Genomic DNA, 57,671 nt, shown 5'->3' on the forward strand with positions numbered 1-57,671 from the left:
GGTCGCGGCCGCCGGGCACCACCGGCACCCCGGCCGCCCGGACCGTCTCCTTGGCCCGGATCTTGTCGCCCATCAGCGCGATCGCGTCCGCCGGCGGGCCGATGAAGACCAGCCCGGCCTCCTCGCAGGCGCGCGCGAAGCCCGCGTTCTCGGCGAGGAAGCCGTACCCGGGGTGGACGGCCTGGGCGCCGGTGCGGGCGGCGGCCTCCAGCAGCCGCTCCACCGACAGATAGCTCTCGGCGGCCGGCGCCGGACCGATCCGCACCGCGGTGTCGGCCTCCCTGACGTGCCGCGCGTCGGCGTCGGCGTCGGAGAAGACCGCCACCGAGCGCACGCCCAGCGCGCGCAGCGTACGGATCACGCGTACGGCGATCTCGCCCCGGTTGGCCACCAGTACTGTGTCGAACACGGTTCCCCTCCTCACATCCGGAAGACGCCGAACCGGGGCTCTCCCAGCGGCGCGTTGGCGCAGGCCGTCAGGGCGAGACCGAGGGCCTGACGGGTGTCCAGCGGGTCGATCACGCCGTCGTCCCAGAGGCGGGCGGTGGCGTAGTAGGCGTTTCCCTGGCGTTCGTACTGCGCGCGGACCGGCGCCTTGAACGCCTCCTCTTCCTCGGCCGGCCACTCCTCGCCGCGCGCCTGGAGCTGGTCCCGCTTGACGGTGGCCAGCACGGACGCGGCCTGCTCGCCGCCCATCACGGAGATCTTGGCGTTGGGCCACATCCACAGGAAGCGCGGGGAGTAGGCCCGGCCGCACATCGAGTAGTTGCCCGCGCCGTACGACCCGCCGACCACCACCGTCAGCTTCGGCACGCGCGTGCAGGCGACCGCCGTGACCATCTTGGCGCCGTGCTTGGCGATGCCGCCCGCCTCGTAGTCCTTGCCGACCATGAAGCCCGAGATGTTCTGGAGGAAGAGCAGCGGGATGCCGCGCTGGTCGCACAGCTCGATGAAGTGGGCGCCCTTCTGGGCGGACTCGGAGAACAGGATGCCGTTGTTGGCGACGATCCCGACCGGGTGGCCGTGGATCCGCGCGAAACCGGTGACCAGGGTCTGCCCGAACTCGGCCTTGAACTCGGCGAACCGGGAGCCGTCGACCACGCGCGCGATGATCTCGCGGACGTCGTAGGGGGTGCGGGAGTCGACCGGGACGGCGCCGTACAGGCCGTACGGGTCGACCTTGGGCTCGACGGCCGGCCGGACCTCCCAGGGCGGGGACGGCCGGGCCGGGAGCGTGGACACGATGGTCCGGGCGATCCGCAGCGCGTGCGCGTCGTTCTCCGCGAGGTGGTCGGTGACTCCGGAGACCCGGGAGTGCACCTCGCCGCCGCCCAGCTCCTCCGCGGTGACGACCTCGCCGGTGGCCGCCTTCACCAGGGGCGGGCCGCCGAGGAAGATCGTGCCCTGGCCGCGGACGATCACGGCCTCGTCGCTCATCGCCGGCACATACGCCCCGCCCGCCGTGCAGGAGCCGAGGACGACCGCGATCTGCGGGATGCCGGCGCCCGACATCCGGGCCTGGTTGTAGAAGATCCGGCCGAAGTGGTCCCGGTCGGGGAAGACCTCGTCCTGCATCGGCAGGAAGGCGCCGCCGGAATCGACCAGGTACAGACACGGCAGCCGGTTGTCCAGGGCCACCTCCTGGGCGCGCAGGTGCTTCTTGACCGTCATCGGGTAGTACGTGCCGCCCTTGACGGTGGCGTCGTTCGCGACGATCACGCACTCGCGTCCGGAGACCCGCCCGATCCCGGCGATCACGCCGGCGGCCGGGGCCTGCCCGTCGTACATCCCGTCGGCCGCGAGCGGGGCCAGCTCCAGGAAGGGCGAGCCCGGGTCGAGCAGGGTGTCCACCCGGTCCCTGGGCAGCAGCTTGCCGCGCGCGGTGTGCCGCGCCCGCGCCCGCTCGCCGCCGCCGAGCGCCGCCGCGGCCAGTTTGCCGCGCAGCTCCTCGACGAGGGCGAGATGGGCCCGTTCATTGGCCCGCCAGCCCTCCGACGCGGGATCTGCCGCGCTCTGAAGCTCCGGTGCCTCGTGCATCCTGCGGTCCCCTCACCCGGTGTTCGACCTGTTAATGAGCGTTAACCATTTCCTCTAGGTTAACGAGCGCTAACCTCGCTGTCTAGAATTGTCGGCATGGCCAGCAGAACCGACGCCCCCACCCGCCGCCAGCAGATCCTCAAGGAGGCCGCGCGGCTCTTCGCCGACCGCGGTTTCCACGGGGTCGGCGTCGACGAGATAGGAGCCGCGGTCGGCATCAGCGGACCCGGTCTCTACCGCCACTTCCCCGGCAAGGACGCCATGCTCGCCGAGCTGCTGGTGGGCATCAGCGGCCAGTTGCTCACCGGCGCCCGGCGGCGGCTGGCGGAGGCCGACGGGGTGCCCGCGAGCCGGGTCCTGGACTCGCTCGTCGAGGGCCACATCGACTTCGCCCTGGACGACCGCCCGCTGATCACCCTGCACGACCGGGAGCTGGACCGGCTGCGCGACAGCGACCGCAAGCTGGTGCGGCAGCTCCAGCGGCAGTACGTGGAGCTGTGGGTGCAGGTGGTCCGCGAGGTGTATCCGGGCCTGACCGAACCGGCCGCCCGCTCCGCCGTCCACTCGGTCTTCGGCCTGCTCAACTCCACCCCGCACCTCGGCCGCGCCGGCACCCTGCCCGGCCGCGGGGCGACGGCGGCCCTGCTGCACCGGATGGCGCGCGGGGCCTTCGCGGCGGCGGGGGAGGGGTAGCGGCCCGTGCCGGTGCCGGGCGCGCCGCGGGCGTGCCCGGCCGGGCGTGACGCGCATTACGGCCGGGTCCCTCTGGACGGGGTTCCGTACTCGCCGGTACGGTGGATGAGCAAGCGCTTAGACATGCCGAAGTCATGCCAAGGTACGTGGAGGTGGCGGCGTGCGCCGTACGGTGTTCAACGAGGATCACGAGGCGTTCCGGGAGACCCTTCGCGCCTTCATCGAGGCCGAGGTCGTCCCGGTGTACGACGAGTGGTTCGCCGCCGGCCAGGCGCCGCGCGACTTCTACTACAAGCTGGGCGAGCTGGGCGTCTTCGGCATCAGCGTGCCCGAGGAGTTCGGCGGCGCGGGCCTGGACACCCACAAGTTCGAGGCCGTCCTGTACGAGGAGACGGCGCGCGCGGGCGTGCAGTTCGGCGGCTCCGGCGTGCACGTGCTGCTCGCCCTGCCGTACCTCAAGATGCTGGCCACCGAGGACCAGAAGAAGCGCTACCTGCCGAAGTTCGTCACCGGCGAGGAGATGTGGGCCATCGCGATGACCGAGCCGGGCACCGGTTCGGACCTCGCGGGCATGAAGACCACCGCCCGGCTGAGCGAGGACGGCACGCACTACGTCCTCAACGGCTCCAAGACCTTCATCACCGGCGGTGTCCACGCCGACCGCGTGATCGTGTGCGCCCGCACCTCCGCGCCCACCGCCGAGGACCGCCGGCACGGCATCTCCCTGTTCGCCGTGGACACCAAGTCCGAGGGCTACTCCATCGGCCGCAAGCTGGACAAGCTGGGCCTGCGCACCTCCGACACCGCCGAGCTGGCCTTCGTCGACGTCAAGGTGCCGGTCGAGGACCTGCTCGGCGAGGAGAACAAGGGCTTCTTCTACCTCGGCCACAACCTGGCCTCCGAGCGCTGGGGCATCGCCTTCGGCGCCTACGCCCAGGCCAAGGCCGCCGTCCGGTTCGCCAAGCAGTACGTGCAGGAGCGCACCGTCTTCGGCAAGCCGGTCGCCCACTTCCAGAACACCAAGTTCGAGCTGGCCGCCTGCCAGGCCGAGGTGGACGCGGCCGAGGCCGTCGCCGACCGCGCCCTGGAGGCGCTGGACACCGGCGAGCTGACGCCCGCCGAGGCCGCCTCCGCCAAGCTGTTCTGCACCGAGGTCGCGCACCGCGTGATCGACCGCTGCCTCCAGTTGCACGGCGGCTACGGCTACATGAACGAGTACCCGATCGCCCGCCTGTACGCGGACAACCGCGTCAACCGCATCTACGGCGGCACCAGCGAGATCATGAAGACGATCATCGCCAAGGACATGGGCCTGTAAGGACGCCGTCACGACCGGGCGGTATACCTGCACGTCATGAGCCAGGCACTCAAGGACCTCCTCGATCTGCTCGACCTGGAGCAGATCGAGGAGGACATCTTCCGCGGCCAGTCCCGCTCCGCCGTCGTCCCGCGCGTCTTCGGCGGGCAGGTCGCCGCGCAGGCGCTGGTCGCCGCCGGGCGGACGGTCCCCGCCGACCGGGCCGCCCACTCCCTGCACGCGTACTTCCTGCGCCCCGGCGACCCGGGCGCGCCGATCGTCTACACCGTGGACCGCATCCGGGACGGCCGGTCCTTCACCACCCGCCGGGTGGTCGCCGTCCAGCACGGCAAGCCGGTCTTCCACCTCTCGGCGTCCTTCCAGACGTACGAGGAGGGGCTCGACCACCAGGAGCCGATGCCCGCCGCGCCCGACCCGGCGACCCTGCCCACCTCCCAGGAGCGGCTGCGCGGCTACCGCCACCTCGCGCCCGAGGTCGTCGACAGGTTCCTGGAGGCCCGCGAGGCGATCGACCTGCGCTACGCGGACGAGCCGCCGTACGGCCGGTACGGCGAGCCGCGCGAGCCGCGCTCCCAGGTGTGGTTCCGCACCAACGGCAAGCTGGACGGCGACGACCCGCTGCTGCACGTCGTCCTCGCCACCTACGTCTCCGACATGACGCTGCTCGACTCCGTGCTGCTCGCGCACGGGCGCGGCGGCTGGGCCGTCGGCGATGTCGTCGGCGCGTCCCTGGACCACGCGATGTGGTTCCACCGGCCGTTCCGGGCCGACGAATGGCTGCTGTACGACCAGCAGTCGCCGTCCGCGCACGGCGGCCGCGGCCTGGGCCAGGCGCGGATATACACCCAGGACGGACGGCTCGCCCTGACGGTCATCCAGGAGGGTGTTGTCCGCGTGCCGAGACAGCCGTGACGGATGCGCCCTTCCGGATGACGTGCGCCACATGCGGGACTAGGCTCTTGGAGTGAAAGCCGCAGTGAACGGCATGCCCCTTAACCGGGTTTCCGGACCAACGGACTCCCGGCCGCAGCACCCGACCGGCGCGAGACGCACGGGTGGACTGTGAGGGTGTCGGTGAAGAGCCGTTTTCGTTCCATGCCGCTGCGGTGACACCCGAAGACCGCGCCGCATCCTCCTCAGGAGCCGCGGCGACGGCCATCACCTCGCCCTTCCCTCCGGGGAACCGCGAGAGACGATGATGGAAGGTATTCCCATGCGATCACAGCGCACGAGGCGTCTTGTCGCGTTGTCCGCCTCCGGCCTGCTGCTGGCCGGCGGTGCCGCGATCGGCACCGCCGGAACGGCCGCCGCCTCGGAACACAGCGGCGACAGTTCCTACAGCCAGAACCACGGCGGCTGGTGGAACAACGACGATGACGACTACGGCCGCGGCGACCACGGCGGTGGCTACGACAACGGCGGCTACGGCGGCGACAACGGCGGCTATGGCGGTGACCATGGCGGCGGCTACGGCGGCGACCACGGTGGCGGTGGCGACCACGGCGGTGGCGGTGGCGACCACGGCGGCGGCGGTGGCGACCACGGCGGCGGTGGCGGCGGTCACGGCGGCGGCGGTGGCGGCGGTCACGGCGGCGGCGGTGGCGGCGGTCACGGCGGCGGTGGCGGTGGCGGTCACTGATCCGTCCCGGATCCGACACGGCGTGCGGCCCCGTTCGCGGGGCCGCATCCCCCTTTTCCCGGGCTCAGTCAGGGTTTCCCGGGCTCAGGCCGAGAGCCCGGCGGACCGTCAGGACAGACCCGCCTCGGCCAGCAGGAACGCCGTCATCGGGTCGTAGTGGCGCGGGCTGACCACGTGGTCGTCGAGCGGGACGACCACCTGCACCGTCCCCTCGGCCTCCGCGAGGAACAGCGCCGGGTCGTTGCAGTCGGCGTACCCGACGGAGTCGACGCCGTGCTGTCCCGCGTACCCGGCCCAGCCGTGGTCGGCGACCACCAGGTCGGGCAGCGCGCGCCCGGCGCGCTCCAGCCCGGTCAGGATGGCCCGCATCGGCTCTCCCGAGTGGGTGTGCCACAGCGTCGCCCCGTGCTCCAGCACGGCCACGTCCGCGAACTGCATGACGTACCCCTCGTCCGTCTGCAGTCCCTCCGGGATGACGACGATCTCGCAGCCGGCGGCGCGCAGCGCGGCGGCCGTGGCCCGGTGCACGTCCAGCAGCCCGCCCGGATGGCCGGTCGCGAACAGCACCCGCTGCCGGCCCGCGGCTGCCTTGCGCAGCCGGGCCGCCATCCGCTCCAGCGCGTCCACGGTCAGTTCCGGGTCGATGGTGTCCTGCCCGTGCCGGTACTCCGGGTCGTCGTTGACGCCCACCCGCTCGGCCATGACCGCGAGCACGTCCTGCTCGTCCGTCCAGCGGTCGCCCAGCTCCAGGCCGAGCCAGAAGGTGCGGACACCGTTGGCGAGCTGACGGTAGTGGGAGAGGTTGTTCTCGCGGGGCGTGGCGACGTCCCCCGCGATACGGGTGCGCACCAGATGGTCGACGAGCTGGGCGCGGCTGGGTGTCCCGGATATCGGCATGGCTCCCATTGTGGGGCAGCGTGCCGCGCGCGTCCTCGGCATATCGCCCGCTGGGACGGGCGTCACGCCTCAGCCCCGCCGCAGCGCGAACCACAGCTCCATGCGCGTGTCCGGGTCGTCCAGATCGGTCTCCAACAGGGCCGCGCAGCGGGCGATGCGCTGCCGCACGGTGTTGCGGTGCACGCCCAGCGCCACCGCCGTACGGTCCCAACTGCCGTGCAGCGACAGCCAGGTGCGCAGGGTCTCGGCGAGCGCCTCCCGGCCGGCGAGCGGGGCGAGCAGCGTACGGGCGTGCGTCTCGGCCTCCGCGGGCGGCACCAGGTCCGCCAGCGCCGGCCGGACGGCGTGCCGCAGCAGCGGGACCCGGGTGGCGCGGGCCCGGGCGAGCGCGCGGGCGGCCTGGGTGTCGGCGGCCGGCCACTCGCGCGGCCCGGCCGGGGCGCTCACCCCGAGTGTCCAGCCCGGCTGCGGCCGCGGCGCCCGGCCGGCGGGCACCAGCACCCGTACGACGTCCCGGGCGAGGTCGACCAGCGGCGAGCCCAGGGCGGCGCCGAGCGCGGAGGCGGCGACCGGGTCCGGCGCCTGGCCCTGCGGCCGGGCGTGTACGACGAGCCAGGGCCCGGTCCCGAGCAGCGGCGCCGCCTCCTCGGGCGCGGCGCCCAGCAGCAGCCGCACCAGCGCGGAGGACCGGGCGGCGCCGGCCCCGCTGTGGTGCTCCCCGGTCAGCAGCGCCAGCAGGACGGCGGCGACCGAGGCGATGGTGTGGTCACCGGGTTCGCGCCGGTCGCCGGCCACGCCGAGGACGAAGCCCTCGCCGGCACCGAGGGCGTAGACGGCGAGGTGAGCGGCGCCGAAGGTGGCCGTGGCGGACGCGGGACGGGGCCGGGCGGCGGGAGGCGGCGCGGCCGGGGGAGCAGCGGGCGGGGCGCCAGGCGGCGGGGCGGCGGGCCGGGACGCGGATGCGGGCGGGGAGGCGGGCCGGGGTGCGGGTCTGACGACGGCGGACAGGTCGGCCAGGGCCGTGCGCAGGCCCTCCGGAGCCTCCGGGCCCGCTCCCGCGACCTCCGTGCCGTCGGGGCCGTACAGCACCGCCCGGCCGCCGAGGTGCCGGGCGAGCCGGCGCAGCACCGAGGGCACCGGGTCCGGCCGGGAGGCGGCCGCGGCCAGACCCTGCTGGGCCTCGGTGACCCGGCGCAGCTCGGCCAGCCGGGCCTGGGCCATGAGCTGCCAGACCGCGCGGGCCACCGCCGAGAACGTGGTCTGCGGCGGGACCTCCAGCAGCGGCAGGCCGTGCCGGTCGCAGGCGGCGGCCAGGGCGGGCGGGACCGTGTCGTGCACCGGCGCCACCCCGAAGCCGAGGGCCGCGCCGCCGGCCGCCACGATCCGGGAGACGTAGCCGTCGAAGTAGTCGCCCGGCCCCGGCACCGGCACCTCCCGGCCGGCGGCACCCCGGCCGCCATCGGCCCCCGCGGGGAGGTCCGGGCCGGTCGCCGCCGGGAGGTCCGTCCCGTCCGGGCCGGCCCCCGCCGGGATGTGCACCCCGGCCGTGAGCAGCAGTTCGCCGCCCAGCAGATACGGATAGGGGTCGGCCATCTCCGAGGTGTGCGCCCAGTGGATCACGATGTCCGGGCCCGCCGGTCCGGCGATCTGCCGCAGGGCCAGGTCCTCGCGGGCCAGCAGCGCCTGGAGCGGCACCGGCGGGGTCGGCGGGACGGCCGGGGCGGTCGTCTCCGGCATGGTGTGCCATCCCTCCATTCCACCCCGTCCCTATGGATGAAACGTACACTTCGCAGTCGCTTTCCGGCCACCTACTGTCAGGGGAGCACGGCAGCCGCGGGTACGGGCGGATGTCCCCGCGAGCCGCTGCCGGCCCCACACCGAAGCAGTTGCACGACACGCCACCGGACAGTGCGCGAAGGAGGACCGCCCCATGGCCGTCGACTACACCGTGATCGTCGTCTATCTCGCCGGCATGCTGGCCATGGGCTGGTGGGGCATGCGCCGCGCCAAGTCCAAGAGCGAGTTCCTGGTGGCCGGCCGCCGGCTGGGCCCCGCCCTGTACTCCGGCACCATGGCGGCGATCGTCCTCGGCGGCGCGTCCACCATCGGCGGCGTGGGCCTCGGCTACCGGTACGGCCTGTCCGGCGCCTGGATGGTCTTCACCATCGGCCTCGGACTGCTCGCCCTGTCGGTCTTCTTCTCCGCCCGCATCTCCCGCCTGAAGGTCTACACCGTCTCCGAGATGCTCGACCTGCGCTACGGCGGCCGGGCCGGCCTGATCTCGGGCGTGGTCATGTGGGCGTACACCCTCATGCTCGCGGTGACCTCCACCATCGCCTACGCCACCATCTTCGACGTGCTGTTCGACGTGAACCGCACGGTCGCGATCATCCTCGGCGGCGCGATCGTCGTGGCGTACTCCACCCTCGGCGGCATGTGGTCCATCACGCTGACCGACATGGTGCAGTTCGTCGTCAAGACCATCGGCGTGCTGCTCCTGCTGCTGCCCATCGCGGTCGTCAAGGCGGGCGGCTTCGGCGCGATGCGGGCCGAGCTGCCGGCCGGCTACTTCGACCCGCTGGGCATCGGCGGCGAGACGATCTTCACCTATGTGCTGATCTACACCTTCGGCATGCTGATCGGCCAGGACATCTGGCAGCGCGTGTTCACCGCCCGCAGCGACCGCACCGCCCGGTGGGGCGGCACGGTGGCCGGCACCTACTGCCTGGCCTACGCCCTGGCCGGCGCGGTGATCGGCACGGCCGCCAAGGTGCTCTACCCGCACCTGGGCAGCGCCGACGACGCCTTCGCCACCATCGTCAAGGACGAACTGCCCGTCGGCGTGCGCGGCCTGGTGCTGGCCGCCGCCCTGGCCGCCGTGATGTCCACCTCCTCCGGCGCCCTGATCGCCTGCGCCACCGTCGCCAACAACGACATCTGGTCGCGGCTGCGCGGCCTCGCCCGGCGGTCCGGGGAGCACGACGAGGTGCGGGGCAACCGCGTCTTCATCCTGGTCATGGGCCTCGCCGTGATCGGCACCGCGATCGCGCTGAACGACGTGGTCGAGGCGCTTACCGTGGCCTACAACCTGCTCGTCGGCGGTCTGCTGGTGCCCATCCTGGGCGGCCTGCTGTGGAAGCGCGGCACGGCCGGGGGCGCGCTGGCCGCCGTCGCCGTCGGCGGCCTGGCCGTCATCGGCCTGATGGCCGGCTACGGCATCCTCGCCAACGAGCCCGTCTACTACGGCCTGTTGGCCTCCCTCGCGGCCTACGTCGTGGTGTCCCTGGCCACCAGGCCCACCGACGAGGCGGTCCTCGCCGCCTGGCGCGAGCGCCTCGCCGGACGGTCACCCGAACTCCCGTCCGAAGCGGTCCCGGCTCACCAGTAGAGTCGTATGACAAGAAGTACAAGCAGTGCATGCGCGACGAAGCGCAGGAAAGAAGGCATTCCGCTATGAGCAGCAACGAGACGCCCCGCGGCCCCGTCGACTCCTCCCGCGTCCCGCGCTACGCCGGCCCCGCCACCTTCGCGCGGCTGCCCCGCCTGGACGAGGTCGGCACGGCCGACGTCGCCGTGGTGGGCGTGCCGTTCGACTCCGGCGTCTCGTACCGGCCGGGCGCCCGCTTCGGCGGCAACGCCATCCGCGAGGCGTCCCGGCTGCTGCGCCCGTACAACCCGGCGCAGGACGCCTCGCCGTTCGCCCTCGCGCAGGTCGCCGACGGCGGCGACATCGCCGTGAACCCGTTCAACATCAACGAGGCCGTGGAGACGGTCGAGGCCGCCGCGGACGACCTGCTCGGCACCGGCGCCCGGCTGATGACCCTCGGCGGCGACCACACCATCGCCCTGCCGCTGCTGCGCTCGGTCGCGAAGAAGCACGGCCCGGTGGCCCTGCTGCACTTCGACGCCCACCTGGACACCTGGGACACCTACTTCGGCGCCGAGTACACCCACGGCACCCCGTTCCGGCGCGCCGTGGAGGAGGGCATCCTCGACACCTCCGCCCTCTCCCACGTCGGCACCCGCGGCCCGCTGTACGGCAAGCAGGACCTCACCGACGACGAGAAGATGGGCTTCGGCATCGTCACCTCGGCGGACGTCTACCGCCGTGGCGCCGACGAGGTGGCCGACCAGCTCCGCCAGCGCATCGGCGACCGCCCGCTGTACATCTCCATCGACATCGACTGCCTGGACCCGGCGCACGCGCCCGGCACCGGCACCCCGGAGGCGGGCGGCATGACCTCCCGCGAACTGCTGGAGATCCTGCGCGGGCTGGCGTCCTGCAACCTGGTCTCGGCGGACGTGGTGGAGGTCGCGCCGGCGTACGACCACGCCGAGATCACCTCGGTCGCGGCCTCCCACACGGCGTACGAACTGACCACCATCATGAGCCGCCAGATCGCGGCGGCCCGGAAGGCCCCGGAGGCGAAGTGACCCACGACCACGACCTGGTACTCCGCCCGACGCCGGCGCAGATCACCGCCGCCCTGAACCCTCCCGGGGGGCGCAACGGCGGAGACCTGGTCGTGGAGACGCTGGCCGGGCTCGGCGCGACGACCGTCTTCGGCCTGCCCGGCCAGCACGCCCTCGGCATGTTCGACGCCCTGCGCCGCTCGGCGCTGCGCTATGTGGGCCTGCGGGTGGAGAACAACGCGGGCTTCGCCGCGGACGCGTACGGCAGGGTCACCGGCGAGGCGGCCCCGCTGCTGCTCTCCACGGGCCCGGGCGCGCTGACCTCGCTGGCCGCGCTCCAGGAGGCGGCGGCGGCCAGCGCGCCCGTCCTGGCGATCGGCAGCCAGATCCCGGTGGCGGGCCTGGGCGGGGCCCGCAAGGGCTACCTCCACGAACTCCCCGACCAGTCGGCCGCGTTCCGGGGTGTGGTGAAGTCGGTTCACACGGTCCGCAGCCAGTCCCAGATCCCCTCCGCCATCGCGGCGGCCTGGAAGTCGGCGCTGACGGCACCGCACGGCCCGGTGTGGGTGGAGATCCCGCAGGACGTGCTGCTGGCTCCGGCCGCGCTGCCGGTGGTGACGGCGATGGACGCCACCCCGGACGAGCTGGTCCCGCGCCCCGAACTGACGGCGCTGGCCGCCCACTTGCTGTCGCACGCGGCCCGCCCGGCGATCATCGCGGGCGGCGGGGTCGTACGGTCCGACGCCTCGGGGAAGCTGCGGCTGCTGGCGGAGAAGCTGAACGCGCCGGTGGTGACGACGTTCGGCGGCAAGGGCGCGTTCCCGTGGCACCACCCGCTGTCCCTCCAGTCCTGGCTGGAGGACCGGTACACGACGGACTTCCTTCAGGACGCCGACGTCCTGCTGGTGGTCGGCTCGGGCCTGGGCGAACTGTCCTCGAACTACCACACGTTCGCGCCCCGGGGCCGGGTGATCCAGATCGAGGCCGACCTCGGCAAGCTGGAGTCCAACCACCCGGCGATCGGCATCCACGCGGACGCCCGCCTGACCCTCCAGGCCCTGCTGGAGACGGCACAGGACCGCCCGGACGAGACGGCGCCGGGGCGGGTGCGTGAGCTGCTGGCGAAGGTGGCGGCCCGCATCGACGGGCAGGACCTGACCCTGGAACAGCACGTGCTGTCGGCCGTCCGCCGCGCTCTGCCCGCCGGTTCCCCGTCCTTCTGGGACATGACGATCCTGGCGTACTGGGCCTGGTCGGCGTTCGACGCGCAGGGCCCGAACCTCATGCACTCCGCCCAGGGCGCGGGCGGCCTCGGCTACGGCTTCCCGGCGGCCCTCGGCGCGGCGGTGGCCGACCCGACGCGCCCGGTCCTGGCGGTCTCCGGCGACGGCGGTGCCCTGTACTCGATCGCCGAACTGGCCACGGCCAAGCAGTACGGCCTCCCCGTCACCTGGCTGATCGTCGACGACGGCGGCTACGGCATCCTGCGCGAGTACATGACGGACGCCTTCGGCCAGGCCACGGCGACGGAACTCACCCGCCCGGACTACGTGGCCCTGGCGGAGTCCTTCGGCGTCCCGGCAACCCGCGCCACCCCGGAAACCCTGGAGGAGTCCCTGTCCGAGGCCCTGTCCACCCCGGGCCCGTCGGTGGTCGTACTCCCGGCGGTCCTGCGGATGTTCGCCCCGACACACCTGGGCTGATCACCGGTCGGCAACCCCAACGCACCGCGAGCGCACCGGCGATGACAGGGCAGCGGCCCTGCTCGCCCGGTCACCGCCCGTTTCGGCGAGCGCCGGACGAGGGATGACCAGAGGTGAGCGAAGGAGGGGCCGGGATGAGCAGCCGGGAATCGGAGCGGCAGCCCGAACACCAGCGCGTCGCCGAAGCCCGCAAGGGGGCCGGGGTGTTCGTGCGGGACTTCCGGCCCGTCCGCCGCCGGGGCATCGAGCGGCTCGCGCGGGAGGGGTGGGCCGAGGGGCGGTCCGTCTGGTCCACCGACATCGGGGACCGGGAACTGGCAGTGGACTCGGTTGAGGTGACGGAGGAACCGGCACCCGCCGGCGTGGCGGCCGTCCTGGGACTCGGCGAGGACGCGCCCGCCTGTGTCCGGCGGCGCCGCTTCGTACTCGACGGCAAGCCGGTACTGCTGGCCACCTCCTACCTGCCGGCCTCCCTCGTCGCGGGCACCCCGGTCACCCGGCCGGACACCGGACCGGGCGGCACGTACGCGCGGCTCGCGGAACTGGGGCGCGGGCCCGTCCGGTTCCGGGAGGAGATCCGCTCCCGGATGCCCTGCGCACAGGAGGCCGAGCGGCTGGCGCTTCCCGCGGGCGTCCCCGTCGTACTGATCGCGCGCACCGCCTTCGACGCCGAAGGGCTCGCCGTCGAGGTCAACGAAATGGTGCTGGACGCGTCGGCCTACGTGCTGGAGTACGACTTCGGGGCCTGAACCGCCGGTGAGGCGGAAGTGCCCCGGCAGCCAAGCGACTTGATGGCCGGAAGGTGCCGACCCGGTCGACGCGTGGCCAGTATGCTCTGAGTCGCTGGTGCTTCGATCGCCGTCCAGTGCTCCGGTCCGCCAGGGCCGGATCCCGCAGCGCGGGACGCTACGGCGAGAGGAGCGCTGGCATGGCAAGGAGAAGGCGTGGCACGACAGAGAGCGAGCCGGACCCACTTCCCCGATGGGTGCGGGTCACGGTCGCGATCCTGACGCCACTGGCCCCCCTTGTCGCGGTGTGTGTGGAGGCGTTCGCCAAGTAGGGCGACGTCGCGGATGGGATTCGGGCCGAAGGGACGACTTCGCCGCATGGCGAGGTGAGTCCGACCGGCCTCTAATCGGCCGGACCCACCCGGCGCATGCGCTGCGGTCTGGCTCCGGTGGCACCCGGGGCCAGACCCCGCCGCGCTGACGTGCACCGACGAATGCGCGCCTGTACCCCCGGGTGGCGCCCATCAGCGCAGCGCACGTCACCGGCAACTCTAGCCAAAGCCGTCCGCACTGGACGGTTATCGGAATCAGGCGAACATCCCGGCCTGATATGCCCACTCGCGGGGGCTCTGGGAACGGCCGCGCCCCGGTGAATCGGTGATGATCCGGCAAAGAACCGCCCTGTTCCGAACGTGCGTGCAACTTTCGACCACTCTGGCGAGTCCCATCAGGCAGCGCACGGGTGCGCTCAACGGCGTTCAGGGGGACGCCCGTACGAACCTTCAAGGGGACTTTTCCATGACTCACCGGACCTCCGGCCGGACCGGCGCGCTCGCGGCCGCCGTCAGTGCCGCACTGCTCATACCGGCCGTCGCCGCCGCCACCCCGGCCGCCGCGGCGACACCGGCCGTGGCCTGTACGTCCGCCAAGGCGGGCCTGGCCACGAAGCTGAAGAAGGACATCACGGCCGCCCTGGCGAACCGCAAGGGCACCGTCGCGGTCGGCCTGTACGACCGCAGCACCGGCACCACCTGCACCCTCCGGGCCACCAGCGCCTACGACTCGGCCAGCACCGTCAAGGTCACCGTGCTCGCCACGCTGCTGTGGGACGCCAAGAAGCACAACCGGTACCTGACGAGCACCGAGCAGTCGCTCGCCAAGGCCATGATCACCCAGTCCGACAACAACGCGACCAGCAAGCTGTGGAAGCAGCTGGGCCTGACGAAGATCAAGGGCTTCCTGGCGGCCGCCAAGATGACCAAGACCGTGCCGGGCACGGGCGGTTACTGGGGTCTGACCCAGGAGAACGTCAACGACGAGCAGAAGCTGCTGAAGCTGATCACCGCCAAGAACAGCGTGCTCAGCGACAACTCCCGCGCCTACATCCTGAAGCTGATGGGCCAGGTCGTCTCCTCGCAGCGCTGGGGCACCCCGGCCGGCGCCCCGTCCTCCGTCTCCGTGCACGTCAAGAACGGCTGGCTCCAGCGCTCCACGCACGGCTGGCGGGTGCACAGCCTGGGCACCTTCAAGGGCGCCGGCCACGACTACATGATCAGCGTGCTGACGCAGGACAACGCCACCATGAACTACGGCGTGACCACCATCCAGAACGTGGCCAAGGCGATCCACAAGGACCTGGTGCCCGCCACCTCCGGCGTCACCCGCTACACCCCGACCAGCGAGCCGCGCGAGGCGTTCGTCGCCGCGCCGCGGGGCTGACCCTTCACGAGGCGGCTTCCCGCACGCCACCGGCCGCTCCCAGGGGGCGGCCAGGCGCCTGAGCACCGTACTCGCCGGCCTCGCCGCCGGCCCGGCGGCGGTCGACTGCCCGACCGCCGCCGGACCCGCCGCCTCCGGGCCCGCCACCGCCCCGGCCCGCCGTGCCGCTCCCCGCACGTCGTCCTCGACCGCGTCTCCGACGCGCTCGGCAAGACGGCGGACGGCGGACGGCGTACGAGGGCCCTACGCCGGCAGCCTCTCCGCCCCCGCCGCGCTGTACAGGGCGCTGCCCATGGGGGAGCCGTCGCCGGTGACGTGGGCGCGGATGGACGCGATGTAGTCGTCGCGGCCGATGCGGCCGTCACCGTCGGCGTCCAGGGCCGTGAACGCCGCTTCGGCGTTGGCGGCCGGGTTGTTCAGCGCGGTGCGCAGGGCGGTGAACTCGGCGAGGCCGAGGGCGCCGTCGTGGTCGGTGTCGGCGAGGTCGAAGAGCGCGCCGAGGACGGGTGCGCAGACGGTGTCGAACGCTTCGGCGCCGGCCCATGCCGCGTACTGGTCGAAGGCCAGCCTCCCGTCGCCGTCGGCGTCCATCGACTCCCAGGCGCGCTCGCCGAGGGTGCGCGCGGTGACGACGGCCGGGTCGTCCTGGTCCAGCCCCATGGCGCGCGCCACGTTCGTGGTGCGCGCCAGGTACTCCTCCCGGGAGACGATGCCGTCGCCGTCCGCGTCCAGCATGGCGAAGACGAGCTGCTGCGCGGCTGTCTGGTTCATCGTGGTTCCTTCCGTCGTGGCGTCGGATGTGAGCGCACCGCATGACGCCTTGGTTGTCCTCTCCCTCCGCCTGCCGATCAAGACGCCATCCGGGGGGCGCGGAGGCGTCTTCGCACGCGTGCCGCGCGTCGCGCGCGGGTGGCGTGCTTCAAGGAGCCGGCGCCGGCAGATACGGGCGCGGGTAGATGCAGCCCTTGTGGAAGATCGCAATCCGTGGAGGGTGGATGTTCGGCAGACACAGCACTGCGGTGGCAGTCGGTTCCCTGGCCCTGGTGGGCTCGACGGTGGTGTGGGCCCCGGCCGGCCAGGCCCATGAGCCCGTGCGCACGGAGGGCGTGGTGTGCACGGGCCCCAGCACCAGCACCTACGATCCGCCCCTCGGCCTGTTGCCCCAGCAGACCCACGTCCGGACCCAGGCGAGCTACACCTGCGGGATCGCCCCCGGCCGGACGGTGCCGGCCACCGGCTCCATGGAAGGGACCTCGCCCGGGGCGTCCTGCGTCACGGTGAACAGCCCGCGCCTGGAGGAAGTCGTCCGCTACGCCGACGGGAAACGGTCCTCGATCGTGTACGACAGCAGCACCAGCATCCGGGTCGCCGGCGTCCTCGTGGTCAGGCTGTCGGGCCGGGTCGTCGAGGGCCGCGGTGCGGGGCTGTCGGCGCACCGGATCGTTGCCGCGCTCCCCAGCGAGCTGCCCACCGCCTGCCTGCTGTCCGGACTGCGGGGCAGCAGCGGTGAGGCACAACTGGAGATCCTGCCGTGAGCGGGGCCTCGGCGGGCATCCCCACCGAACCGATCGGCAGCCTCCCCCGGCCCGCCGAGCTGCTCGCCGCCATGGCGGACCACGCCGCGGGCCGGATCGGCGACGACGATCTCGCCGCCGCCCAGGACCGCGCGGTGGGCGACACCGTCCGCCGTCTGGAGGACCTCGGCTCCCCGGTCGTCACCGACGGCGAGCAGGCCAAGCCCAGCTTCGCCACCTACCCCCTGACCGGTCTGAAGCACCTCGCGCCCGACGGCGCGGTCATCCCGTTCGCCGACGGACACCAGCGGCGGCTGCCCCGCCTGACGGCCGGACCCCTGCGCTACGGCGTGTACGCCGACCGCTACCTCCAAGCGGCGCTCCGGCACGCGGCCTCCCCGGTGAAGCAGGCCGTCATCGCGCCCTCCGCGCTCAGCCTCCTCTACCCGCCCGACGGCATCGACGGCTACCCCCGCGAAGCCTTCCTCGACGACCTCACCCGCGAGGCCGAGACGGACATCCGCCGGTGCCTGGACGCCGGAGCCCACCGCGTCCAGATCGACTTCACCGAGGCCCGTCTCGCGCTGAAGATCGACCCGAGCGGAAGCCTGCTGGAACAGTTCATCGCCCTCAACAACCGGGTCCTGGCACGCTTCTCCGCCACCGAACAGGCCAGGATCGGCATCCACACCTGCCCCGGCGGCGACCAGGACTCCACCCACAGCCTGGACGTCGACTACGCGCTGCTGCTGCCGGCGCTCCTGAAGCTGGAGGCCGGCGCCTTCTACGTCCAGCTCGCCAGCGAGCGGGACCCGGACCGGGTCCTCGCCGTGCTCGCCGAGCACCTCCCCGACCGCGCGCACGTGTTCATCGGCGTCATCGACCCCATCGACCCGCGGATCGAAACGCCCGAGGAGGTGCGCGACCGGGTCCTGGCCGCCGTCCGTCACCTGCCGCCGGACCGCCTGGGCACCTGCGACGACTGCGGCTTCTCCCCCTTCGCCGACGACACCTCCACCTCCCGCGACACCGCCTTCGCCAAGATCAGGGCCCGCGTCGAAGGCACCGCCCGGGCGGCCCGCGAACTCGGCGTCTGACCTGAGCGAAGGCCCCCGCGGTCACCGAAGCCGGCCGGTGACCGCGGGGACCCGCGTCACGACGGCCCGCACGACCCGTTGGTACGACGGCCCGCACGACCCGTCGGTGTCGTGCGGGCCGTCGCCGGCCGAGGAGCCGCGGCGGCAGATGCGCCACCGGCAGGCGCCGCGAGCCTCGCCCGCCGGTGGTCACCCGCCGTGACGGCGAGGACCGCCCGCAGACCGCCGTGGTGAGCGACGGCAGCCAGGACCCGGCCCAGACGACCAGGTCTTCTTCCTGCGGTCCGCCGCAGACGACCAGGCCCTCCTTCCTGCGGTCCGCCTCCGACCGCGGCCGGCGCAATTGTTGCGGAGGGATGAAATCCGCATCCGCCGGCGTTGGTGCTTTCCGGTAGACCAGGTCGACAGGGAGGCACCCGCGTGGCAGCGCAACGGGGATGGGCACGGCGGCTGGCGGGGTACGCCTGGCGGTATCCGAAGGACGTCGTCCTCGCCCTCGGCTCCTCCCTCGCCGGCATGGCCGTCATGGCGGTCGTCCCGCTGATCACCAAGGTGATCCTCGACGACGTGATCGGCGACCACAGCCGCCCCATGGGCCCCTGGGCCGGCGCCCTGGTCGGCGCCGCCGTCCTCGTCTACGCCCTCACCTACGTCCGCCGCTTCTACGGCGGCCGGCTCGCCCTGGACGTCCAGCACGACCTGCGGACCGCGATGTACGGCACGATCACCCGGCTGGACGGCCGCCGCCAGGACGAGCTGTCCACCGGGCAGGTCGTCGGCCGGGCCACCAGCGACCTCCAGTTGATCCAGGGCCTGCTCTTCATGCTCCCGATGACCATCGGGAACGTCCTGCTCTTCCTGATGTCCCTGGTGATCATGGCGTGGCTGTCGCTGCCGCTGACCCTGGTCGCCCTGGCCGTCGCGCCCGCCCTCGGCTGGATCGCCCGGCGCAGCCGCACCCGGCTGCACCCGGCCACCTGGTACGCCCAGGCGCAGGCCGCAGCCGTGGCCGGTGTGGTCGACGGCGCGGTGAGCGGCGTGCGCGTGGTGAAGGGCTTCGGGCAGGAGGAGCAGGAGACGAACAAGCTCCGCGAGGTCGGCCGCCGGCTGTTCGCGGGCCGTCTGCGCACCATCCGGCTCAACAGCAGGTACACCCCGGCGCTCCAGGCCGTCCCGGCGCTCGGCCAGGTCGCCATGCTGGCCCTCGGCGGCTGGCTGGCGGTGCGCGGGCACATCACGCTCGGCACCTTCGTGGCCTTCTCCACCTACCTGGCCCAGCTCGTCGGCCCGGTCCGCATGCTCGCGATGGTGCTCACGGTCGGCCAGCAGGCCCGGGCCGGTACCGAGCGGGTGCTGGAGCTGATCGACACCGAGCCGTCCCTGGCGGACGGCACGAAGACCCTGCCCGCCGACGCGCCCGCGTCCGTCGAGTTCGACGACGTGACCTTCGGCTACGAGGACGGGCGCCCGGTCCTGGACGGGCTCGGCTTCGAGATCCGGCCGGGCGAGACCCTCGCCGTCGTCGGTTCCTCCGGTTCCGGGAAGTCCACCCTCGCGCTGCTGCTGCCGCGCTTCTACGACGTGACCCACGGCGCCGTCCTGATCGGCGGCCACGACGTCCGCGAGCTGACCCTGGACTCGCTGCGGGCCGCGATCGGACTCGTCCCCGAAGATTCGTTTCTCTTCTCCGACACCCTCCGCGCCAACATCGCCTACGGCCGCCCGGACGCCATCATGGAGGAGATCGAGGCCGCCGCCCGCGCCGCCCAGGCGGATCGTTTCATCCGAGAGCTGCCCGACGGTTACGACACCAAGGTCGGCGAGCACGGCCTCACCCTCTCCGGCGGCCAGCGCCAGCGTGTCGCGCTCGCCCGCGCCCTGCTCACCGACCCGCGCCTGCTGGTCCTGGACGACGCCACCTCGGCCGTGGACGCCCGCGTCGAGCACGAGATACACGAGGCGCTGAAGCAGGTGATGCGGGGCCGCACCACCCTGCTCATCGCCCACCGCCGCTCCACCCTGAACCTCGCCGACCGCATCGCCGTGCTCGACGGCGGCCGGCTCGCCGACCTCGGCACCCACGAGGAGCTCCAGGAGCGCTCGGCCCTCTACCGCCGGCTGCTCACCGACCCGGACGAGCTGGGCGGCGCCTCCCCGGGCCCCGTCCGCCCGGCCGAGCCCGCCGAGGACACCTCCGTCCGCGAGGAGCTGGACGCCGAGTACGACGCCGAGCGCGGTGTCACGCCCCGGCTGTGGACCGGCGACCGCACCCCCAGGGACCCGGCCCTGGCCGGCACCCCGGCCACCCCGGACCTCCTCGCCCAGGTCGACGCGCTGCCGCCGGCCACCGACACCCCGGACATCGACGAGGGCCGCGCGGTCCTGCCCGAGGAGTCCTACGGCCTGCGCCGGCTGCTGCGCGGCTTCGGGCGCCCCCTGCTCGTCAGCCTGCTGCTGGTCGCCGTGGACGCGGGCACCGGTCTGCTGCTGCCGGTGCTGATCCGGCACGGTATCGACTCCGGTGTGACGAAGGCGGCCACCGGCGCGGTGTGGTCGGCCTCGCTGCTCGCCCTGCTGACCGTGCTGGCGCAGTGGGCCGCGCAGACCGGCGAGATCCGGAAGACCGGCCGTACCGGCGAACGCGTGCTGTACGCGCTGCGGCTGAAGATCTTCGCCCAGCTCCAGCGGCTCGGCCTGGACTACTACGAGCGCGAGCTGACCGGCCGGATCATGACGCGGATGACGACGGACATCGACGCCCTGTCGACCTTCCTCCAGACCGGCCTGGTCACGGCGTTCGTCTCGGTCGTCACCTTCTTCGGCATCATGGTCGCGCTGCTGGTGCTCGACCTCCGGCTCGCGCTGGTCGTCTTCGCGACCCTGCCGCCGCTGGTCGTGGCCACCTTCTTCTTCCGCCGGGCCAGCGTGAAGGCGTACGAGCTGGCCCGCGAGCGCGTCTCCGCGGTCAACGCCGACCTCCAGGAGACCGTGGCCGGGCTGCGGATCGTGCAGGCCTTCGGGCGGGAGCGGGACGGCGCGCGGCGGTTCGCCGAGCGCAGCGACGGCTACCGGCGCGCCCGCGTCCGCGGCCAGCGGCTGATCTCGGTCTACTTCCCGTTCGTGCAACTGCTGTCCTCGGTCGCCGCGGCGGCCGTGCTGATCGCGGGCGCGGGCCGGGTGGAGGCGGCCACGCTCACCACGGGCGCCCTGGTCGCCTACCTGCTCTACATCGACCTGTTCTTCGCGCCCGTCCAGCAGCTCTCCCAGGTCTTCGACGGCTACCAGCAGGCCACGGTCTCGCTCGGCCGCATCCAGGAGCTGCTGCGCGAGCCGGCCTCCACCGAGTCCGCCGACGCGCCGCTCGACGTGCTCTCCCTGCGCGGCGAGATCGTCTTCGAGGACGTGCACTTCGCGTACGGCGACGAGGAGGAGGCCCTCGCGGGCGTCGATCTCAGGATTCCGGCCGGGCAGACGGTGGCCTTCGTCGGCGAGACGGGCGCCGGCAAGTCGACGCTGGTCAAGCTGGTCGCGCGGTTCTACGACCCGACCGCCGGACGGGTCACGGCCGACGGCACCGACCTGCGCGCCCTGGACCTGACCGCCTACCGGCACCGGCTCGGGGTCGTGCCGCAGGAGGCGTACCTCTTCCCGGGCACGGTCCGGGACGCCATCGCCTACGGCCGCCCCGACGCCACCGACGCCGAGGTGGAGGCGGCCGCCCGGGCGGTCGGCGCGCACGAGATGATCGCCCGGCTCCCGGGCGGCTATCTGCACGAGGTCGCCGAACGCGGCCGGAACCTCTCGGCGGGCCAGCGCCAGCTGATCGCGCTCGCCCGCGCCGAGCTGGTCGACCCGGACGTCCTGCTGCTGGACGAGGCCACGGCCGCGCTGGACCTGGCCACCGAGGCGCAGGTCAACCAGGCCACCGACCGGCTGGCGGGCCGTCGTACCACGCTGGTGGTCGCGCACCGGCTGACCACGGCGGCGCGCGCCGACCGGGTGGTGGTGATGGACCGCGGCCGGGTCGCCGAGGACGGCACCCACGAGGAACTGCTGGCCCGCGACGGCCGGTACGCCGAACTGTGGCGGACCTTCGTCGGCCAGTCCGAACCGGAGGAGCCGGTCGGCGCGGCCCGCTGAGGCCGTGGCCGGCGGGCCGGACGGCCGGCGGCCGTGCAACCATCCGGTACCCCCGTGCGTCCGTACATCAGTACGGGCACGGGGGAGTGTGTGACCGGGTACGGGGAGGACGAGAGTGGACAGTGGTGCGATACGCCGGCGGCTGGCACTCGGCGCGGCCGTGCTGGCCGCGTCCGGCGCGCTCGCGCTGACGGCGACGGGGACCGCCCAGGCCGCGTCCGGGACCTGCGGCGGGAGAGAGGTGCGGACGCTGCCGTTCAAGACCGGCGTCACCCACGTCTACAAGCGGGACGGCTACGTCTGTGCCGTCACCGTCGCCCGGCACCCCGGCCCCGTGCGGACCATGTCGGTCAGCGTGCAGGCCCGCGGCAACCGGCCGGTCGTCGACAAGGGCCGCTACACGCACCACGCCGGCCCGGTGACCGTGCAGGCCGGCCACCGCTGCGTCTGGGTCAAGGGCGCGGTGGGCGCCTACTCGGTCAGCTCGGGCTGGATCCTGTGCTGAGCCGCTGAGCCGCTGAGCCGCTGAGCCGCCGGGCGCCGTTCCGGGGCCGGTCCGGCAAAGCCCTCTGGTGGGACGGCAGTTGCTGGGATAGTTTCCGGCGCACATCTGTCTCACAGGGGAGAGTGCGCATGCGCAAGGCGCTCGGATGGCTGCTCGCGCTCACGGTGCTCATCGGCACCCTGGGCACGACGGCCGGCGCGGCCACCGCCGCGGAGCCCACCGACATCAAGGACCGGCTGCTGTCGATACCCGGCATGAGCCTGGTCCAGGAGAAGCCGTACCCCGGCTACCGCTACTTCGTGCTCGAATACACCCAGCCCGTCGACCACCGCCACCCGGACCGGGGCACCTTCCGGCAGCGGATCACCGTGCTGCACAAGGACACCAGCCGCCCCACCGTCTTCTACACCGGCGGCTACAACGTCTCCACCACCCCCTCGCGCCGTGAGCCCACCCAGATCGTGGACGGCAACCAGGTCTCCCTGGAGTACCGCTTCTTCACCCCCTCCCGCCCCGACCCGGCCGACTGGTCCACGCTGGACATCTGGCAGGCGGCCAGCGACCAGCACCGCGTGTTCCAGGCGCTGAAGGGGATCTACTCCGCCAACTGGCTGGCCACCGGCGGCTCCAAGGGCGGCATGACGGCCACCTACTACGAGCGCTTCTACCCCCGGGACATGGACGGCGTCGTCGCCTACGTCGCCCCGAACGACGTGGTGAACGACGAGGACTCCGCCTACGACCGGTTCTTCGCCCGGGTCGGCACCAAGGAGTGCCGGGACCGGCTGAACGCCGTACAGCGCGAGGCCCTGGTGCGCCGCGGGCCGCTGGAGAAGAGGTACGCCGCGTACGCCGCCGAGAAGGGCTACACCTTCGACACCATCGGCGGCCTGGACCGGGCGTACGAGGCGGTCGTCCTGGACTACGTGTGGGGCTTCTGGCAGTACAGCCTGCTCAAGGACTGCGACACCGTCCCGGCGGACGCGGCCACGGCGAGCGACGAGGCGATCTGGACCTCGGTCGACACCATCTCCGGCTTCTCCGCCTACACCGACCAGGGCCTGGAGCCGTACACCCCGTACTACTACCAGGCCGGCACCCAGCTGGGCGCGCCCACCATCCACTTCCCGCACATCGAACGGCGCCTGATCCGCTACGGCTACCAGCCGCCGCGCCAGTACGTGCCGCGCTCCATCCCGATGCGCTTCCGGCCGGCGGCGATGCGGGACGTGGACACCTGGGTGCGTCACCACGCCACGCACATGCTCTTCGTCTACGGCCAGAACGACCCGTGGGGCTCGGAACGCTTCCGGACGGGCGCCGGCGCCCGTGACTCCTACGTCCTGACCGCGCCCGGCATGAACCACGGCGCCAACGTGGCGGGTCTGGTCGCGGACCAGCGGCGCCTGGCCACGGCCCGCATCCTGGACTGGGCGGGCCTGCCGCCGGCCACGGTCGCCCAGGCCGAACCGCTGGCCCGGTACGACACGCGGCTGGACGTCCGGGACGCCGAGCGGGAGCCCGCGCTGCGGCCCTGAGTCAGTACGTGAGCCCGTACCCGACCGGGTACAGCACCCGCGCCGGGTCGTCCGCCCGCTGCACCGGCACCGGCAGCTTCCCGCGCGGTGCCACCCGGCCGGCGACGACCCGTGCGGCGGCGCGCAGTTCCACGTCCGTCCAGCCGTACGCGGCCAGGAAGGCCCGGACGGAGGGCAGGTGCGCGATGTCGTACGGGTTGCGGACCGCCACCACGGCGACCGGTCTGCCGGTCGCCAGCAGGCGGTCCACCAGGGTCCGCTGGGAGCTGCCCGCCGTCACGTTGTAGGTGGCCACGACCACCGCGTCCGCGTCCCGCGCCGCCGTGACCGCCCGGTCGACGGTCGCGGCGGAGGGCGCCGTGCCGGTGGACAGGGCCGTGGCGGTGAAGCCCAGTTCGGTGAGGGCGGCGGCCAGGACGCCGGTGGGCGGGCCGGTAGTCCCGGACGGGGAGGCCGGATCGGCGCCGACGACCAGGAGCCGGGGTACCCGGCGGCGGTCGAAGGGCAGGGTGCCGTCCTCGTTGACCAGCAGGGTGGTGGTCCGGTCGGCGATACGGCCGGCGGCGGCCAGATGGGACCTGGTGCCCACCGCGCGGCCGACGCCCGCCGGATCGGCCCAGGGCCGGTCGAACAGGCCGCGCCGGGCCTTCAGCCGCAGGATGCGCAGGACCGATGCGTCCAGCCGTTCCTCGGTCAGCTCGCCCTCCCGCACGGCCGTCAGCACCGCGTGCCACGCCACGTCCAGCGAGGGCGGGTTGAGCAACTGGTCCACACCGGCCCGGAGCGCCAGCACCGGCACCCGGTCGTCGCCGTACTTGGTGCGCACGCCCTGCATGCCGAGCGAGTCGGTGATCACGACACCGTCGTAGCCGAGTTCGCCGCGCAGGATGCCGGTGACGATCGGCCGGGAGAGCGTGGCCGGGTCGCCCGAGTCGTCCAGGGCCGGGAACTGGATGTGCGCGGTCATGACGGAGTCGATCCCGGCCGCGATCGCGGCCCGGAAGGGCACGGCGTCCAGCTCCTCCCACAGCCGCCGGCTGTGCGTGATGACCGGGAAGCCGTAGTGGCTGTCGACGGCGGTGTCCCCGTGGCCCGGGAAGTGCTTGGCGGTCGCCGCGACCCCGGCCGACTGATAGCCCTTCACCTCGGCGGCGACCAGCGCGGCGACCGCGTCCGGGTCGGCGCCGAAGGAGCGCACGCCGATGACCGGGTTGGCCGGGTTGACGTTCACGTCGGCGTCGGGCGCGTAGTCCTGGTTGACGCCCAGCGCGCGCAGCTCGGCACCGGAGATCCGGCCGAGCGTCCGGGCGTCGGAGCGGGAGCCGCCCGCGCCGAGCGCCATCGCGCCCGGGAAGAGGGTGGCGGGCCGGCCGATCCGGCACACCGCGCCGTGCTCCTGGTCGGTGGCGATGAGCACCGGCAGCCCGCGCGGCTGGTCCAGCGAGGCCCGCTGGATGCCGTTGGAGAGCGCGGCGATCTGCCGCGGGTCGCGGGTGTTGTGTGCCCAGGTGAAGTAGATGATGCCGCCGACCCGGTACTTCGCGATCAGCTCGGCGGCGGTGCGGACGCCGATCTCGGTCAGGTTGGCGTCGACGTCGGCCTGGTCGGGAGCGGTGGCGGAGTGGCCGTAGACCCGCATCACGAAGAGCTGGCCGACCTTCTCCTCCAGCGTCATGCGGGAGACCAGACCGCGCAGCGCGCGTTCGCCCGGGACGCCGTGGGCGGCGGCGTGCGCGCTCGCCGGTACGGTCAGCGCGGCGGTGAGGCCCGCGCTCGCGGCGAGGACGGCGCGTCTGGACGGCCGCGCGGTGTGTCCGGTGCTTCCTGAGCCGGTGTCGCTTCCTGTGCCGGTGTCGCTTCCCGTGCTGGTGTCGTGCACGTGCGCTCCTTCCAGAGGAGAACCGCTGAAGGAAACTTCCGAGGAATCACCAATATCCGGGAAGTTTCTTTCCGTCAAGGGAATGCACAGTAACCAGGAAGGGGCCACGGGCGGCGCATTCCCGGGGCGCGCGTCCGGCCCGCCACCGCGCACACCCCGCGGGCCGGTGCCCGGCCGGCCTCCGCGCCGCTCACGGCCCGGCGGGCTCCCCGGCGGCGGCCTCCCGCTCCCCGGCGGCGGCCTCCCGCTCCCCGGCGGCGGCCTCCCGCTCCCCGGCGGCGGCCTCCCGCTCCCCGGCGGCGGCCTTCCGCCCCCGCAGCCCGGGTGTCGTCGCGGCCACCGAGGCCACCGCCAGCAGACACAGCACCCCGCCGCTCACCAGCGCGGTCACGCCCGACGTCCAGCCGGCCAGCAGCCCGCCGCGCACATTGCCCAGGCTCGGGCCCGCCTGTCCGACGATGTGCTCCGCCGCCGTGACCCGGCCGAGCAGCGCGTCCGGGGTGCGGGTCTGCACGATCGTGGAACGCGAGACCACCGCCGTGGCGTCCGCCGCCCCGGCCACCACCAGCAGCGCCAGCCCGGCCCAGGCACTGGTGGACAGGCCGAACAGGACCAGGGCCGCGCCCCAGGCGGCGGACGCGCACAGCATCACCGGGCCCGGCCGGCCCAGCCGGGTCAGCGCACCGGACAGGCCGGTCGCAAGGACACCGCCCACCGCCAGCGCCGACAGGAACAGCCCGAGGGTGCGCGGATCACCGCCGAACCGCTCGGCGTTGACCAGCGGGAACAGGCTCACCGGGAACGACAGCACGGTGGCGGCCAGGTCGGTGATCAGCGCGCCGCGCACCACCCGGTGCCCGGCCAGGAACCGCAGCCCGTCCAGCGCGCCGCGCAGCCCCGCCCGGGACGGCTCGCCCTCCGGCGGCAGCGCGGGCAGCCCGAAGGCGCCGTAGAAGGCGAGACCGAAGCTCAGCGCGTCCAGCAGATAGCAGACGCCGATGCCGAACCAGCCCAGCAGCACCCCGGCCAGCGCGGGCCCGAGCAGCATCATCGACTGCGCGGTCACCTGTTGCAGCGCCAGCCCGGCGGCCACCTGGTCCCGTGGGAGCAGACGCGGCAGGAACACCCCGGCGGCCGGGGCGCCGAGCGCGCCGAACGTGGACTGCGCGGCGACCAGCAGCAGCACACCGGCCACCGGGACGTGCCCGGTGAAGCCCTGCACCGCGAGCGCCAGCGAGCAGACCGCCTGGCCGACGGTGGCCATCAGGAACAGCCGCCGCCGGTCGGCCCGGTCCGCCCACGCCCCGGCGAACAGTCCGAACACCACCAGCGGCAGCGCGTTGGCGAACCCGACCGCGCCGGTCCAGGCCGTGCTGTGGGTCATGTCCCACACCTGGTACATGACCGTCACCATGGTCATGAACCCGCCGAGCACGGACACGGTCCGCCCGATCAGCAGCCGCCGGAAGACGGGGGAGGCGCGCAGCGGCCGTACGTCGACGAGCGAGCGGGCAAGGCTCATGAGCGGAAGCGGGCGCAGGGCCCCGGGGGCGGGATCACCGGGGGAGGCTAGCCGCCCCTTCCGGCCGCCGCCAGCCGTTTTTCCCCTGGCAGCGGCCCCGCCCGGCCGGTTGTGCCGCCTCGCCCGACTGGTTACACCGCTCGCTCAGCCGGATTCGCCGCCCCGCCCGGCCGGTTGCGTCGCCCCGCCCGGCCGGTTACGCCGCCTCGCCCAGCAGCCGCAGCAGGTGCTCGCGGCCGGCGTCCAGCAGTCCGGGCAGCGGCGCGGCCGTCTCGTGCCAGCGCTTCTCGTACTCCCAGCACAGCCAGCCGTCCCAGCCGTGCCGGGAGAGCACGTCCACGCACTCGGCGAGCGGCAGCACACCGGCGCCGAGCGGCAGCGGGGTGGTGTCCTCGGCGGAGGCCACGTCCTTGACCTGGACATAACCCAGGTGCGGGGCGAGGGCCGCGTAGCTGTCCGCCGGCTGCTCGCCGCCGAGCCAGGTGTGCAGCACGTCCCACAGCGCGCCCACCTGCCGGTGCCCGACCGGGCCGAGCACGCGGATCGCGTCGGCGCCGGTGCGGTGCGAGTCGTGGGTCTCCAGCAGGATGCGGACGCCGAGCGCGGCGGCGTCCTCGGCGGCGGTGCCGAGCCGCCGGGCGGCGACCGCGTCCGCCTCCTCCACGGGCAGGTCGGCCCCGGCGCCCGGGAAGACCCGGACGAAGGGCGCTTCCAGGTCGTGGGCCAGCCGCAGCAGGTCCCGCAGCTCCGTCAGCACGGGCGCGTCCTCGCCCGGGGCGGCCACCCGGACGTACCCGGCCAGGCCCGGCAGCCCGACCCCGGCGGCCCGGAACCGGGCGGCGACATCGGCGCGTTCGGCGGGGCCGAGGCCCGGGTGCACCGGCTCCTCGGGGTGGGCGCGCAGCTCGACGCCGTGGTAACCGTGCGCCGTCGCGAGCGCGAGGACCTCCGGGACGGGCAGACCGGGGACACCGAGAGTGGAGAACGCCAGCTTCATGACATCGGAACGTACCCGCCAGCCCCCCGGCCATGCCCCCACCGGCCCCGGCACCGCGAGCCGGCCCGACCGCACCCGGCCCTGTCCGCCACGCGTCCCGCTCAGGAAGCCCGCGGCGCCGGTCACGGGTGCTGTACGTCACCGTCCCGTTTCAGGACGCCCGCGGCGCCCCCGTGGACCCCCGCACCATCAGTTCCCCGCGCGCCGAGGCGACCCCGCCGGGCGGGGGTTCCTCGCGGGCCATGGCGATGCGGCCGGCCCGGGCGCCCGCCTCGGACAGGGGCAGGCGGACGGTCGTCAGGGACGGCACCACGTCGATGCTGAACGGCAGGTCGTCGAAGCCGGCCACGGAGACGTCCTCGGGGATGCGCAGCCCGGACTCGCGCAGCGCGGCGCAGGCGCCGAGGGCGACGGTGTCGTTCGCGGCCACGATCGCCGTCAGGGACGGATCGCGGCGCAGCAGCTCCAGCGTGGCCTCGTAGCCGGACCGGCGGTCGTAGCGGGCGTACACCGTCCAGCGCGGGTCCTCCGCGACGCCCGCCGCCGCGAGGGCCGCGCGGTGGCCCTCCAGCCGGTGCCGGGTGGTGGTGCGTTCCGCGGGGCCGGCGATGTAGCCGAGCCGGCGGTGGCCGAGGCCGAGGAGGTGGCCGGTCAGCGCGCGGGCGCCGCCCCGGTTGTCGAAGGTGAGCGCGACGGCCCCGGTGTCCGGTGCCGGCGGGCGCCCGCACAGCACCACCCGGGTCCCGGCGTCCGCCAGCTTGCGCAGCTTCGCCGCCACCGCCGCCGTGTGCGGCGCGTGCTCCGCGGCCCCGCCGGTCAGCACCACGGCCGCGGCCCGCTGCCGCTGGAGCAGGGTGAGATACGTCAGCTCGCGCTCGGGCGAGCCGCCGGTGTTGCAGACGACCGCCAGGCGCTCGCCGCCCGCGCGCCCGCCCGGTCCGCCGATCTCGCCCTGGATCGCGCTCGCCATGATCCCGAAGAACGGGTCGGCGATGTCGTTGACGAGGATGCCGACCAGGTCGGAGGTGGCCGCGGCGAGCGCGCTGGCGGGACCGTTGAGGACGTAGTCCAGCTCGTCCACGGCCCGCAGCACCCGCTCGCGTGTGGCGGCCGCCACCGGGTAGTTGCCGTTCAGCACGCGCGACACCGTCGCGGGGGAGACCTGGGCGCGGGCCGCCACGTCCGCCAGGGTCACGGTCATCTCGTCGTCCTCCGGTCACGGGTCGGGCAGTCGCCCCTCGCAGGCGAACCGGGCTCGGGCCCCGGTTCCGAGCAGACCTTACGGCCATGGCGTGCAGGTGTTCGCCACCTCGGACAACTCCCCCTGGAACACGGTCTTGTACAGACCACGGGCAGAGGCTAGCTTCTCCTCGATAGAAAGCGCTTGCTACGGCGGCTCACGAAGGGAACTTGACGTGACACGCAAGACGGTGCGTATCGCCATGAACGGCGTGACCGGGCGCATGGGCTACCACCAGCACCTCGTCCGGTCGATCCTCGCCCTGCGCGAGCAGGGCGGCCTCGACCTCGGCGACGGCACCGTGCTCTGGCCCGAGCCCATCCTCCTCGGCCGCCGCGAGCACGCCCTGCGGGAGATCGCCGGGCGGCACGGCCTCGACCACGTCTCCACCGACCTGGACGCCGTCCTCGCCGACCCGGACGTCGACATCTACTTCGACGCCCAGGTCACCTCCGCCCGCGAGGAGGCCCTCACCAAGGCGATCACCGCCGGCAAGCACGTCTACACCGAGAAGCCCACGGCCACCGGCCTGGAGAGCGCGCTGCGGCTGGCCCGCCTCGCCCGGCACCAGGGCGTGAAGCACGGCGTCGTCCAGGACAAGATCTTCCTGCCGGGCCTGCTGAAGCTGAAGCGGCTCCTGGACGGCGGCTTCTTCGGCCGTGTGCTGTCCGTGCGCGGCGAGTTCGGCTACTGGGTCTTCGAGGGCGACTGGCAGCCCGCCCAGCGCCCCTCCTGGAACTACCGCGCCGAGGACGGCGGCGGCATCGTCACCGACATGTTCCCGCACTGGGAGTACGTGCTGCACGAGCTGTTCGGCCGGGTGACGTCCGTGCAGGCCCTGGCCACCACCCACATCCCGCAGCGCTGGGACGAACAGGGCAAGCCCTACGACGCCACCGCCGACGACGCCGCCTACGGCATCTTCGAGCTGGAGGGCGGCGCCATCGCCCAGATCAACTCCTCGTGGGCCGTGCGCGTGCACCGCGACGAACTCGTGGAGTTCCAGGTCGACGGCACCGAGGGATCGGCGGTGGCCGGCCTGCGCACCTGCCGCGCGCAGCACCGCGGCACCACGCCCAAGCCCGTGTGGAACCCGGACCTCCCCGCCACCGAGGTCTTCCGCGACCAGTGGCAGGAGGTGCCCGACAACACCGTGTACGACAACGGCTTCAAGGCCCAGTGGGAGCTGTTCCTCAAGCACGTCTACGCCGGCACCTCCTACCACTGGGACCTGCTGGCCGGCGCCCGCGGCGTCCAGCTCGCCGAACTGGGCCTGAGGTCCTCCGCCGAGGGCCGCCGCATCGACGTGCCGGAGATCGCCCTGTGACTCTCCAGCTCCCGTCCGCCGACGGCACCCTGCGCCGCTACGACCCGCGCACCGACCCGCCGTCCCACCACGCCGGCGCCCCCTTCACCTCCCGTACGGTCTTCGCGGCGGCCCATGTCGTCGCCGACCCGTACGCCGACGTCTCGCCCGACTCGCCCGCCGCCGTCGACTGGGACGCCACCCTCGCCTTCCGCCGCCACCTGTGGGCGCACGGGCTCGGCGTGGCCGAGGCGATGGACACCGCGCAGCGCGGGATGGGCCTGGACTGGGCGGGCGCGGCCGAGCTGATCCGGCGCAGCGCGGCCGAGGCGCGCGCCGTGGGCGGCCGCATCGCCTGCGGCGTCGGCACCGACCAGCTCACCGCCGGCGGCCCGGCCGCGATCCGCGCCGCCTACGAGGAACAGCTCGCCGTGGTCGAGGAGGCCGGCGCACAGGCCGTCCTCATGGCGTCCCGCGCCCTGGCCGCCACCGCCGGCGGCCCCGACGACTACCTGGAGCTCTACGGCGGGCTGCTCCGCCAGGCCGCCGAACCCGTGGTCCTGCACTGGCTGGGCCCGATGTTCGACCCGGCCCTGGAGGGCTACTGGGGCTCGTCCGACCTGGACGCGGCCACCGAGACCTTCCTGGAGGTCGTCGCCGCCCACCCGGACAAGGTCGACGGCGTCAAGATCTCCCTGCTGGACGCCGGGCGCGAGGTGGAGGTGCGGCGCCGGCTGCCGCGGGGCGTGCGCTGCTACACGGGCGACGACTTCCACTACCCCGAGCTGATCGCGGGCGACGAACAGGGCTTCAGCCACGCCCTGCTCGGCGTCTTCGACCCGCTGGGCCCGCTGGCGGCCCAGGCGGTGCGGGTCCTGGACACCGGTGACGTCCAGGGCTTCCGCGCCCTGCTCGACCCCACCGTGGAGCTGTCCCGCCACCTGTTCCAGCCCCCGACCCGCTTCTACAAGACGGGCGTGGTCCTGCTGGCCTGGCTCGCCGGCCACCAGAGCCACTTCACCATGGTCGGCGGCCTCCAGTCGGCCCGCTCCCTGCCGCACCTGGCCCGCGCCTACGAACTCGCCGACGGCCTGGGCCTGTTCCCCGACCCCAAACTGGCGGAGGAGCGGATGAGGAACCTGCTGAGCCTGTACGGAGTGGACCAGTGACCCGGGACCTCGCGCGGCTGTCCGTCAACCAGATGACGGTCAGACAGCTCTCGCTGCCCGAACTGACCGACGCCTGCGCCCGGTCGGGCATCGGCCACGTGGGCCTGTGGCGGGAACCGGTCCGGGCGTACGGCGTCGAGGCGGCCGCCAAGCTGGTCCGCGACGCCGGTCTGACGGTGACGACCCTGTGCCGCGGCGGTTTCCTCACGGCCGCCGATCCCGTGCGGCGGGCCGAGGCGCTCGGCGACAACCGGGCGGCCGTCGACGAGGCCGCCGCGCTCGGCACCGACACCCTGGTCCTGGTCTGCGGCGGTCTGCCGGCGGGCGACAAGGACCTGCGCGGTGCCCGGGAGCGCATCGCGGACGCCCTCGCCGTCCTCGCCCCGTACGCGGGCGAACGCGGCGTACGCCTCGCCATCGAGCCGCTGCACCCGATGTACGCGGCCGACCGCTGTGTGGTCTCCACCCTCGCCCAGGCCCTGGACCTCGCCGAACGCTTCCCCGCCGGCCAGGTCGGGGTGACCGTGGACACGTACCACGTCTGGTGGGACGACCAGGCGCCCGCGCAGATCGCCCGGGCCGGCGCGGGCGGCCGTCTCCACGCCTTCCAGCTCGCCGACTGGACCACCCCGCTGCCCGAGGGCGTCCTCAACGGCCGGGGCCAGCTCGGGGACGGCGCGATCGACCTGCGGGAGTGGAAGGGGCACGTGGAGGCGGCCGGCTACACCGGGCCGATCGAGGTCGAGCTGTTCAACGAGCGGCTGTGGGCACGCGACGGCCGCGAGGTGCTGGCGGAGACGGCCCGGCGGTTCGTGGAGCACGTCATCCGCTAGCGGGGAACGCCGAGGGGGCGCCTCCGCGAGGCCGGGGCGCCCCCTCGCACGTCCGGTCCGTGCCGTCGGCTGGAAGCCGGTGAGAAGCCGGCTAGAAGAACACCCCGCAGCGCAGCAGCACGTTCGCGTACGGCCGGGCCTCTCCGGTGCGCACGACCAGCCGGGCCCCGGCCGACAGCTCCTTCAGCCGCGCGTGCGGCACGAGCGCCAGCTCCGGGAAGCGGCCCGCGAGCAGCCCGGCCGCCGCCGGATTGGCCGCCCGGACCTCCTCGGCCGCCGTGGCGCCCTCCACGACCAGTTCGGCCAGCAGACCGTCCAGGACCTCCGCGAACGACGGCACGCCGGCCCGGAACGCCAGGTCCACGACACAGGGCCCGTCCGGCACCGGCATGCCCGCGTCACAGACCAGCACCTCGTGCCCGTGCCCGAGTCCGGCCAGCGCCCCGGCCAGCCGGCGGTTGAGGATGCCCGCCTTCTTCACCGGTCCGCCCCGGGCGCCGGCGCGTCCCCGGGGCCGCCCAGGGCCTCGACCTCCTCCGCCGTCGGGTACGACTCCTGCGCGCCCCGCCTGGTCACGGCCGCCGCGCCCACCCGGGCCGCGTAGGCCGCCGCCCCGGCCAGGTCCGCACCGGCGCCCAGCCGCCAGGCCAGCGCGGCGGTGAACGCGTCGCCCGCGCCGGTCGTGTCCACCGCGGCCACCGCCACCGACGGCACCCGGGTCACCCCCGAACCGTCGCCCACCAGCGCTCCCCGGGCGCCCAGCGTCACCACCACCGACCGCGGACCCCTGGCCAGCAGCAGCCGCGCCCACTCCGCGGGATCGTCGCCCACCGGGGCACCGCCGAGGATCACCCGGGCCTCGTGCTCGTTGACGATCAGCGGATCGCAGGCCGCCAGCACCTCGGCGGGCAGCTCGCGCGGCGGGGACGGGTTCAGCACGAACCGGCTGCCCGGCGCCAGGCACCGTACGGTCTCCACGACCGTCTCCAGCGGGATCTCCAGCTGCGCCGACACCACCCGGGAGGCGCGGACCAGGCCGGCGGCCGCCCGGACGTCGGCGGGCAGCAGCCGGGAGTTGGCGCCCGGCGACACCACGATGCTGTTGTCGCCCTCCGGGTCCACGGTGATCAGCGCGACCCCCGTCGGGGCGCCGCCCACCAGCACGCCCGCCGTGTCCACCCCGGCCGTGCGCAGGGAGTCCAGCAGCAGCCGGCCGTGGCCGTCGTCGCCGACCCGCGCCAGCAGCGCCGTACGGGCCCGCAGCCGGGCCGCCGCGACCGCCTGGTTGGCGCCCTTGCCGCCCGGGTGCACGGCCAGGTCGCCGCCGAGCACCGTCTCGCCGGCGGCCGGCCGCCGCTCGACGCCGATCACCAGGTCGGCGTTGGCCGATCCCACGACCAGCAGGTCGTAGTCGTACATCAGTTGACTCCCTGTCGGATGACGCCGGGCGGACCGGCCCCGGCACCGCTGCCGGGGGCCGGCCCGCCCGGCGTGGCGTGTCAGCCGGTGAAACCGGCCACGTTGTCCTTCGTGACCACCTTCACCGGCACCTTCACGGTCGGCTCCACCTTCCCGCCCCGGACCGCCTTCAGGGCGTTGTCCACGGCGATCCTGCCGAGCTGCGACGGCTGCTGGGCGACCGACGCGTACAGCGTGCCGTCCTTGACCGCGCTCAGACCGTCCGGGGTGCCGTCGAAGCCGACCACCTGCACCGACCGGCCGGCCTTGGCACCGAGCGCCTTGATCGCGCCGAGGGCCATCTCGTCGTTGGCGGCGACGACGCCCTGCACGTCCGGGTGGGCCTGGAGCAGGTTCGACATCACGTCCAGGCCCTTGGCGCGGTCGAAGTCGGCGGGCTGCTGGGCCAGCACCCGGATGCCCGGATAGGCCTTGAGTCCCTTGGCGAACCCGGCCGCCCGCTCCCGGGCCGCCGACGTGCCCGCCTGGCCCTGGAGGATGACGATCCGGCCGGAGCCGCCCAGCTTCTCGGCCATGGTCTTCGCGGCCAGCTCACCGCCGGCGACGTTGTCGGAGGCCACCAGGGTGGCCACGGAGGCGTGGTTGACGCCCCGGTCCACGGCGACCACCGGGATGCCCGCCGTACCCGCGGCCTTGACGGTGTTGCCCGCCGCGTCCGAGTCCACCGGGTTGACGACGATCGCGTCCAGACCGGAACTGGTGAAGTTCTGGAGCTGGTTGGCCTGCTGCGAGGCGTCGTTCTGGGCGTCGGTCACGGTCAGGTCCACGCCCCGCTTCCGCGCCTCGGCCTGGGCGCCGGCCCGGATCTGCACGAAGAACGGGTTGTTGAGCGTCGACAGGGACAGCCCCAGCCGCGGGTTCGCGGACGCGGCGGCCCCGCCGTGCAGCAGGGAGGTCGCGCCGACCACGGCGACGGTGACCACGGCCGCGAGCGCGTACGTCACCGCCTGCCGGCCCTTCGGCCCGCCCGCGCCGGCCGCCACCGGGACCGCCCCGGCCTTGCGGCGCACGGTGTCCAGCAGCACCGCCAGCGCGATCACGACACCGATGACGACCTGCTGCCAGAACGCCGACACCGACAGCAGGTTGAGGCCGTTGCGCAGCACCGCCAGGATCAGCGCGCCGATCAGCGTGCCGGACGCCTTGCCGGTGCCGCCCGCCAGCGAGGCACCGCCGATGACGACCGCGGCGATCGCGTCCAGTTCGTAGCCGTCGGCGGCCTGCGGCTGCGCCGAGGACAGCCGGGCGGCCAGCACCACGCCCGCCACCGCGGCGAACAGCCCGGACAGCGCGTACACCGCCAGCTTCTGCCGCTGCACCCGCAGCCCGGACAGCCGGGCGGCCTCCTCGTTGCCGCCGATCGCGTACATGGACCGCCCGATGTAGGTCCGCCCGAGCACCAGCGCCGCGAGCAGTCCCATCACCACCATGACCAGCACCGGCACCGGAAGCCAGCCGCCGAGCGTGTCCCCGAGGTGGGAGACCGAGCCGGGCAGCGCGATGGGGGAGCCCTGCGAGATCACCAGCGCCAGACCGCGGCCCACCGACAGCATGGCCAGCGTCGCGATGAACGGCGGCAGCTTGCCGTAGGCGACGAGGAAGCCGTTCACCAGGCCGGCGGCGATGCCCGTGGCGACCGCCAGCACCACCGCGAGCGCCACCGGCACCCCGTGCGAGGTGGCGCTCCAGGCCAGCACCGTCGCCGAGAGCGCGGCCACCGAGCCGACGGACAGGTCGATGCCCGCGGAGACGATCACGAACGTCACGCCGAAGGCGAGGACCGCCGTCACGGCCGCCTGGACACCGATGTTCAGCAGGTTGTCCGTGGTCAGGAAGTCGCCGGACAGCGCCGACAGGGCGATCAGGAGGACGATCAGCGCGGTCAGCGCGCCGTTGTCCAGGAGCAGTCTGCGCAGGGCCCCCGGGGCGCCACTCGCGCCCGGCCGGCTCTTGAGCGTGTCAGTGGCCACGGGGGGCCTCCTTCTCGGTGGTGGGGGTGGAGACGGCGAGGGACATCACCGCGTCCTGCGTGGCCTGGCCGGCGGACAGCTCGCCGGCGATCCGGCCCTGGGCCATCACCAGCACCCGGTCGCTCATGCCGAGCACCTCGGGCAGATCACTGGAGATCATCAGGACGGCGGCGCCGGCGGCGGTGAGTTCGTTGATCAGCTGGTAGATCTCGACCTTGGCGCCGACGTCGATCCCGCGCGTGGGCTCGTCCAGGATCAGCACCCTGGTGTCGGCCAGCAGCCACTTGCCGATGACGACCTTCTGCTGGTTGCCGCCGGACAGGGTGCGCACCCGCTGGCCGAGGCCCGCCATGCGCACGCCCAACTGCCCGGCGATCCGCCCGGCGGCGGCGCGCTGCGCCGCGCGGTCCACGAGTCCGGCCCGGGTGGCGGCGCGCAGCGTCACCAGGCCGAGGTTCTCCTCGACGGACGCGTCCAGCACGAGCCCCTGGCCCTTGCGGTCCTCCGGCACCAGGCCGATCCCGGCCGCCATGGCCGCGTTCACGTCGTGCCGCCTGACCTCCGCACCCGAGACCCGCACCGCACCGCGGTCGTACGGGTCGGCGCCGAAGACGGCCCGCGCCACCTCCGTCCGCCCGGCTCCCACGAGCCCCGCGATGCCGACGACCTCCCCGGCGTGCACCTCGAAGCTCACGTCGTGGAAGACGCCGTCCCGGGTCAGCCCCTCCACGGACAGCAGCGGCTCGCCCTTCCCGGGCCGCTGCCGCGGGTACTGCTGCTCTATGGAGCGGCCCACCATCAGCCGCACCAGGTCGTCCTCGGGCGTGGCGGCGGGCACCTGCCCGACACTGCGGCCGTCCCGGATCACGGTGACCCGGTCGCCCAGCGCGGCGATCTCCTCCAGATGGTGGGTGATGAAGACGACGCCCACGCCGTCCGCGCGCAGCGACCGCACGATCCCGAAGAGCCGGTCCACCTCCTCCGAGGTGAGCACGGCGGTCGGCTCGTCCATGATGAGCACGCGCGCGTCCAGGCTGAGCGCCTTGGCGATCTCCACCATCTGGAGCCGCGCGATGCCGAGTTCCCGCACCCGCGCGCGCGGCGAGACGCTGACGCCGACCCGCTGCAACAGCGTGGCGGCCTCGGCCTCCATCCGCTTGCGGTCGATCATCCCGAAGCGGCGCGGCTGACGCCCCAGGAAGATGTTCTCGGCGACGGTCAGATCGGGCACCAGGTTGAACTCCTGGTAGATGGTGGCGATCCCGAGCCGTTCGGCGTCCTGCGCCCCGTGGACGCGCACCTCCTCGCCGCCGACCAGGATCCGGCCGGCGTCGGGGGTGTAGGCACCGGAGAGCATCTTGATGAGCGTGCTCTTGCCGGCGCCGTTCTCACCGAGCAGCACATGGACCTCGCCCCGGCGCAGATCGAAGTCGACGCCGTCGAGCGCGACCACGCCGGGGAAGGTCTTGCGTATGCCCTCGATGCGCAGCAACTCGTCCGGGTTGCTCACGACGTGCTCCTTTGCACTGGGGAGGGGGACTGCGGGCGGCCGGGCGGCTCGCCGCACGAGCGGCGCACGACGAGCCGGGCGGGCAGCGTCACGGAGCGCGGGGTGCGCCCCTCGATCCGGTCCACCAGGGCCCGCACGGCGGCCCGGCCCAGCTCGCCGGTCGGCTGGGCGATGGCGGTGACCGGCGGGTCGGTGTGCACGAACCACGGGATGTCGTCGAACGCGGCCAGCGCGATGTCGTCCGGCACGCGCAGCCCGCGCGCGCGTACGGCGTCCAGCGCGCCGAGCGCCATCAGGTTGTCGGCGGCGAAGACGACCTCCGGCGGCTCGGGCAGGTCCAGGAACCCCTCCGTGACCCGCCGCCCGCTCTCGGCCTGGAAGTCGCCCTGGCCTATCAGGGCGTCCGGGAGCGGCAGCCCGTACTCGGCGAGGGCGGCCCGGAAGGACTCCACGCGCTCGCTGCCGGTCGTGGTCGCGGCGGGCCCGGCGATGATCGCGAGCCGCCGGTGCCCGAGCCCGTACAGGTGCGCCACCAGATCCCGTACGGCCGCCCGCCCGTCCGCCCGGACCACCGGCACGTCCACGCCCGGGATCCACCGGTCCACGAACACCATGGGGGTCCCGGCCCGGGCGGCGTCGAGCATCAGCGGCGAGCCGCCGTCGGTCGGCGACACCAGCAGGCCGTCGATCCGCCGGTCGAGCAGGTTGCGCACGTGGTGGTCCTGCAGCTCGGGCCGCTCGTCGGCGTTGCCGATGATCACGCTGTAACCGAGCGCCCGGGCCTCTTCCTCGACCGAGCGGGCCAGCTCGGTGAAGTACGGGTTCAGCACGTCGCTGATGACCAGGCCGAGGGTCAGGGTCTGGTCGGTCCGCAGGGACCGGGCGACGGCGTTGGGCCGGTAGCCCAGGGCCGCCACGGCGCGCAGCACGCGGGCGCGTGCGTCGGCGCTCACGGACGGGTGCTCGTTGAGAACCCGCGAGACCGTGGCGACGGACACGCCCGCCGCCGCGGCGACGTCCTTGATGCTCGCCATCGCCGGCTCCACCTCCTCGTGGCTGCGTGGAATCGATTACACGCTCGCTCCACAAGGATTGGAATCGATTACACGAGCTACGGCAAGACCCTCCCGGCATCCCGAAACCGGATCGTGACCGAGGAGGGGCGGGACAGGATCCGACCTGCCCCGCCCTGGGCCGCTCTTCAGCCGACCGGCGAGCGGTCCGGCGGCCGCCTGCTCACTGGCCGGTGAACAGGTCGGTGGCCTGGGCGGCGTGGACGGCCCGCTTGGTCCAGAGCTCCAGTTGACCGAGGTCCCTGGACGCCTCGACACGCTCGCGGACGTGTGCGGGCACGGGGATGCCGCGCCACTCCAGGATGCGCAGGATCATCAGGGGCATGATCTCGAGCCGGCCTTGCTCAAAGCCTTTTCGCCAGCCTTGCTCCCGCCAGTACTCCAGGGCTTCCTTCCGGCCCTGCTGCCGTCCTTCCTCGCGTACCTGTTCAGCCAGCGGGTGTCGCCAGAAGTACTGGATCGGCATCGTGAGGTCCTTGAGTCGAAGAACTGCGTGTCCGGGGCGGCCCGGGGACGTGAGCCTGGCGGCCGCCTGCTCACTCGCCGGTGAACAGGTCGGTGGCCTGGGTGGCGTGGGCGGCTCGGTCGGCCCAGAGCTCCAGTTCGTCGAGGTCCCTGGACGCTTCGACGCGCTCACGGACGTCTGCGGACACCGGGATGCCGCGCGACTCCAGGAAACGCAGGATCATCGCGGCCATGGTCGCGACCTGGCCTTGCCGCAGCCCTTCCTCGCGCCCTTCTTCGCGCCCTTCCTGGCGCACCTGTTCAGCCAGCGGGTGTCGCCAGAAGTACTGGATCGCCGTCATCAGATCCCTCCACATCTGCTTCGCCTGGGGGTCGGCCAGGCATGAGTCGACGAACTGCACGAAGACCGCGGCACTGTCGGAGTCGATGGTCCGCAGGGCGGAAGCCAGGGACTCCAGTATGGCCGGGGCCTGCGGGCCACGCCCGTGTGTCATGGCCGAGAGCACCGCGAGGGGGACGTCCCGTTCCGCCTGCCGCTCTTCCGTGATCACCGGCACGTTGTCCGGGCCCAGTACCAGCGGACGCACGGTCAGCGACTCCCATCCCGGAAAGCCGAGCCGGATCGGCTGTGAGGCCCATTTCGCCGTGGCACTGCTCTGGGTGATGACGATGAGCACAGGCTCACAGCGGTACTTCTCGTACAGGTACGACAAGTAGTAGGGCCAGCTGCCCCGTTTGCGGTCGTCCGTCTTCCCCTGCGACTCGACCACGAGGAGATACGTGCCCTCGTCGGTCTCCGCCCGCAGCAACGTGTCCACCCGGCGTTCGACGGGCTCGATCTCCGTCAGGTCCACGTTCAGCGCCGCGATCTCCCGGGGCTCCGGGAAGGGCACGTGCAGCACCCGCTGTAGCGTCCGCGTCAGCAGCGCCGGATCCTTCTGGAAGATCCGGTGCAACGCCTCGTGCGACGAGCCGACCATCAGCTCTCCTTTCGTACGACAGGCCCAACGAGCCGGGTCGCCGCAGGTTGCCTCACCCGTGCGTGTCACGGTTCCACCGGACCGGACCCGGTCTACGGGTGGGAGCGGGAAGCTGCCGTGTCGTCTCGCGGCCTACCGCGCCCGGCGCCCGGGCTGGGGCGGTGGACCGGCGTGTGCGGCCGGTGGGAGGAGTGCCGGGTCCGGCGGCCGTACGCCCGGCCGCCGGGGGATCTCAGCGGCGGACCGCGAGGGCCGCGCCCAGCAGGCGGGCCAGGACCTCCACCAGGCGGATGTCCCCCTTGCGGAGGTCCCCGGGGCTGGGCGCGTCCACGCACAGGACGCCGAACGCGTCCTTGCCGGCGGCCGTGATGGTGGCGGTGATGTAGGTCTTGTACGAGTCCGTCTCGGGGCGGAGTTCCGGGGCCAGCGCGTCGACGTTCTCGACGAACGTGCTCTTGCGGTCGTCCATCAGCTTGAGCAGGGACGCCCCGCGCGCCTGGTCCTCGCGGAACACCGTCCGCGGTGCCTCCGCCCGGCCCACCCACAGGCCGGCCAGGCACTTCATCTCCCGGACGCCGGTGCCCGCGGACGCCGGGTCGATCTCCAGGACGCAGGCGCGGGTGTTCTCCGGCCCGATGAGCTTGGCCGTGAGGGAGACGATGGCCTGCTTCATCTGCTGCTGTAGCGGACTGCGCGCGCTCTTGCTGTTCGCGCTGACGATCTCGCCGATGTGGTGGACCAGCACCGTGAGCACGTCTTCCATGGCGCCGCGGGCGCGCTCGGCGGCGACCTTCGCGGCCTGCTCGGCGGTGACCAGGTCGCGCCGGGCGGCCGTCGCCTCCCGCCGGGACATGATGACGGTGGCCACCGTGGCCACCACGCCGACAGCCATGATCGCCATGGCTGTCCATATCGGCAGTTTCAGGCCGAGACCGAGGACGATCGGCGCTACGTAGGTGACGACGCTCAGGGAGCCCATCGTCGCCGTGCCCCAGCCGACCCGTAATCCACTCGAGGACATAGCGACGGAGCCTACACGCGCAGTTAGGCCATGTGGGTGCTTCCGCCGTTTCGGGGACTGTGTCACCGGGTATCAATACGGTGACGGAAGGTGTCCGGATCGTGACCGTCGAGCAGACGGCTCGTTCAGGGACGATGTCAGCTTGTTGAGCCGAACCGACGGCCAATCCGTAGGCCATACCGTCGGGTTGAGGCTGACAAGCCATCAGCCGAGACTGTACCGTCAACGCTTGGAGGGCGCATGCCGACCCAGAACGGCGGGAGCCACCCGTCCTCCGAGTCGAACCCGGGGGGGAACGCCAGCATGAGTGCTGCGCACAGTGAGGTGTGGAGCGGGGTCGTCTTAGACACGGACCCGGCGGTCCGGGAGTTCGAGAGAGACCCGGCCGAGTACATGGAGCGGAAGGCCACGGCGCTCCGCTCCTTCGACTTCGAAAGCGTACGGGCCAGCCTCAGCGACACGGGCCGTGAACAGCGAGGCGCGCTGCTCCGGCGCGTGATGTCGTTCCTGTCCCCCGGCGACAAGGCCCAGAAGAAGGCCGGCTGAAGCGGGCGGGACGCGTCCCGGGCCCGCCGTCAGCCCGTCCCGGCGGTGTGGACGACCTCCTGTTCCCACTCCTCGCGCGGCTGGGTGTGCAGCCGCCAGTAGTGCTCGGCGATGACGTCCGGGTCGAAGGGCGTCCCGGGGGCCACCGGACCGTCGATGGTGACGCTCGCCGCGTGCACGCCGGCCGGGCCGTACTCCTGGTCCAGCAGGTCCACCAGGGTCCGTACGCCGGCCTTGCCCAGGGAGAGGCTGACGTACCGCGGCTTCGGCCGGGGCATCCCGCCGGTGACGAGGAAGGTGCCGCTGCCGCGCGCGGCCATCGCCGGCAGGACGTGCGCCGCCGCCGTGATCGCGCCGGCCACGTTCACCGACCACGCCTCCAGGTGCTGGGCCACGGACAGCTCGCCGAGCGTGTCCGGGCGGATGAGGGCCGCGTTGTAGACCACGACGTCCGGCAGGCCGGTCTCCGCGATCACGGTGTCCAGCGCGGCACCGAGGGCCGCCGCGTCCGTGCTGTCGGCCGTCAGCGACAGGACCGGCACGCCGGCGGGCGCGAGGGCGGCGGCCGTCACCTCCAGGGTCTTCCGGGACCGGGCCACCAGTGCGACCGGCAGGCCCTCGCGCGCGAAGCGGCGGGCTACCGACCGGCCGATTCCCGGTCCCGCTCCGATGATCACTGCTCCCGGCATGGGTGCTCCTTCGTCGTCGTCGATCCGGCGACGGAAGACTAGAGTCTCTCATCGGTGTGAAGGTCAACTCCGGTCGGCGGCGGGCCCGTTCCCGGCGGGCCGGGCGGGAGGGCACATGCGGATCGGAGCCTTGGCGGACGCGACCGGGGTGAGCCCGCGGCTGCTGCGCTACTACGAGGAACAGGGCCTGCTCCGGCCGGTCCGGCGGCCCAACGGCTACCGCGCGTACGCCGAGACGGACGTCGCCACGGTCGGGCGCATCCGCGCGCTGCTCGCGGCGGGCCTGCCGACCGCGGTCATCGGGCGCATCCTGCACTGCGTCCACGACGACGGCGAACGGCTCGTCACCACCGGGTGCCCCGGCGTGCTCGACCGCCTGCGCCAGGAGCACGTCCGGATGGAGGCCACGATCACCCAACTCCGCGCCGCCCAGCGCGCCCTGGACACCCTCCTGACCCCGCCCCCGCCACCCCCGGCCGCTCCCGGCGAACACCCCTGAGCCCACCACCGGCCCACCACTGACCCGAGCCACCCACGAAACGGACGCCGGCCCGGGGGCGGCCTGCCCGGGGCCGCCTGCCTGGGGCCGCCTGCCTGTGGCCGCCTGTCCGGGGTCACCCGCCTGTGGTCGCCCGCTCGGAGCCGCTCGTTCGGAGGCACCCGTTGGGAGCCGCCCGCCCGGGGACATCCGCCTGTGGCCGCCCGTCCGGGGCGCCCGCCGGGAGCCGCCCGCCCGCGAGCCTCCGTCCGGGGCCGTCCGTCTGGGGGCGCCTGCCTGGGGTCGCCCGTGCGGGGCCGCCTGCCCGCAGGCGCCCGCTCGGAGCCACTCGCCGGGGCCGCCCGCCTGGGGCCGCCTGCCTGTAGGCGCCCACTCGGGGTCGCCCGTGCGGGGGCGCCTGCCTGGAGCCGCCCGTCCGGAGGCACCCGGTCGAGGCCGCCCGTCCGGAGCCGCTCGCTCGGAGCCGCCCGCCCGGAGTCACCCGCTTGCGGCCACCCGCCGGGAGCCACCCGCCCGCGAGCCCCGCCCGGGGCCACCCGCCTGGAGGCAGTCCGCCTGGGGCCGACTACCCGCAGGCGCCCACTCGGAGCCACGCCCGGGCCACCCGCCCGGAGCCGCCCGCCCGCAGATCCAGGCACCCGCAGATCCAGGCACCCGCAGATCCACGCACCCCCACCGACGCGGTTCGGCCGGTGGCCGGCGGTCCGTGGTCGTCAGGCCGTGTCGAGGGCCTCCGTGATCTTTCGGGTCATGGCGGTCACGGCCGGGCCGGGCTCGCCGCGGCCGGAGCGTGCGGCCGTGTCGACGGCGACGAGGACGGTGTCGCGGAAGTCGGCGGCCTGCGCCGGGTCCTGTCGGCCGAGCAGGCGCATGGCCTCGGTCAGCGCCGGCAGCACCCGGTCGGCCAGTTCCGCGACCGACGAGCCGTTCAGGCCGGTGATCCGGGTCTTCTCGGCGAGCACATGGCCGACCGGGCCGGTCGCGGACGCCAGCGCGATACTGCCCCGGGTGGCGGCCCGGTGCGGCGAGCCGGCCGCGTCGGCGGCGGCCAGCAGCGAGACCGCGCCGTACGCGGCGGTCCGCAGGGTCTGCTTGTCCTGGTCGGTGAGGGTGACGGACATGGTGGTGTACTCCTCGGTCGGGTTCCTCGCGGGCCCCGGCCGGGACCCGCGCCGCCTGTCTTCCGGCTGCTGGACCAGAGCCTGCGCCCGCCCGGTTTCACCGCGGCCTCAGCGCGCTTTCAGCCCGCTTCCGGAGCGTGAAAGGCACCGGAAGCGGCGCCCGCGACCGGCTGCCCGCGACGGCTGTCGTACCCCACCGGTACCGTCGGATCATGGCTCGACAGGCGGGGAACTCCCCGGGCGAACGGCACCTCGCCGTGCTCGAAGGCGTGCTGGAGAGAATCACGTACGCCAACGAGGAGAACGGCTACACGGTCGCCCGGGTCGACACCGGAAGGGGCGGCGGGGACCTGCTCACGGTCGTCGGCGCGCTGCTCGGCGCCCAGGCGGGCGAGTCCCTGCGCATGGAGGGCCGCTGGGGCTCCCACCCGCAGTACGGCAAGCAGTTCCACGTCGAGAACTACACGACCGTCCTGCCGGCCACCGTCCAGGGCATCCGCCGCTATCTGGGCTCCGGGCTGGTCAAGGGCATCGGGCCGGTCTTCGCCGACCGGATCACGCAGCACTTCGGCGTGGACACGCTCCGGATCATCGAGGAGGAGCCGAAGCGGCTGATCGAGGTGCCGGGGCTCGGCCCGAAGCGGACGAAGAAGATCGCCGACGCCTGGGAGGAGCAGAAGGCGATCAAGGAGGTCATGCTCTTCCTCCAGACCGTCGAGGTGTCGACGTCGATCGCCGTGCGGATCTACAAGAAGTACGGCGACGCGTCCATCTCCGTCGTCAGGGAGCAGCCGTACCGGCTCGCCGCCGACGTGTGGGGCATCGGCTTCCTCACCGCCGACAAGATCGCCCAGTCGGTCGGCATCCCGCACGACAGCCCGGCGCGGGTGCAGGCCGGCCTCCAGTACGCGCTGTCGCAGTCCGCCGACCAGGGGCACTGCTACCTGCCGGAGGAGCGGCTGATCGCCGACGCCGTCAAGCTGCTCCAGGTCGACACCGGGCTCGTCATCGAGTGCCTCGCCGAGCTGTCCCGGCCCCCGGAGGACGGCGCCGATCCCGGTGTCGTACGGGAGAAGGTGCCCGGGCCCGACGGCGCCGGGGAGCCGGTCAGCGCCGTGTATCTGGTGCCCTTCCACCGCGCGGAACTGTCCCTGTCCGCCCAGGTGCTGCGGCTGCTGCGCACGGACGAGGACCGCATGCCGGGGTTCCGGGACGTGGACTGGGCCAAGGCGCTGGGCTGGCTGAGGTCGCGCACCGGCGCCGACCTCGCGCCCGAGCAGGAGGCGGCGGTCAGGCTGGCGCTGACCGAGAAGGTCGCCGTGCTCACCGGCGGTCCGGGCTGCGGCAAGTCGTTCACCGTCCGCTCGATCGTGGAGCTGGCCCGGGCCCGGCGCGCCAAGGTGGTGCTGGCCGCCCCGACCGGCCGCGCGGCCAAGCGGCTGGCGGAGCTGACGGGTGCGGAGGCCTCCACCGTGCACCGGCTGCTGGAGCTGAAGCCCGGCGGTGACGCGGCGTACGACCGGGACCGGCCGCTCGACGCCGACCTGGTGGTCGTGGACGAGGCGTCCATGCTGGACCTGCTGCTCGCCAACAAGCTGGTGAAGGCCGTGCCTCCCGGAGCGCACCTGCTGTTCGTCGGGGACGTGGACCAGTTGCCGAGCGTGGGCGCCGGGGAGGTGCTGCGGGACCTGCTCGCCGACGGCGGTCCGGTCCCGGCCGTGCGGCTCACCCGGGTCTTCCGGCAGGCCCAGCAGTCCGGGGTGGTCACCAACGCGCACCGCATCAACGCGGGCCTGCATCCGCTCACCGACGGGCTGAAGGACTTCTTCCTCTTCGTCGAGGACGACACCGAGGCCGCCGGACGGCTCACCGTCGACGTGGCCGCACGGCGGATTCCCGCCAGGTTCGGGCTGGACCCGCGCCGGGACGTACAGGTGCTCGCGCCGATGCACCGGGGCCCGGCGGGCGCCGGCGCGCTCAACGGGCTGCTCCAGCAGGCCATCACGCCCGGCCGGCCCGATCTGGCGGAGAAGCGGTTCGGCGGCCGGGTCTTCCGCGTCGGCGACAAGGTCACCCAGATCAGGAACAATTACGAAAAAGGGAAGAACGGTGTCTTCAACGGCACCGTGGGTGTCGTCACCTCGCTCGATCCGGTCGACCAGCGGCTGACGGTGCTGACGGACGAGGACGAGGAGGTGCCGTACGAATTCGACGAACTGGACGAACTGGCCCACGCGTACGCGGTGACCATCCACCGCTCCCAGGGCAGCGAGTATCCCGCGGTGGTGATTCCCGTCACGACGGGGGCATGGATGATGCTCCAGCGGAACCTGCTGTACACGGCGGTCACCCGGGCCAAACGCCTGGTCGTCCTCGTCGGTTCACGCAAGGCGATCGGGCAGGCGGTGCGCACGGTGTCGGCCGGACGGCGCTGTACGGCCCTGGATTACCGGCTCGGCGGGAAATGATCGATCAAATGAGTCGTGAAGGTCACAGAGCACTTCCCGACGGCCCCGCAAGGGGGCAGGATGAGCAGGTTGGCGGCACTGAGTGCCGCCAATAGGCCCAATGGTCGACCCCGAGTGCACTCTCCTGAGCCAAATGGGGGATGGTAGAGACAGTCAGGGCACCTCGAAGATGAGGCACTACGTCGGTGAGGGAAGACGTGAGCGACAACTCTGTAGTACTGCGGTACGGCGACGGCGAGTACACCTACCCGGTGGTCGACAGCACCGTCGGCGACAAGGGCTTCGACATCGGGAAGCTCCGCGCCCAGACCGGTCTGGTGACCCTGGACAGCGGGTACGGCAACACGGCCGCCTACAAATCCGCGGTCACCTACCTCGACGGCGAGGCGGGCATCCTCCGTTACCGCGGTTACCCCATCGAGCAGCTCGCCGAGCGCTCCACCTTCCTTGAGGTGGCGTACCTGCTCATCAACGGCGAACTGCCCACCGTCGACCAGCTGACGGCGTTCAAGAACGACGTCACGCGGCACACGCTGCTGCACGAGGACGTCAAGAACTTCTACCGGGGCTTCCCGCGCGACGCGCACCCGATGGCCATGCTGTCCTCGGTCGTCTCGGCGCTGTCCACCTTCTACCAGGACAGCCACAACCCGTTCGACGAGAAGCAGCGCGACCTGTCCACGATCCGGCTGCTCGCCAAGCTGCCGACGATCGCCGCGTACGCGTACAAGAAGTCGATCGGCCACCCGTTCGTCTACCCGCGCAACGACCTCGGCTACGTCGAGAACTTCCTGCGCATGACGTTCTCGGTGCCGGCCGACGAGTACGAGCCGGACCCGGTCGTGGTGTCCGCGCTGGACAAGCTGCTCATCCTGCACGCCGACCACGAGCAGAACTGTTCGACCTCCACGGTCCGTCTGGTCGGTTCCTCGCAGGCCAACATGTTCGCGTCGATCTCGGCCGGCATCAACGCGCTGTGGGGCCCGCTGCACGGCGGCGCCAACCAGTCGGTGCTGGAGATGCTGGAGGGCATCCGCGACTCCGGCTCCGACGTCGACACCTTCATCCGCAAGGTGAAGAACAAGGAGGACGGCGTCCGGCTGATGGGCTTCGGCCACCGGGTCTACAAGAACTTCGACCCGCGCGCCAAGATCATCAAGGCGGCCGCGCACGACGTCCTCTCCGCGCTGGGCAAGGAGGACGAGCTCCTCGACATCGCCCTGAAGCTGGAGGAGCACGCGCTGTCCGACGACTACTTCGTCGAGCGCAAGCTCTACCCGAACGTCGACTTCTACACCGGTCTGATCTACCGGGCCATGGGCTTCCCGACCGAGATGTTCACGGTCCTGTTCGCCCTGGGCCGGCTGCCCGGCTGGATCGCCCAGTGGACCGAGATGATCAAGGAGCCCGGCTCCCGCATCGGCCGTCCGCGCCAGATCTACACGGGTGTGGTCGAGCGCGACTTCGTGCCGGTCGAGGAGCGCTGAACCCACCGGACGCGGGGGGCCTGTCCGTCCGGACGGGCCCCGAGCGGGCGGTGAACAGAGCGGAAGAAAAGCGGAAGGCGCCCCGAGTCGCCGGTCCCCCCACGGGCCGGCGACCAGGGCGCCTTCCCATGTCCCGGTGCGGATTCCCCCCACGGGATCCGGCCGGGCGCTTGGAGAGGACAGCGCCTGAATTCGCTGTCTGAGCACAGGCGGGCGGAACCCGCCGTGCTCCAGTGATGCGGTGCGATCTGCCGGGACAGCGCACGCTGGGAGGGCCGCTCAAAGCTACCCGGTGTACGTGCCCCGGCAACGCTCCCTCAGGCCCGCGCCTCACGGCCGGGCAGGAGGGGTACCCCCATCCGGGAAAGTCCCCCAAGACATCCCCGGAAGCCAGTCAGCGCCCCCCAAGACGCTGGTCTGACATCGCCAACTTAGACCTTCGAACCCCTTCGATGGTTACGTTCGCATCACTGTGATGTGCGTCTCTTGCATATGTCCCTTACGTACGCAAGAGCCCCGATAGCGAAATCGGGACCCAAGCGTAAGGATGATGCGCGAGCCTTGTGAAGAGCTTATGTGAGGCGCGCGCCGGACTCCAGGGGTGACGGAAGATCCGTCCCGGTAATCGCGGATCTCACCGGAAGGTCCGCAGCCGCAGGCTGTTGGTCACCACGAAGACCGAGGAGAAGGCCATCGCCGCCCCGGCGATCATCGGGTTGAGCAGTCCGGCGGCGGCCAGCGGCAGCGCGGCGACGTTGTAGCCGAAGGCCCAGACCAGATTGCCCTTGATGGTGGCCAGCGTGCGGCGGGACAGCCGGATCGCGTCCGCGGCCACCCGCAGGTCGCCGCGGACCAGCGTCAGGTCACCGGCCTCGATCGCCGCGTCCGTGCCGGTGCCCATGGCCAGGCCCAGGTCGGCGGTGGCGAGCGCGGCGGCGTCGTTCACCCCGTCGCCGACCATCGCCACGGCCCGCCCCTCGCCCTGCAGCCGCCGTACGACGTCCACCTTGTCCTCGGGCAGCACCTCGGCGAACACCTGCGCGGCGTCGATGCCGACGCTCCGGGCGACGGCCTCGGCGACCGTGCGGTTGTCCCCGGTGAGCAGCACCGGCGTCAGGCCCAGCCGGCGCAGCTCGCGGACCGCCTCGGCGCTGGTCTCCTTCACCGTGTCGGCGACGGCGAGGACCCCGCGGGCCCGCCCGTCCCAGCCCGCCACGACGGCCGTACGGCCCTCCCGCTCGGCCGCGCGCGCCGCGCGGGCCACCTCCTCGGGCAGCTCGTCGTACAGACGCCCCACGGCCACCTCACGGCCGTTCACGCGCCCGCGTACGCCCCGTCCGGGCACGTTCTCGAAGTGCTCGACCGCGGGCAGGGCCCCGGCCCGCTCCTCGGCGCCGGCGGCGATCGCGCGGGCCACCGGATGCTCGGAGGCGTGCTCCAGGGCGCCGGCGAGCCGCAGCAGCTCCTTCTCGTCCTCGCCGTCGGCAACGTACACCGCTTGCAGGCTCATCCGGCCGGTGGTCACCGTGCCGGTCTTGTCGAGGACGACCGTGTCCACGCGGCGGGTGGACTCCAGCACTTCCGGGCCCTTGATCAGGATGCCGAGCTGGGCGCCGCGCCCGGTGCCGACCATCAGCGCGGTCGGCGTGGCCAGGCCCAGTGCGCACGGGCAGGCGATGATCAGCACGGCGACGGCGGCCGTGAACGCGGCGCCGGTGTCGCCGGTGACGCCCAGCCAGACGCCGAAGGTGCCGAGCGCGATGAGGATGACCACCGGCACGAAGACGGCGGAGATCCGGTCGGCGAGCCGCTGCACCTCGGCCTTGCCGTTCTGCGCGTCCTCCACCAGCTTCGCCATCCGGGCGAGCTGGGTGTCCGCGCCGACCCGGGCGGCCTCGACGACCAGCCGGCCGCCGGCGTTGACCGTGGCGCCGGTGACCCGGTCGCCGGGGCCGACGTCGACCGGCACCGACTCGCCGGTCAGCAGGGAGGTGTCCACCGCGGAGATGCCCTCCACGACCGTGCCGTCGGTGGCGATCTTCTCGCCGGGCCGGACGACGAACCGGTCGCCGACGGCCAGGGACGACACCGGCACGCGCACCTCGCGGCCCGCGCGCAGCACCGCCACGTCCTTGGCGCCCAGCTCCATCAGGGCCCGCAGGGCGGCGCCGGCGCGGCGCTTGGAGCGGGCCTCCAGATAGCGGCCGAGCAGGATCAGCGCGACGACCCCGGCGGCGACCTCCAGGTACAGGGTGGAGGCGCCGTCCATGCGGGAGACGGTGAGGCGGAACGCGTCGTGCGTGCCGCGGGCGCCCGCGTCGCCGAAGAACAGGGCCCACAGCGACCAGCCGAACGCGGCCAGCGTGCCGACCGAGACGAGGGTGTCCATGGTGGCGGCGCCGTGCCGGAGGTTGGTCCAGGCGGCCTGGTGGAAGGGCCGGCCGCCCCAGACGACGACCGGCGAGGCCAGGGTGAGCGAGAGCCACTGCCAGTTGTCGAACTGCAGCGCGGGGATCATCGCGAGCAGGACCACGGGCGCGGCGAGCAGCGCGGAGACGAGCAGCCGCTGCCGCAGGGCGCCGAGTCCGGCGCCGTCTTCCGGGGTGTCCGGCGCGGCCTCGGGCGCGGGCCGCGGCGGCGGGGGTTCCTCGGCGGTGTAGCCGGTCTTCTCCACGGTGGCGATCAGGTCGGCGACCCGGACGCCGTCGGCGAAGGTGACCTTGGCCCGCTCGGTGGCGAAGTTCACGGTGGCGCTCACGCCGTCCATGCGGTTGAGCTTCTTCTCCACCCGCGCGGCGCAGGAGGCGCAGGTCATCCCGCCGATGAGCAGGTCGACCTGCTCGGTGCCGCCGGTCGCGGCCGCGGTGCTGGCGGTGGTGCTGGTCATGTCCGGACTCCAGACATCGGACCGGGCCGTACGGATCCAGTATGAGCTGGTCGGCACGGCCCGGTCGGGGACGGGACGGGGGTCCTGCTCAGGCCTGGCCGGCCAGTTCGAAGCCGGCCTCGTCGACGGCGGCGCGCACGGCCTCCTCGTCGAGCGGGGCGGCGGAGACGACGGTCACCTCGCCGGCCGACGCGACGGCCTTGACCGAGGTGACGCCCGGGAGCTGGGAGATCTCGCCGGAGACGGAGCCCTCGCAGTGGCCACAGCTCATGCCGGTGACCTTGTAGACGGTGGTGACGGTGCCCTGGGTGCTGGTCTGCCCGGTCATGTCGTTACTCCTCGTCGTGGCGTGTGGGGTCGACGGGTACCCGGAGGTGGCCCGACCTCTCCACTCTATACCCCCAGGGGGTACTTATCCAACGACGGCCCGCGGGCCGGGTCGCCCGGTCAGCCCCGGCGTCCGCGGTTGCCGGGGCGGGCGGCCGCCCAGGCGCGGACGGTGTCGGCGTACCAGTAGGGTCTGCCGCCCTCCACGTGGTCGGGCTCGGGCAGCAGCCCGTGCTTGCGGTAGGAGCGCACGGTGTCCGGCTGCACCCGGATGTGCGCCGCGATGTCCTTGTAGGACCAGAGCCTTCGGTCGGTCATGAACGGCACCTCCCTGCGCGCGCCGCGGCGGCGGCCGGGGCGCTGTGTCGGTGATCACCCAGCCTGTGCCCGGTGGGCGACGCACAGTGACCAGGGGAGGGGATCTGTCGACCGGATGTGACCGGAGCGCCATACAGGTGTGACAGACGTGACGGAACGCGGGTTTTCGTGACACAGCCGTCACAAGGGGCAAGCGTGAGAGAAGGGGTGGCACCGGTATCCGGACGAGGGTCGTCCGAATGTCCGGACAAAGCATTGACAGGGTTCGGCGTACGGGGCTAGAAAGCCGGGGGAGCCATGACGAAGGGAAGCCGATGGCCTACGACCTGATCACCATGGGGCGGATCGGGGTGGACCTCTACCCGCTCCAGACCGGCGTCCCGCTCGCCGAGGTCGCGTCCTTCGGCAAGTTCCTCGGCGGGTCGGCGGCGAACGTCGCGGTCGCCGCGGCCCGGCTCGGCCGGCGCACCGCCGTGATCACCCGCACCGGCGACGACCCGTTCGGCACCTACCTCCACGAGGCGCTGCGCGGCTTCGGCGTCGACGACCGCTGGGTCGCCTCCGTGCCCCGCCTGCCCACGCCGGTCACCTTCTGCGAGGTCTTCCCGCCCGACGACTTCCCGCTCTACTTCTACCGGCAGCCCAAGGCCCCCGACCTGGAGATCGACGCCGGTGAACTGGACCTGGACGCCGTCGGCGCGGCCCGGATCTTCTGGGTCACCGGCACCGGCCTGAGCGAGGAACCCAGCCGTACGGCGACCCTCGCGGCCCTCGCCCACCGGGCCCGCACCGGCACCACCGTCTTCGACCTGGACTGGCGCCCCGCGTTCTGGGCCGACCCCGATACCGCCCGCCCCTTCTACGCCGAGGCCCTGCGCCACGCCACCGTCGCCGTGGGCAACCTGGACGAGGTGGAGGTCGCCACCGGACTGCGCGCACCGCACGCCGCCGCCCGCGCCCTGCTGGCCGCCGGGCCCGAACTGGCCGTGGTCAAGCAGGGACCCAAAGGCGTCCTCGCCGTCAGCCGGCAGGGCGAGTGCGCCGAGGTCCCGCCGCTGCCCGTCACCGTCCTCAACGGCCTCGGCGCCGGCGACGCCTTCGGCGGCGCCCTCTGCCACGGCCTGCTGGCCGGCTGGGACCTGGAGACCGTCATGCGGCACGCCAACGCGGCCGGCGCCATCGTCGCCTCCCGGCTGGAGTGCTCCTCCGCCATGCCCACCGCCGACGAGGTGGCCGCCGCGCTGGCGGCCGGAGCCGTGCTGTGAGGGCCGGCCGGGTCGCGGGCACGCACACGGAGGGCGGGGACGGGGACACCGCGCGGCGGCCCCGGGTCGACGTGGCCGAACTCGTCCGCGTCCGCGCCGCCCGTCCCGAGGCGATCGCCGAGGCCGCCGCCCGCCGGGCCCGCCGCCCGCTGCTGGACGGCGGCGGCCGGCTGATGATCGTCGCCGCCGACCACCCGGCCCGCGGCGCCCTCGGCGTCGGCGACCGCGACCTCGCCATGGCCAACCGCGCCGGCCTGCTCGAACGCCTCTGCCTCGCGCTGTCACGGCCCGGCGTCGACGGCGTCCTCGCCTCCGCCGACATCCTGGACGACCTGCTCCTGCTCGGCGCCCTGGAGCACAAGGTCGTCATGGGCTCCATGAACCGCGGCGGACTGCACGGAGCCAGCTTCGAACTCGACGACCGGTTCACCGGCCACCGCCCCGAGGACCTCGAACGGCTCGGCTTCGACGCGGGCAAACTGCTGCTGCGCCTCGACTACACCGACCCCGGCTCCCTGACCACGCTGGAGTCCGCCGCCCGCGCGGTCGACGCCATGGCCGCGCGCCGGCTGCCGGTGTTCGTGGAGCCGTTCATCAGCCGCCGCGGGCCCCAGGGCGGCCCGGTGAACGACCTGTCCGCCGAGGCGGTCACCCGGTCCCTCGCCATCGCCTCCGGGCTCGGAGGTTCCTCGGCCTACACCTGGCTGAAGGTGCCGGTCACCGAGAACCCCGACGACATGGCCCGCGTGATGGAGACCTCCACCCTGCCCGCCGTGCTCCTCGGCGGCGACGTCGGGGACGACCAGGAGGCGGCGTACGAGAAGTGGCGTAGCGCGCTCCGCCTGCCCACCGTGCGCGGCCTGGTGGCCGGCCGCTCGCTGCTGTATCCGGCGGACGGCGATGTGGCCGCCGCCGTGGACACCGCCGTAGGACTGCTGTGAGGGCCGTATGACCAGTACCGACCTGCATCTGCCCAGGGGCGCCGCCGCGCACGGCCGGTACGCCGTCGACATCGGCCCCGAGACGGCCGGCTGGACCTACAGCAGCCTGCGCGTGGTCGCGCTGGCACCCGGCGGCAGCCATACGTTCACCACCGGCGGCAGCGAGTGGATCGTGCTTCCGCTGGACGGCGGATGTACCGTTCGAATCGAGCAGGACGAGTTCCAACTCCTGGGCCGGGAGAGCGTGTTCGCGGACGTCTCGGACTTCGCGTACGCCCCCCGGGACGCCCGGGTCCAGATCGCCTCCGGCGCGGGAGGCCGCTTCGCCCTGGCAGGAGCGAAGTGCGAGCGACGACTCCCCGCCCGCTACGGCCCCGCGCCGGAGGTCCCCGTCGAGCGGCGCGGCAGCGGCGGCTGCGCCCGCACGGTGCGCAACTTCGCCGCCGCGGACTCCTTCGACTGCGACCGGCTGATCGCCGTGGAGGTGGTCACGCCGGGCGGCAACTGGTCGTCGTACCCGCCGCACAAGCACGACGAGCACCGGCCGGGCGAGGAGTGCGAGCTGGAGGAGATCTACTACTTCGAGATCGAGGGCCCGGACGGTCTCGGCTACCAGCGGGTGTCCCCCTCGCGCGCGGGCGGCGCCGACGTCCTCGCCGAGGTCCGGTCCGGCGACGCCGTCCTCGTCCCCGACGGCTGGCACGGCCCGTCCGTCGCCCAGCCCAGGCACGACATGTACTACCTGAACGTCATGGCGGGCCCGGGCCCCACCCGGGAGTGGCGGATCCGTTTCCACCCGGACCACACGCGGACCACAGGGGGCTACCGATGACCGTCCGGCTGACCGTCGCCCAGGCACTCGTCCGCTTCCTCGCCGCCCAGTACACCGAACGCGACGGCGCCCGGCAGCGGCTGATCGGCGCCACCTGGGGCATCTTCGGGCACGGCAACGTCGCCGGCATCGGCCAGGCGCTGGTCGAGTACGCCGGCGTGATGCCGTACCACCAGGGCCGCAACGAGCAGTCGATGGTGCACGCGGCGGTCGGCTACGCCCGCCAGTCCAACCGCCTGTCCGCGCACGCGGTCACCACGTCCATCGGCCCGGGCGCCACCAACCTGGTCACCGGCGCCGCCCTCGCCACCGTCAACCACCTGCCGGTGCTGCTGCTGCCCGGCGACGTCTTCGCCACCCGCCCCGCCGACCCGGTCCTGCAACAGCTGGAGGTGCCGTACGCGGGCGACGTGTCGGTCAACGACACCCTGCGCCCGGTCTCCCGGTACTTCGACCGCCTCACCCGGCCGGAGGCCCTGATCCCCGCGGCGCTCCAGGCGATGCGGGTCCTCACCGACCCGGTGGAGACCGGCGCGGTCACCCTGGCGCTGCCGCAGGACGTCCAGGCCGAGGCCCACGACTGGCCGGAGGAGTTCTTCGCCGAACGGGTGTGGACCGTCCGGCGGCCCGGCGCGGACCCGGCCGAGCTGGCGGCGGCGGTACGGGCCGTGCGCGCGGCCCGCCGGCCGCTGGCCGTGGCCGGCGGCGGCGTCCACCACAGCCGCGCCGAGGCGGCCCTCGCCGCGTTCGCCGAGGCCACCGGCATCCCGGTCGCCTCCACCCAGGCCGGGAAGGGCTCGCTCCGCTACGACCACCCGCAGGACGTCGGCGGCATCGGCCACACCGGCACCGCGACCGCCGACGAACTGGCCCGCACGGCGGACCTGGTGATCGGCGTCGGCACCCGCTACACCGACTTCACCACCGCGTCCGGCACCCTCTTCGCCCACCCGGACGTCCGCTTCCTGAACCTCAACATCGCCCCCTCCGACGGCCACAAGCTGGCCGGTATCCCGCTGGTCGCCGACGCCCGCGGCGGCCTGGAGGCGCTGACCGGGCGGCTGCGGACGCACGGCCACCGGGTCGCCGGCTCCTACGTCACCGAGTACACCGAGGCCAAGGCCCGCTGGGAGCGGCGCGTCGACGCCTGCTTCGCGGCCCCCGATCCCGCCGTACGCCCGACCCAGCCGCAGGTCATCGGTGCGCTGGACGCGCTGGCGGACGAGTCCGACATCATCGTGGGCGCGGCCGGCTCGCTCCCCGGCGACCTGCACAAGCTGTGGCGGACACGGTCGGCGGACCAGTACCACCTGGAGTACGGCTACTCCTGCATGGGCTACGAGATCCCGGCCGCGCTGGGCGTGAAGCTGGCCGCACCGGAGCGGAACGTGTGGGCGCTGGTCGGCGACGGCAGCTATCTGATGATGCCGACGGAGATCGTGACCGCCGTGCAGGAGGGCGTCGCGGTCAAGGTGCTGCTCGTGCAGAACCACGGGTACGCCTCGATCGGCGGGCTGTCGGAGGCGGTGGGCGGCGAGCGGTTCGGCACGGCCTACCGCTTCCCGGCCGCGGACGGCACGTACACCGGCGCGCCGCTGCCCGTGGACCTCGCCGCCAACGCGGCCAGCCTGGGTATGCGGGTACTGCGCGCGCGGACCGTCGGCGGCCTGCGGGCGGCGCTCGCCGAGGCCCGCGCCGCCGGCACCGCCACATGTGTCTACGTGGAGACCGAAACGTCCGACACTGTGTCGGGCGCGCCCGCCGCCGAGGCCTGGTGGGATGTTCCCGTGGCCGAAGCCGCGACCCGGCCGTCCGCGGTCAAGGCCCGTGAGCTGTACGAACGGCACGTCTCGACCCGGCGCCGCCATCTGTAGAAGGAGTCTTAGGGCATGACGAAGATCGTCAACCACTGGATCGGCGGAAAGACCGCCGAGGGCGCGTCGGGCACGTACGGGCCGGTCACCGACCCCGCGACCGGCGCCGTGACCACGAAGGTCGCGTTCGCGTCCGTGGAGGAGGTGGACGCGGCGGTCGCGGCCGCCAAGGACGCCTTCGCCGCCTGGGGCCGGTCCTCGCTGGCCCGGCGCACCTCCATCCTCTTCCGGTTCCGGGCGCTGCTCGACGCCCACCGCGACGAGATCGCGGAGCTGATCACCGCCGAGCACGGCAAGGTGCACTCCGACGCGCTCGGCGAGGTCGCGCGCGGCCTGGAGATCGTGGACCTGGCCTGCGGGATCAACGTCCAGCTCAAGGGCGAGCTGTCCACGGAGGTCGCCGGCCGGGTCGACGTGGCCTCGATCCGCCAGCCGCTCGGCGTGGTCGCCGGCATCACGCCGTTCAACTTCCCGGCGATGGTCCCGATGTGGATGTTCCCGATCGCCATCGCCTGCGGCAACACCTTCGTGCTCAAGCCGAGCGAGAAGGACCCGTCGGCCTCCGTCCGGATCGCCGAGCTGCTCTCCGAGGCCGGGCTGCCCGACGGCGTCTTCAACGTCGTCCACGGCGACAGGACGGCCGTCGAGCGCCTGCTGGAGCACCCCGACGTCCGGGCCGTCTCCTTCGTCGGCTCCACCCCGATCGCCCGCCACATCCACGCCACCGCCTCCGCCCACGGCAAGCGGGTGCAGGCGCTCGGCGGCGCCAAGAACCACATGCTGGTCCTGCCGGACGCCGATCTGGACGCGGCGGCCGACGCGGCGGTGAGCGCGGCCTACGGCTCCGCCGGCGAGCGCTGCATGGCCATCTCGGCGGTCGTGGCGGTCGGCTCGATCGGCGACACGCTGGTGCAGAAGATCCGCGAGCGCGCCGAGAAGATCAAGATCGGTCCGGGCGCCGACCCGGAGTCCGAGATGGGCCCGCTGATCACCAGGGCGCACCGGGACAAGGTGGCGTCGTACGTCGCGGGC

47 protein-coding genes and 1 pseudogene (2 of these 48 only partly in view) are annotated in these 57,671 nt (G+C 73.3%); 26 read left to right on the forward strand and 22 right to left on the reverse strand.

The features are described from left to right. On the reverse strand, positions 1–409 hold the start of the coding sequence (locus tag ACZ4SV_RS27675; RefSeq protein WP_468007280.1) for an acetyl/propionyl/methylcrotonyl-CoA carboxylase subunit alpha. It extends 1,523 nt beyond the left edge of the window; the window shows 409 of its 1,932 coding nt (coding positions 1–409); it begins with the start codon at positions 407–409; the stop codon falls past the left edge of the window. An 11-nt stretch (positions 410–420) separates the two neighbouring features. Continuing rightward, positions 421–2,037 carry a carboxyl transferase domain-containing protein gene (locus tag ACZ4SV_RS27680; RefSeq protein WP_365874378.1) on the reverse strand — a complete coding sequence of 539 codons (1,617 nt, stop codon included), beginning with the start codon at positions 2,035–2,037 and terminating at the stop codon, positions 421–423. 96 nt (positions 2,038–2,133) lie between these two features. Between ACZ4SV_RS27680 and ACZ4SV_RS27685 the strand changes: the two genes are divergently transcribed. From ACZ4SV_RS27685 to ACZ4SV_RS27700, 4 genes are all read left to right on the forward strand, one after another. Further along, positions 2,134–2,730 carry an SACE_7040 family transcriptional regulator gene (locus ACZ4SV_RS27685; protein ID WP_365874376.1) on the forward strand — a complete coding sequence of 199 codons (597 nt, stop codon included), beginning with the start codon at positions 2,134–2,136 and terminating at the stop codon, positions 2,728–2,730. A 160-nt stretch (positions 2,731–2,890) separates the two neighbouring features. Next, the gene (locus ACZ4SV_RS27690; RefSeq protein WP_468007282.1) at positions 2,891–4,048 is read left to right on the forward strand and encodes an acyl-CoA dehydrogenase family protein; all 1,158 of its coding nucleotides are present in this window, start codon (positions 2,891–2,893) and stop codon (positions 4,046–4,048) included. A 36-nt stretch (positions 4,049–4,084) separates the two neighbouring features. Next, positions 4,085–4,960, forward strand: a complete 876-nt coding sequence (locus ACZ4SV_RS27695; protein WP_365874372.1) for an acyl-CoA thioesterase — start codon at positions 4,085–4,087, stop codon at positions 4,958–4,960. A gap of 301 nt (positions 4,961–5,261) precedes the next feature. Then, positions 5,262–5,687 carry a hypothetical protein gene (locus ACZ4SV_RS27700; protein WP_468007284.1) on the forward strand — a complete coding sequence of 142 codons (426 nt, stop codon included), beginning with the start codon at positions 5,262–5,264 and terminating at the stop codon, positions 5,685–5,687. Between the two features lie 108 nt (positions 5,688–5,795). Here ACZ4SV_RS27700 and ACZ4SV_RS27705 read toward each other — a convergent pair whose 3' ends face one another. After that, entirely contained in the window at positions 5,796–6,584 is a 789-nt protein-coding gene (locus ACZ4SV_RS27705) for a phosphatase (RefSeq protein WP_365874368.1), read from the reverse strand. Between the two features lie 69 nt (positions 6,585–6,653). Next, positions 6,654–8,339, reverse strand: a complete 1,686-nt coding sequence (locus ACZ4SV_RS27710; protein WP_468007286.1) for a PucR family transcriptional regulator ligand-binding domain-containing protein — start codon at positions 8,337–8,339, stop codon at positions 6,654–6,656. A gap of 175 nt (positions 8,340–8,514) precedes the next feature. On the opposite strand from ACZ4SV_RS27710, the gene ACZ4SV_RS27715 reads away from it, so the two are divergent. From ACZ4SV_RS27715 to ACZ4SV_RS27735, 5 genes and pseudogenes are all read left to right on the forward strand, one after another. Next, positions 8,515–9,972, forward strand: coding sequence for a sodium:solute symporter family protein (locus ACZ4SV_RS27715; protein WP_468007288.1), 1,458 nt, complete (start codon positions 8,515–8,517; stop codon positions 9,970–9,972). 65 nt (positions 9,973–10,037) lie between these two features. Next, on the forward strand, positions 10,038–11,018 hold the full coding sequence (speB, locus tag ACZ4SV_RS27720; protein ID WP_365880951.1) for an agmatinase: 981 nt from the start codon (positions 10,038–10,040) through the stop codon (positions 11,016–11,018). Beyond that, positions 11,015–12,700 carry a thiamine pyrophosphate-binding protein gene (locus ACZ4SV_RS27725; protein ID WP_468007290.1) on the forward strand — a complete coding sequence of 562 codons (1,686 nt, stop codon included), beginning with the start codon at positions 11,015–11,017 and terminating at the stop codon, positions 12,698–12,700. Before speB ends, ACZ4SV_RS27725 begins: the two co-directional genes overlap by 4 nt. Positions 12,701–12,822: 122 nt before the next feature. Next, positions 12,823–13,449 (forward strand): annotated as a pseudogene (locus tag ACZ4SV_RS27730) (GntR family transcriptional regulator); the annotation flags it as partial. 777 nt (positions 13,450–14,226) lie between these two features. Further along, on the forward strand, positions 14,227–15,147 hold the full coding sequence (locus ACZ4SV_RS27735) for a serine hydrolase (protein ID WP_468007292.1): 921 nt from the start codon (positions 14,227–14,229) through the stop codon (positions 15,145–15,147). 243 nt (positions 15,148–15,390) lie between these two features. On the opposite strand, the gene ACZ4SV_RS27740 is transcribed toward ACZ4SV_RS27735, so the two are convergent. After that, on the reverse strand, positions 15,391–15,918 hold the full coding sequence (locus ACZ4SV_RS27740; protein WP_468007294.1) for an EF-hand domain-containing protein: 528 nt from the start codon (positions 15,916–15,918) through the stop codon (positions 15,391–15,393). 248 nt (positions 15,919–16,166) lie between these two features. On the opposite strand from ACZ4SV_RS27740, the gene ACZ4SV_RS27745 reads away from it, so the two are divergent. From ACZ4SV_RS27745 to ACZ4SV_RS27765, 5 genes are all read left to right on the forward strand, one after another. Continuing rightward, the gene (locus ACZ4SV_RS27745; protein ID WP_468007296.1) at positions 16,167–16,682 is read left to right on the forward strand and encodes a hypothetical protein; all 516 of its coding nucleotides are present in this window, start codon (positions 16,167–16,169) and stop codon (positions 16,680–16,682) included. After that, a complete protein-coding gene (locus ACZ4SV_RS27750) occupies positions 16,679–17,758 on the forward strand; it encodes a cobalamin-independent methionine synthase II family protein (protein WP_468007298.1) in 1,080 nt (359 codons plus the stop codon). Before ACZ4SV_RS27745 ends, ACZ4SV_RS27750 begins: the two co-directional genes overlap by 4 nt. 420 nt (positions 17,759–18,178) lie before the next feature. Next, positions 18,179–21,898, forward strand: coding sequence for an ABC transporter ATP-binding protein (locus ACZ4SV_RS27755; RefSeq protein ID WP_468007300.1), 3,720 nt, complete (start codon positions 18,179–18,181; stop codon positions 21,896–21,898). Positions 21,899–22,013: 115 nt separating this feature from the next. Next, positions 22,014–22,403, forward strand: coding sequence for a hypothetical protein (locus ACZ4SV_RS27760; RefSeq protein WP_365880345.1), 390 nt, complete (start codon positions 22,014–22,016; stop codon positions 22,401–22,403). 128 nt (positions 22,404–22,531) lie between these two features. Next, positions 22,532–23,941, forward strand: a complete 1,410-nt coding sequence (locus ACZ4SV_RS27765) for a S28 family serine protease (protein WP_468007302.1) — start codon at positions 22,532–22,534, stop codon at positions 23,939–23,941. A 1-nt stretch (position 23,942) separates the two neighbouring features. Here the strand turns inward: ACZ4SV_RS27765 and ACZ4SV_RS27770 are convergent, their stop codons facing one another. The 4 genes from ACZ4SV_RS27770 to ACZ4SV_RS27785 all read right to left on the reverse strand — a co-directional run bounded on the left by ACZ4SV_RS27770 (position 23,943) and on the right by ACZ4SV_RS27785 (position 29,540). Further along, positions 23,943–25,820: a glycoside hydrolase family 3 protein gene (locus ACZ4SV_RS27770; RefSeq protein WP_468007304.1), complete on the reverse strand. Its 1,878-nt coding sequence runs from the start codon at positions 25,818–25,820 to the stop codon at positions 23,943–23,945. 190 nt (positions 25,821–26,010) lie between these two features. After that, entirely contained in the window at positions 26,011–27,342 is a 1,332-nt protein-coding gene (locus ACZ4SV_RS27775) for an MFS transporter (RefSeq protein WP_468007306.1), read from the reverse strand. 196 nt (positions 27,343–27,538) lie between these two features. Beyond that, a complete protein-coding gene (locus ACZ4SV_RS27780; protein WP_468007308.1) occupies positions 27,539–28,339 on the reverse strand; it encodes a sugar phosphate isomerase/epimerase family protein in 801 nt (266 codons plus the stop codon). Positions 28,340–28,490: 151 nt separating this feature from the next. Next, positions 28,491–29,540: a LacI family DNA-binding transcriptional regulator gene (locus ACZ4SV_RS27785; protein ID WP_468007310.1), complete on the reverse strand. Its 1,050-nt coding sequence runs from the start codon at positions 29,538–29,540 to the stop codon at positions 28,491–28,493. A gap of 214 nt (positions 29,541–29,754) precedes the next feature. Between ACZ4SV_RS27785 and ACZ4SV_RS27790 the strand changes: the two genes are divergently transcribed. From ACZ4SV_RS27790 to ACZ4SV_RS27800, 3 genes are read left to right on the forward strand one after another with little or no spacing between them, the layout of a single operon-like run. Beyond that, positions 29,755–30,906 carry a Gfo/Idh/MocA family protein gene (locus tag ACZ4SV_RS27790; protein WP_468007312.1) on the forward strand — a complete coding sequence of 384 codons (1,152 nt, stop codon included), beginning with the start codon at positions 29,755–29,757 and terminating at the stop codon, positions 30,904–30,906. Next, positions 30,903–32,054 carry a dihydrodipicolinate synthase family protein gene (locus ACZ4SV_RS27795; protein WP_365880359.1) on the forward strand — a complete coding sequence of 384 codons (1,152 nt, stop codon included), beginning with the start codon at positions 30,903–30,905 and terminating at the stop codon, positions 32,052–32,054. Before ACZ4SV_RS27790 ends, ACZ4SV_RS27795 begins: the two co-directional genes overlap by 4 nt. A 32-nt stretch (positions 32,055–32,086) precedes the next feature. Continuing rightward, positions 32,087–32,887 carry a sugar phosphate isomerase/epimerase family protein gene (locus tag ACZ4SV_RS27800; RefSeq protein WP_468007355.1) on the forward strand — a complete coding sequence of 267 codons (801 nt, stop codon included), beginning with the start codon at positions 32,087–32,089 and terminating at the stop codon, positions 32,885–32,887. 91 nt (positions 32,888–32,978) lie between these two features. On the opposite strand, the gene rbsD is transcribed toward ACZ4SV_RS27800, so the two are convergent. The 8 genes from rbsD to ACZ4SV_RS27840 form a co-directional block, all read right to left on the reverse strand. Next, complete coding sequence (gene rbsD, locus ACZ4SV_RS27805) at positions 32,979–33,368, reverse strand: D-ribose pyranase (protein ID WP_365880361.1); 390 nt, start codon at positions 33,366–33,368, stop codon at positions 32,979–32,981. Continuing rightward, a complete protein-coding gene (locus ACZ4SV_RS27810; protein WP_365880363.1) occupies positions 33,365–34,306 on the reverse strand; it encodes a ribokinase in 942 nt (313 codons plus the stop codon). Before ACZ4SV_RS27810 ends, rbsD begins: the two co-directional genes overlap by 4 nt. 80 nt (positions 34,307–34,386) lie before the next feature. Further along, the gene (locus tag ACZ4SV_RS27815) at positions 34,387–36,336 is read right to left on the reverse strand and encodes an ABC transporter permease/substrate-binding protein (protein WP_468007315.1); all 1,950 of its coding nucleotides are present in this window, start codon (positions 36,334–36,336) and stop codon (positions 34,387–34,389) included. After that, on the reverse strand, positions 36,326–37,846 hold the full coding sequence (locus ACZ4SV_RS27820) for a sugar ABC transporter ATP-binding protein (RefSeq protein WP_468007317.1): 1,521 nt from the start codon (positions 37,844–37,846) through the stop codon (positions 36,326–36,328). The genes ACZ4SV_RS27815 and ACZ4SV_RS27820 overlap by 11 nt, the downstream gene beginning before the upstream one ends. After that, on the reverse strand, positions 37,843–38,880 hold the full coding sequence (locus ACZ4SV_RS27825; protein WP_397939707.1) for a LacI family DNA-binding transcriptional regulator: 1,038 nt from the start codon (positions 38,878–38,880) through the stop codon (positions 37,843–37,845). Before ACZ4SV_RS27825 ends, ACZ4SV_RS27820 begins: the two co-directional genes overlap by 4 nt. A 202-nt stretch (positions 38,881–39,082) precedes the next feature. Beyond that, on the reverse strand, positions 39,083–39,385 hold the full coding sequence (locus ACZ4SV_RS27830; protein ID WP_468007319.1) for a hypothetical protein: 303 nt from the start codon (positions 39,383–39,385) through the stop codon (positions 39,083–39,085). Positions 39,386–39,455: 70 nt separating this feature from the next. Further along, positions 39,456–40,364, reverse strand: coding sequence for a hypothetical protein (locus tag ACZ4SV_RS27835; RefSeq protein ID WP_468007321.1), 909 nt, complete (start codon positions 40,362–40,364; stop codon positions 39,456–39,458). Between the two features lie 232 nt (positions 40,365–40,596). Next, complete coding sequence (locus ACZ4SV_RS27840; RefSeq protein WP_468007323.1) at positions 40,597–41,385, reverse strand: hypothetical protein; 789 nt, start codon at positions 41,383–41,385, stop codon at positions 40,597–40,599. 303 nt (positions 41,386–41,688) lie between these two features. On the opposite strand from ACZ4SV_RS27840, the gene ACZ4SV_RS27845 reads away from it, so the two are divergent. Next, positions 41,689–41,931: a hypothetical protein gene (locus tag ACZ4SV_RS27845; protein WP_365871497.1), complete on the forward strand. Its 243-nt coding sequence runs from the start codon at positions 41,689–41,691 to the stop codon at positions 41,929–41,931. Between the two features lie 29 nt (positions 41,932–41,960). Here the strand turns inward: ACZ4SV_RS27845 and ACZ4SV_RS27850 are convergent, their stop codons facing one another. After that, on the reverse strand, positions 41,961–42,620 hold the full coding sequence (locus tag ACZ4SV_RS27850) for an SDR family NAD(P)-dependent oxidoreductase (RefSeq protein ID WP_468007325.1): 660 nt from the start codon (positions 42,618–42,620) through the stop codon (positions 41,961–41,963). Positions 42,621–42,735: 115 nt separating this feature from the next. Between ACZ4SV_RS27850 and ACZ4SV_RS27855 the strand changes: the two genes are divergently transcribed. Next, on the forward strand, positions 42,736–43,119 hold the full coding sequence (locus ACZ4SV_RS27855; RefSeq protein ID WP_468007326.1) for a MerR family transcriptional regulator: 384 nt from the start codon (positions 42,736–42,738) through the stop codon (positions 43,117–43,119). A 713-nt stretch (positions 43,120–43,832) separates the two neighbouring features. Here the strand turns inward: ACZ4SV_RS27855 and ACZ4SV_RS27860 are convergent. Continuing rightward, positions 43,833–44,240, reverse strand: a complete 408-nt coding sequence (locus tag ACZ4SV_RS27860) for a hypothetical protein (protein WP_468007327.1) — start codon at positions 44,238–44,240, stop codon at positions 43,833–43,835. 212 nt (positions 44,241–44,452) lie between these two features. Here ACZ4SV_RS27860 and recD2 point away from each other — a divergent pair, with 212 nt between their 5' ends. Together recD2 and ACZ4SV_RS27870 are read left to right on the forward strand one after the other, a co-directional pair. Beyond that, a complete protein-coding gene (gene recD2, locus ACZ4SV_RS27865; protein WP_397947274.1) occupies positions 44,453–46,708 on the forward strand; it encodes an SF1B family DNA helicase RecD2 in 2,256 nt (751 codons plus the stop codon). Positions 46,709–46,905: 197 nt separating this feature from the next. Further along, complete coding sequence (locus ACZ4SV_RS27870; protein WP_397939719.1) at positions 46,906–48,195, forward strand: citrate synthase; 1,290 nt, start codon at positions 46,906–46,908, stop codon at positions 48,193–48,195. Positions 48,196–48,829: 634 nt separating this feature from the next. Here ACZ4SV_RS27870 and ACZ4SV_RS27875 read toward each other — a convergent pair. The 3 genes from ACZ4SV_RS27875 to ACZ4SV_RS27885 form a co-directional block, all read right to left on the reverse strand. After that, complete coding sequence (locus ACZ4SV_RS27875) at positions 48,830–51,082, reverse strand: heavy metal translocating P-type ATPase (RefSeq protein ID WP_468007329.1); 2,253 nt, start codon at positions 51,080–51,082, stop codon at positions 48,830–48,832. 88 nt (positions 51,083–51,170) lie between these two features. Then, positions 51,171–51,410, reverse strand: coding sequence for a heavy-metal-associated domain-containing protein (locus ACZ4SV_RS27880; protein WP_468007331.1), 240 nt, complete (start codon positions 51,408–51,410; stop codon positions 51,171–51,173). Between the two features lie 119 nt (positions 51,411–51,529). Next, a complete protein-coding gene (locus tag ACZ4SV_RS27885) occupies positions 51,530–51,727 on the reverse strand; it encodes a helix-turn-helix transcriptional regulator (RefSeq protein WP_365871475.1) in 198 nt (65 codons plus the stop codon). 314 nt (positions 51,728–52,041) lie between these two features. On the opposite strand from ACZ4SV_RS27885, the gene iolC reads away from it, so the two are divergent. The 5 genes from iolC to mmsA all read left to right on the forward strand — a co-directional run. Then, on the forward strand, positions 52,042–52,992 hold the full coding sequence (iolC, locus tag ACZ4SV_RS27890; RefSeq protein WP_397939721.1) for a 5-dehydro-2-deoxygluconokinase: 951 nt from the start codon (positions 52,042–52,044) through the stop codon (positions 52,990–52,992). Positions 52,993–53,063: 71 nt separating this feature from the next. Next, positions 53,064–53,933 (forward strand): Cgl0159 family (beta/alpha)8-fold protein, encoded by an 870-nt coding sequence (locus ACZ4SV_RS27895; RefSeq protein ID WP_468007356.1) that lies wholly within the window; start codon positions 53,064–53,066, stop codon positions 53,931–53,933. 7 nt (positions 53,934–53,940) lie between these two features. Beyond that, a complete protein-coding gene (gene iolB / locus ACZ4SV_RS27900) occupies positions 53,941–54,765 on the forward strand; it encodes a 5-deoxy-glucuronate isomerase (protein WP_468007333.1) in 825 nt (274 codons plus the stop codon). Then, on the forward strand, positions 54,762–56,639 hold the full coding sequence (gene iolD, locus ACZ4SV_RS27905; protein ID WP_468007335.1) for a 3D-(3,5/4)-trihydroxycyclohexane-1,2-dione acylhydrolase (decyclizing): 1,878 nt from the start codon (positions 54,762–54,764) through the stop codon (positions 56,637–56,639). Before iolB ends, iolD begins: the two co-directional genes overlap by 4 nt. Positions 56,640–56,654: 15 nt before the next feature. After that, positions 56,655–57,671 carry the 5' portion of a CoA-acylating methylmalonate-semialdehyde dehydrogenase gene (gene mmsA, locus ACZ4SV_RS27910; protein ID WP_468007337.1) on the forward strand. The gene runs 486 nt beyond the window's last position, so the window shows 1,017 of its 1,503 coding nt (coding positions 1–1,017); the start codon lies at positions 56,655–56,657; its stop codon lies off the right edge, out of view.

It is taken from the genome of Streptomyces sp. NPDC027672 (assembly GCF_055566335.1).

Excerpts from the sequence above, each read along its gene's own strand:
- iolB (WP_468007333.1), top strand. The coding sequence starts at position 53,941 with ATGACCAGTACCGACCTGCATCTGCCCAGGGGCGCCGCCGCGCACGGC.
- ACZ4SV_RS27740 (WP_468007294.1), bottom strand. The coding sequence starts at position 15,918 with ATGAACCAGACAGCCGCGCAGCAGCTCGTCTTCGCCATGCTGGACGCG.
- ACZ4SV_RS27785 (WP_468007310.1), bottom strand. The coding sequence starts at position 29,540 with ATGACCGTGACCCTGGCGGACGTGGCGGCCCGCGCCCAGGTCTCCCCC.
- ACZ4SV_RS27860 (WP_468007327.1), bottom strand. The coding sequence starts at position 44,240 with ATGTCCGTCACCCTCACCGACCAGGACAAGCAGACCCTGCGGACCGCC.
- iolC (WP_397939721.1), top strand. The coding sequence starts at position 52,042 with ATGGCCTACGACCTGATCACCATGGGGCGGATCGGGGTGGACCTCTAC.
- recD2 (WP_397947274.1), top strand. The coding sequence starts at position 44,453 with ATGGCTCGACAGGCGGGGAACTCCCCGGGCGAACGGCACCTCGCCGTG.
- speB (WP_365880951.1), top strand. The coding sequence starts at position 10,038 with ATGAGCAGCAACGAGACGCCCCGCGGCCCCGTCGACTCCTCCCGCGTC.
- ACZ4SV_RS27885 (WP_365871475.1), bottom strand. The coding sequence starts at position 51,727 with ATGACCGACCGAAGGCTCTGGTCCTACAAGGACATCGCGGCGCACATC.
- ACZ4SV_RS27715 (WP_468007288.1), top strand. The coding sequence starts at position 8,515 with ATGGCCGTCGACTACACCGTGATCGTCGTCTATCTCGCCGGCATGCTG.
- ACZ4SV_RS27845 (WP_365871497.1), top strand. The coding sequence starts at position 41,689 with ATGAGTGCTGCGCACAGTGAGGTGTGGAGCGGGGTCGTCTTAGACACG.
- ACZ4SV_RS27810 (WP_365880363.1), bottom strand. The coding sequence starts at position 34,306 with ATGTACGACTACGACCTGCTGGTCGTGGGATCGGCCAACGCCGACCTG.
- iolD (WP_468007335.1), top strand. The coding sequence starts at position 54,762 with ATGACCGTCCGGCTGACCGTCGCCCAGGCACTCGTCCGCTTCCTCGCC.
- ACZ4SV_RS27705 (WP_365874368.1), bottom strand. The coding sequence starts at position 6,584 with ATGCCGATATCCGGGACACCCAGCCGCGCCCAGCTCGTCGACCATCTG.
- ACZ4SV_RS27780 (WP_468007308.1), bottom strand. The coding sequence starts at position 28,339 with ATGAAGCTGGCGTTCTCCACTCTCGGTGTCCCCGGTCTGCCCGTCCCG.
- ACZ4SV_RS27800 (WP_468007355.1), top strand. The coding sequence starts at position 32,087 with ATGACGGTCAGACAGCTCTCGCTGCCCGAACTGACCGACGCCTGCGCC.
- ACZ4SV_RS27825 (WP_397939707.1), bottom strand. The coding sequence starts at position 38,880 with ATGGCGAGCATCAAGGACGTCGCCGCGGCGGCGGGCGTGTCCGTCGCC.
- ACZ4SV_RS27835 (WP_468007321.1), bottom strand. The coding sequence starts at position 40,364 with ATGGTCGGCTCGTCGCACGAGGCGTTGCACCGGATCTTCCAGAAGGAT.
- ACZ4SV_RS27700 (WP_468007284.1), top strand. The coding sequence starts at position 5,262 with ATGCGATCACAGCGCACGAGGCGTCTTGTCGCGTTGTCCGCCTCCGGC.
- ACZ4SV_RS27880 (WP_468007331.1), bottom strand. The coding sequence starts at position 51,410 with ATGACCGGGCAGACCAGCACCCAGGGCACCGTCACCACCGTCTACAAG.
- ACZ4SV_RS27875 (WP_468007329.1), bottom strand. The coding sequence starts at position 51,082 with ATGACCAGCACCACCGCCAGCACCGCGGCCGCGACCGGCGGCACCGAG.
- ACZ4SV_RS27855 (WP_468007326.1), top strand. The coding sequence starts at position 42,736 with ATGCGGATCGGAGCCTTGGCGGACGCGACCGGGGTGAGCCCGCGGCTG.
- ACZ4SV_RS27735 (WP_468007292.1), top strand. The coding sequence starts at position 14,227 with ATGACTCACCGGACCTCCGGCCGGACCGGCGCGCTCGCGGCCGCCGTC.
- ACZ4SV_RS27850 (WP_468007325.1), bottom strand. The coding sequence starts at position 42,620 with ATGCCGGGAGCAGTGATCATCGGAGCGGGACCGGGAATCGGCCGGTCG.
- ACZ4SV_RS27695 (WP_365874372.1), top strand. The coding sequence starts at position 4,085 with ATGAGCCAGGCACTCAAGGACCTCCTCGATCTGCTCGACCTGGAGCAG.
- ACZ4SV_RS27775 (WP_468007306.1), bottom strand. The coding sequence starts at position 27,342 with ATGAGCCTTGCCCGCTCGCTCGTCGACGTACGGCCGCTGCGCGCCTCC.
- ACZ4SV_RS27765 (WP_468007302.1), top strand. The coding sequence starts at position 22,532 with ATGCGCAAGGCGCTCGGATGGCTGCTCGCGCTCACGGTGCTCATCGGC.
- ACZ4SV_RS27710 (WP_468007286.1), bottom strand. The coding sequence starts at position 8,339 with ATGGAGGGATGGCACACCATGCCGGAGACGACCGCCCCGGCCGTCCCG.
- ACZ4SV_RS27680 (WP_365874378.1), bottom strand. The coding sequence starts at position 2,037 with ATGCACGAGGCACCGGAGCTTCAGAGCGCGGCAGATCCCGCGTCGGAG.
- ACZ4SV_RS27830 (WP_468007319.1), bottom strand. The coding sequence starts at position 39,385 with ATGCCGATCCAGTACTTCTGGCGACACCCGCTGGCTGAACAGGTACGC.
- ACZ4SV_RS27840 (WP_468007323.1), bottom strand. The coding sequence starts at position 41,385 with ATGTCCTCGAGTGGATTACGGGTCGGCTGGGGCACGGCGACGATGGGC.
- ACZ4SV_RS27685 (WP_365874376.1), top strand. The coding sequence starts at position 2,134 with ATGGCCAGCAGAACCGACGCCCCCACCCGCCGCCAGCAGATCCTCAAG.